The sequence below is a fragment of the Nocardia carnea genome, assembly GCF_029869215.1.
GTDB lineage: Bacteria > Actinomycetota > Actinomycetes > Mycobacteriales > Mycobacteriaceae > Nocardia > Nocardia carnea_B.
This window is the reverse complement of record NZ_JARWPM010000290.1, coordinates 1-52,430: the sequence shown is the minus strand read 5'-3', so window position 1 is coordinate 52,430 and position 52,430 is coordinate 1. Positions and strand designations below refer to the sequence as shown.

General features: G+C 62.6%; 38 protein-coding genes, 7 pseudogenes and 1 other annotated feature. Of the genes and pseudogenes, 16 read left to right on the top strand and 29 right to left on the bottom strand.

Annotation, left to right across the window (positions count from 1 at the left end; translation table 11 throughout):
• Positions 1-188 precede the first annotated feature (188 nt).
• The 4 genes and pseudogenes from QH276_RS20385 to QH276_RS20365 all read left to right on the top strand — a co-directional run bounded on the left by QH276_RS20385 (position 189) and on the right by QH276_RS20365 (position 4,642).
• Positions 189-997, top strand: a protein-coding gene (locus QH276_RS20385) for an IS5 family transposase (RefSeq protein ID WP_432278801.1) whose coding sequence is annotated in 2 segments (ribosomal slippage) — positions 189-546 and positions 546-997 — 810 coding nt in all. Because the reading frame shifts where the segments join, the coding sequence is not laid out codon by codon here.
• Between the two features lie 1,021 nt (positions 998-2,018).
• Complete coding sequence (locus QH276_RS20380) at positions 2,019-2,612, top strand: TetR/AcrR family transcriptional regulator (protein WP_043737852.1); 594 nt, start codon at positions 2,019-2,021, stop codon at positions 2,610-2,612.
• Positions 2,613-2,681: 69 nt separating this feature from the next.
• Positions 2,682-3,589, top strand: a pseudogene (locus QH276_RS35555) (SMP-30/gluconolactonase/LRE family protein).
• A gap of 354 nt (positions 3,590-3,943) precedes the next feature.
• Positions 3,944-4,642: a nitroreductase gene (locus tag QH276_RS20365; RefSeq protein ID WP_043737850.1), complete on the top strand. Its 699-nt coding sequence runs from the start codon at positions 3,944-3,946 to the stop codon at positions 4,640-4,642.
• Between the two features lie 262 nt (positions 4,643-4,904).
• Here QH276_RS20365 and QH276_RS20360 read toward each other — a convergent pair whose 3' ends face one another.
• A complete protein-coding gene (locus QH276_RS20360; protein ID WP_043737874.1) occupies positions 4,905-6,095 on the bottom strand; it encodes an IS110 family transposase in 1,191 nt (396 codons plus the stop codon).
• 232 nt (positions 6,096-6,327) lie between these two features.
• Between QH276_RS20360 and QH276_RS20355 the strand changes: the two genes are divergently transcribed.
• The 3 genes and pseudogenes from QH276_RS20355 to QH276_RS20345 all read left to right on the top strand — a co-directional run bounded on the left by QH276_RS20355 (position 6,328) and on the right by QH276_RS20345 (position 9,844).
• The gene (locus QH276_RS20355) at positions 6,328-7,662 is read left to right on the top strand and encodes an NtaA/DmoA family FMN-dependent monooxygenase (RefSeq protein WP_043737848.1); all 1,335 of its coding nucleotides are present in this window, start codon (positions 6,328-6,330) and stop codon (positions 7,660-7,662) included.
• A 430-nt stretch (positions 7,663-8,092) separates the two neighbouring features.
• A pseudogene (locus QH276_RS20350) lies at positions 8,093-9,435 on the top strand (MFS transporter); the annotation flags it as partial.
• 25 nt (positions 9,436-9,460) lie between these two features.
• Positions 9,461-9,844 carry a hypothetical protein gene (locus QH276_RS20345; protein ID WP_127516259.1) on the top strand — a complete coding sequence of 128 codons (384 nt, stop codon included), beginning with the start codon at positions 9,461-9,463 and terminating at the stop codon, positions 9,842-9,844.
• A gap of 29 nt (positions 9,845-9,873) precedes the next feature.
• Here the strand turns inward: QH276_RS20345 and QH276_RS20340 are convergent.
• From QH276_RS20340 to QH276_RS20325, 4 genes and pseudogenes are all read right to left on the bottom strand, one after another.
• A pseudogene (locus tag QH276_RS20340) lies at positions 9,874-11,120 on the bottom strand (IS3 family transposase).
• Positions 10,708-10,839, bottom strand: a sequence feature (AL1L pseudoknot). It overlaps the preceding pseudogene by 132 nt.
• Positions 11,121-11,287: 167 nt before the next feature.
• On the bottom strand, positions 11,288-12,328 hold the full coding sequence (locus QH276_RS20335) for a BtrH N-terminal domain-containing protein (protein ID WP_043737843.1): 1,041 nt from the start codon (positions 12,326-12,328) through the stop codon (positions 11,288-11,290).
• Complete coding sequence (locus QH276_RS20330; RefSeq protein WP_228811410.1) at positions 12,322-13,500, bottom strand: cytochrome P450; 1,179 nt, start codon at positions 13,498-13,500, stop codon at positions 12,322-12,324. Before QH276_RS20330 ends, QH276_RS20335 begins: the two co-directional genes overlap by 7 nt.
• A 38-nt stretch (positions 13,501-13,538) precedes the next feature.
• Positions 13,539-14,069, bottom strand: coding sequence for a PaaI family thioesterase (locus QH276_RS20325; protein WP_048833156.1), 531 nt, complete (start codon positions 14,067-14,069; stop codon positions 13,539-13,541).
• A 220-nt stretch (positions 14,070-14,289) separates the two neighbouring features.
• Between QH276_RS20325 and QH276_RS20320 the strand changes: the two genes are divergently transcribed.
• The gene (locus QH276_RS20320) at positions 14,290-14,946 is read left to right on the top strand and encodes a TetR/AcrR family transcriptional regulator (RefSeq protein ID WP_171048474.1); all 657 of its coding nucleotides are present in this window, start codon (positions 14,290-14,292) and stop codon (positions 14,944-14,946) included.
• Between the two features lie 470 nt (positions 14,947-15,416).
• Here QH276_RS20320 and QH276_RS20315 read toward each other — a convergent pair whose 3' ends face one another.
• The 5 genes from QH276_RS20315 to QH276_RS20295 all read right to left on the bottom strand — a co-directional run bounded on the left by QH276_RS20315 (position 15,417) and on the right by QH276_RS20295 (position 20,981).
• Positions 15,417-16,160: a TetR/AcrR family transcriptional regulator gene (locus QH276_RS20315; protein ID WP_014349818.1), complete on the bottom strand. Its 744-nt coding sequence runs from the start codon at positions 16,158-16,160 to the stop codon at positions 15,417-15,419.
• Between the two features lie 106 nt (positions 16,161-16,266).
• Positions 16,267-17,298: a ferredoxin--NADP reductase gene (locus QH276_RS20310; protein WP_014349817.1), complete on the bottom strand. Its 1,032-nt coding sequence runs from the start codon at positions 17,296-17,298 to the stop codon at positions 16,267-16,269.
• A 45-nt stretch (positions 17,299-17,343) separates the two neighbouring features.
• Positions 17,344-18,201: an SDR family NAD(P)-dependent oxidoreductase gene (locus QH276_RS20305; protein ID WP_014349816.1), complete on the bottom strand. Its 858-nt coding sequence runs from the start codon at positions 18,199-18,201 to the stop codon at positions 17,344-17,346.
• Positions 18,198-19,796, bottom strand: coding sequence for a flavin-containing monooxygenase (locus QH276_RS20300; protein WP_081597586.1), 1,599 nt, complete (start codon positions 19,794-19,796; stop codon positions 18,198-18,200). Before QH276_RS20300 ends, QH276_RS20305 begins: the two co-directional genes overlap by 4 nt.
• A gap of 198 nt (positions 19,797-19,994) precedes the next feature.
• A complete protein-coding gene (locus QH276_RS20295) occupies positions 19,995-20,981 on the bottom strand; it encodes an AurF N-oxygenase family protein (protein ID WP_014349814.1) in 987 nt (328 codons plus the stop codon).
• A 256-nt stretch (positions 20,982-21,237) separates the two neighbouring features.
• On the opposite strand from QH276_RS20295, the gene QH276_RS20290 reads away from it, so the two are divergent.
• The 3 genes and pseudogenes from QH276_RS20290 to QH276_RS20280 all read left to right on the top strand — a co-directional run.
• Positions 21,238-21,573 carry a DUF4873 domain-containing protein gene (locus tag QH276_RS20290; RefSeq protein ID WP_014349813.1) on the top strand — a complete coding sequence of 112 codons (336 nt, stop codon included), beginning with the start codon at positions 21,238-21,240 and terminating at the stop codon, positions 21,571-21,573.
• A 54-nt stretch (positions 21,574-21,627) separates the two neighbouring features.
• Entirely contained in the window at positions 21,628-23,265 is a 1,638-nt protein-coding gene (locus QH276_RS20285; RefSeq protein ID WP_054811359.1) for an MFS transporter, read from the top strand.
• Positions 23,266-23,447: 182 nt separating this feature from the next.
• Positions 23,448-24,504 (top strand): annotated as a pseudogene (locus QH276_RS20280) (integrase core domain-containing protein); the annotation flags it as partial.
• 527 nt (positions 24,505-25,031) lie between these two features.
• Here QH276_RS20280 and QH276_RS20275 read toward each other — a convergent pair.
• From QH276_RS20275 to QH276_RS20220, 12 genes and pseudogenes are all read right to left on the bottom strand, one after another.
• Positions 25,032-25,865: an alpha/beta fold hydrolase gene (locus QH276_RS20275; RefSeq protein ID WP_158682527.1), complete on the bottom strand. Its 834-nt coding sequence runs from the start codon at positions 25,863-25,865 to the stop codon at positions 25,032-25,034.
• 105 nt (positions 25,866-25,970) lie between these two features.
• On the bottom strand, positions 25,971-26,606 hold the full coding sequence (locus tag QH276_RS20270; protein ID WP_178128354.1) for a hypothetical protein: 636 nt from the start codon (positions 26,604-26,606) through the stop codon (positions 25,971-25,973).
• A 32-nt stretch (positions 26,607-26,638) separates the two neighbouring features.
• Positions 26,639-27,475, bottom strand: a complete 837-nt coding sequence (locus QH276_RS20265) for an MlaD family protein (protein ID WP_228792446.1) — start codon at positions 27,473-27,475, stop codon at positions 26,639-26,641.
• A gap of 116 nt (positions 27,476-27,591) precedes the next feature.
• Positions 27,592-28,596, bottom strand: a complete 1,005-nt coding sequence (locus QH276_RS20260) for an MlaD family protein (protein ID WP_228792445.1) — start codon at positions 28,594-28,596, stop codon at positions 27,592-27,594.
• Between the two features lie 77 nt (positions 28,597-28,673).
• Positions 28,674-29,777: an MlaD family protein gene (locus QH276_RS20255; RefSeq protein WP_127516261.1), complete on the bottom strand. Its 1,104-nt coding sequence runs from the start codon at positions 29,775-29,777 to the stop codon at positions 28,674-28,676.
• Between the two features lie 2 nt (positions 29,778-29,779).
• Positions 29,780-30,742: an MlaD family protein gene (locus QH276_RS20250; RefSeq protein ID WP_048833144.1), complete on the bottom strand. Its 963-nt coding sequence runs from the start codon at positions 30,740-30,742 to the stop codon at positions 29,780-29,782.
• Between the two features lie 65 nt (positions 30,743-30,807).
• Positions 30,808-31,827: an MlaD family protein gene (locus QH276_RS20245; protein ID WP_014349805.1), complete on the bottom strand. Its 1,020-nt coding sequence runs from the start codon at positions 31,825-31,827 to the stop codon at positions 30,808-30,810.
• The gene (locus QH276_RS20240; protein WP_280398366.1) at positions 31,824-32,849 is read right to left on the bottom strand and encodes an MlaD family protein; all 1,026 of its coding nucleotides are present in this window, start codon (positions 32,847-32,849) and stop codon (positions 31,824-31,826) included. The genes QH276_RS20245 and QH276_RS20240 overlap by 4 nt, the downstream gene beginning before the upstream one ends.
• A 30-nt stretch (positions 32,850-32,879) precedes the next feature.
• Positions 32,880-33,746: an MlaE family ABC transporter permease gene (locus tag QH276_RS20235; protein WP_036542649.1), complete on the bottom strand. Its 867-nt coding sequence runs from the start codon at positions 33,744-33,746 to the stop codon at positions 32,880-32,882.
• Entirely contained in the window at positions 33,747-34,583 is an 837-nt protein-coding gene (locus QH276_RS20230) for an MlaE family ABC transporter permease (RefSeq protein WP_036542646.1), read from the bottom strand.
• Between the two features lie 1,566 nt (positions 34,584-36,149).
• A pseudogene (locus QH276_RS20225) lies at positions 36,150-37,050 on the bottom strand (NAD(P)/FAD-dependent oxidoreductase).
• A pseudogene (locus tag QH276_RS20220) lies at positions 37,047-37,637 on the bottom strand (cytochrome P450); the annotation flags it as partial. The pseudogenes QH276_RS20220 and QH276_RS20225, both read right to left, overlap by 4 nt.
• A gap of 81 nt (positions 37,638-37,718) precedes the next feature.
• On the opposite strand from QH276_RS20220, the gene QH276_RS20215 reads away from it, so the two are divergent.
• Positions 37,719-38,860, top strand: a protein-coding gene (locus tag QH276_RS20215; RefSeq protein WP_086007605.1) for an IS3 family transposase whose coding sequence is annotated in 2 segments (ribosomal slippage) — positions 37,719-37,986 and positions 37,986-38,860 — 1,143 coding nt in all. Because the reading frame shifts where the segments join, the coding sequence is not laid out codon by codon here.
• A gap of 416 nt (positions 38,861-39,276) precedes the next feature.
• Here QH276_RS20215 and QH276_RS20210 read toward each other — a convergent pair.
• The 7 genes from QH276_RS20210 to QH276_RS20180 all read right to left on the bottom strand — a co-directional run bounded on the left by QH276_RS20210 (position 39,277) and on the right by QH276_RS20180 (position 46,770).
• Positions 39,277-40,668 carry an MFS transporter gene (locus QH276_RS20210; protein WP_280397821.1) on the bottom strand — a complete coding sequence of 464 codons (1,392 nt, stop codon included), beginning with the start codon at positions 40,666-40,668 and terminating at the stop codon, positions 39,277-39,279.
• Between the two features lie 163 nt (positions 40,669-40,831).
• Positions 40,832-42,313, bottom strand: coding sequence for an aldehyde dehydrogenase (NADP(+)) (locus QH276_RS20205; RefSeq protein ID WP_280397822.1), 1,482 nt, complete (start codon positions 42,311-42,313; stop codon positions 40,832-40,834).
• Positions 42,313-43,221, bottom strand: coding sequence for a 3-carboxyethylcatechol 2,3-dioxygenase (locus tag QH276_RS20200; RefSeq protein ID WP_280397823.1), 909 nt, complete (start codon positions 43,219-43,221; stop codon positions 42,313-42,315). Before QH276_RS20200 ends, QH276_RS20205 begins: the two co-directional genes overlap by 1 nt.
• Positions 43,222-43,278: 57 nt before the next feature.
• Positions 43,279-43,887 carry a cysteine hydrolase gene (locus tag QH276_RS20195; RefSeq protein WP_280397824.1) on the bottom strand — a complete coding sequence of 203 codons (609 nt, stop codon included), beginning with the start codon at positions 43,885-43,887 and terminating at the stop codon, positions 43,279-43,281.
• Between the two features lie 49 nt (positions 43,888-43,936).
• On the bottom strand, positions 43,937-44,779 hold the full coding sequence (locus tag QH276_RS20190) for an alpha/beta fold hydrolase (protein ID WP_280397825.1): 843 nt from the start codon (positions 44,777-44,779) through the stop codon (positions 43,937-43,939).
• Positions 44,776-45,756 (bottom strand): NAD-dependent epimerase/dehydratase family protein, encoded by a 981-nt coding sequence (locus QH276_RS20185; RefSeq protein ID WP_280397826.1) that lies wholly within the window; start codon positions 45,754-45,756, stop codon positions 44,776-44,778. Before QH276_RS20185 ends, QH276_RS20190 begins: the two co-directional genes overlap by 4 nt.
• Positions 45,757-45,855: 99 nt before the next feature.
• Positions 45,856-46,770, bottom strand: coding sequence for a LysR family transcriptional regulator (locus QH276_RS20180; protein WP_280397827.1), 915 nt, complete (start codon positions 46,768-46,770; stop codon positions 45,856-45,858).
• A gap of 60 nt (positions 46,771-46,830) precedes the next feature.
• Between QH276_RS20180 and QH276_RS20175 the strand changes: the two genes are divergently transcribed.
• The 4 genes and pseudogenes from QH276_RS20175 to QH276_RS20160 all read left to right on the top strand — a co-directional run.
• The gene (locus tag QH276_RS20175; RefSeq protein WP_280406855.1) at positions 46,831-48,603 is read left to right on the top strand and encodes an acetolactate synthase catalytic subunit; all 1,773 of its coding nucleotides are present in this window, start codon (positions 46,831-46,833) and stop codon (positions 48,601-48,603) included.
• A gap of 38 nt (positions 48,604-48,641) precedes the next feature.
• Entirely contained in the window at positions 48,642-48,917 is a 276-nt protein-coding gene (locus QH276_RS20170; RefSeq protein ID WP_280397828.1) for a hypothetical protein, read from the top strand.
• 181 nt (positions 48,918-49,098) lie between these two features.
• Positions 49,099-51,003 carry an FAD-dependent monooxygenase gene (locus QH276_RS20165; RefSeq protein WP_280397829.1) on the top strand — a complete coding sequence of 635 codons (1,905 nt, stop codon included), beginning with the start codon at positions 49,099-49,101 and terminating at the stop codon, positions 51,001-51,003.
• 29 nt (positions 51,004-51,032) lie between these two features.
• Positions 51,033-51,638 (top strand): annotated as a pseudogene (locus QH276_RS20160) (alpha/beta fold hydrolase); the annotation flags it as partial.
• Between the last annotated feature and the right edge of the window lie 792 nt (positions 51,639-52,430).

Genomic DNA, 52,430 nt, shown 5'->3' with positions numbered 1-52,430 from the left:
AACATGCGGCGCAACCCGGCACAAGACAAGCCGGGATGCTCCTGAATCAGGCAACTCCCGAATGAAGGGAGGAGTAGGGGTCCTACTCCAGGGCGTTCATTCAGCCCCGGGTTCTAGTAGTGACCCTATGGTGGAGCTAAGAGGACGTCTTACGTGGGTGTAATTCGTTGTCCGGCATGATGTGACCCGTGGTCGACAGGCTTGCTCAACGGCTGGTCCCGGATGCGTTGTGGGACATCGTGAAACCGCTGCTCCCCGAGTTCACGCCGAGACCTCAGGGCGGCGGGACAGCTCCGGCGGACGAGCGAGCGGTCTTCACTGCGGTGGTGTTCGTATTGACCAGCGGTTGCGCTTGGAGGCATCTGCCGCCGTCATTCGGTGTGAGCGTTCCGACCGCACATCGCCGGTTCATGGTGTGGGCTGATGCCGGGGTATTCGAGGCGTTGCATCGGGCGATCCTCGACCGGCTCGGCCTCGCCGGCGATCTCGATTGGAGCGCGGCGATCCTGGACGCGGCGAGTGTGCGAGCGAAAAAAGGGGATCGCTGACCGGCCGCAGCCCGGTCGACCGTGGCAAGAAAGGATCCAAGATCCACGTCATTTCGGACGCGAACGGGATACCGCTGGTCACCGGTGTTTCTGCCGGGAACACCCACGACTCGGTGATGCTCGCCCCGATGGTCGAATCGATTCCGCGGGTGCGCTCGCAGCGCGGCCCTCGTCGCGGCAAGCCCGCCAAACTGCGGGCGGACAAGGGTTACGACTTCGATGTCCATCGCCGGTGGCTGCGTGCTCGCGGGATCGTGCCTCGGATCGCTCGTCGTGGGGTCGAGGTTCCCACGAGGCGGGGTAAGCACCGTTGGAAGATCGAACGGACCATTGCATGGTTGACCGGATACCGGCGCTTGACGATCCGCTACGAACGACACGGCCGCCTCTTCGCAGCATTTCTACAACTCGCCGCAGCGCTGACCTGCTACAAGAAACTCACCACGTAAGACGTCCTCTAAGGGGACTCGAACCCCTGACCCCCACAAAGAGGTTCATAAGACTCATCGACCGGGCGCGGTATCGACGTTCGGCATCGACCCCAGCGACCGGTCCCTGCGATGGCAACGCAGACGGGCACACCAGCACGCGGCAATCCGGGCAATTACGTCCAGCCACAACAGAATACAGCGTCCCAGTGAGAAACTACCGCCGGGACCCTACCGCACGGGCCCCGGGGCGAACCAGCCGGAAGCTACCGCAACAACGAACACTCGCCCCTCGATGACCTGTCGTCAGACGTCAAGTCGACCCGTAAACCACACAGCGGCCGGCCGGCTACGCCCAAGACGACGCACGACACCTCAACAGACGGCCGACCAGGGAAAAGCTACACGACCGGCGATGCGCATTCGACTCCACGAGCATCGCCCTCCCCCGATAGACACCTGACGCCGACGCCACCTCGACAACGAAAGCGCGGGGTAACCGCGGGGCTTGCTCAAGTCTGCGCCCACCTTTGAGCCTGTGGGCCACACCTCGAGCAGCACTCGCCACCTACGCCCCGTTCCTGCGGCAGTTCTTCGAAATCCTTGCAGACCGCGCTGTACTTCTCGGAATCTCGTTCGGCCGCCCGGACCGTGACCACCCGGCCAACAGTTACCAACGCGTCGCGCCGAACTCGACCAGATCGTGCAGTGGTGAACCGCGTGAACTGCGGCTGCGTTGTCGATCGCCGCTTGTGGAGGCGGATTCGGTTGGCGGTGCGGACCGGTGTTCGTGCCGCCGACGATTGCGAGCACGGTGTCAGGAGCGGTCCGATTTTCCGCCGTAGCGGAGGCCAGAAGGTCGCGCCCATCGTCCAGCAGGAACAGTCCCTCGGACATAAGACAACCGTCCCCAGGGTCACGGTAAGACCTCGGTGACCGACCCACGAGTTGACCGGATGCCACCTCCGCTTTATGCTCGAATTTCATACGGAGGTCGCATCCGTTTTGAATGGCAGCAGTATCACCGGAGGTAGGAGGGCACATGAACGTCAGTGAGCAACGGGGGCGCAAGCCCCGCGCGGACGTCCAGCGCAACCGCGCGGCTCTGCTGGAGACCGCGCAGCGTCACTTCCTCCAGCATGGGGTCGGCACCTCCCTGGAGGCGGTGGCCAAGGAGGCGGGCGTCGGGCCCGGCACCCTGTACCGGCACTTCCCCACCCGGGAAGCGCTGCTGGCGGCCGTTCTGCAGACACGCTCCGAGGAGCTGGTGGCCCGCCGAGCGGACATCGAACAGTTGGGCGATGCCGGCGAGGCGTTGGAACTGTGGCTACGGGCAATGGAGGAGTACTTCAGCGCCTTCAGCGGGCTCCCGGACCCGCTCATGGCCGCGGCCCAGGAGCAGGACCCGGACAATCCGCTCACCATTCCTTGCGACATCTTCATCGCCGCCACCGACAAATACGTGGAAGCAGCCCAGAGCACGGGACAGGTACGCGCGTCGGTGCGTGGCTACGACCTGTTCCTCGCAGCCTGTTCCATTGCCTGGATCAAGGGCAACGGCGCCGACGAGGAATCACTCGACCGGCTCCGCACCCTCCTCGCGAGCGGCTACCGCCAGCGGGACGAGAAGGCGTAAAACGCCGGGCCCCGCGCTCAGGCTCGAGCCGCCGACGTCCGGGACCGCAGTTTTCATCAAGGAGGATTTATGAGTCATTCGCCAAGGGTTTGGCCCGCCGACGCTCGCCGCATTGTGGCGCAGGGTGATCTCGGCTACCTCGAGGGCGCCCGGTGGCACCGCGGGGCGCTCTGGTTCTCGGATATGACCCGGTGCAAGATCAGTCGCCTCTCCCCTGGCGAGCCACCCGAGGATATCGCCGATGTACCCGGGCGCCCCTCGGGTCTCGGGTTCGGCCCCGATGGGACACCGATGGTTGTTTCCATCGACGACGGACGGCTGCTGCGCGTGGGAAGTAGTGGGCTCGAGGAACTCGCCGATCTCGCGCCGGTCGCGTTCCATCCCAACGATATGGCAGTGGACCGGGAGGGCCGCGCATATATCGGCCCGCAGGGCTTTCCCTTCGGAACCGATCCCGTCGGCGTGAGTTTGATCATCCGCCATCCCGACGGCCGGATCGACACGGGCGGCGAGGACCTGATATTCCCAACGGCATCGCGATCTCCGGCGACGGGCGCACCCTGGTCGTCGCAGAATCGTTCCGGGCACCACGTACCAGGCTCACCGCGTTCACCGTGACCGACGACGGTGCGCTGACCGACCAGCGAGTGTTCGCCGAATTCGGGTCAACGGACACCGAGTCCATCGATGGCATCGGCATCGACAGTGAGGGTGCGGTGTGGGCGGCCTTCCCATGGATCGGTGAATTCCGGCGTGTCCGCGAAGGCGGCGAGGTCACCGACGTCATCCGGATCGAACCCGACGCCGCGTATCCCGACGGCGGCACATTCGCCGTGGACGCGATCCTCGGCGGACCGGAGATGCGGACCCTCTACCTGCTCATCTCGGATACAAGCCCCGAGCGCCTCGTCAACGGCTTCGATACCACGGGCCGGATCGAAGCCATCGAGGTCGAGGTGGCGGGAATCCGGGACTGACGGCAACGCATGCGTCGGCGCGATCGTCTCCGCGACAGCGTCCCGGAGCGTTTCGCGCCCTCCCGGCTACTGCCATCTCGCAGCCCATCGTGGAGATGAATCGCGCCCCGCCCGCCGCCGACCGACCCCGCTGGTACGTCACGTACACCCAACACGTCACATACACGAACACGAAGAGCGCGCAGTCCCCACACTTCGACCGGGTGGTCGTGCCGTGCCGCGGTCTGCAAGCAGCCTGCCGGTACCTGCAAAGTGCGTGCCACACCCGGCCCTTACGACGGCTGTCGCCTTGGAGCAGACAGCATTGTGCCCGGCCGCCCTGTCGGCGACTGCGCGCCTTGGAAAGGAAACGCCTTGTCCGGCACAGCGTCCCTCTTCACCGACCTCGTACGCTCCCGGCGCTCCCCCCGCAAGTTCCTGCCCGCCCCGCTTTCCCCGGCGGACATCCGCGGCGTGCTCGAAGACGCGCAGACGGCCCCTTCGAACAGCAATACCCAGCCGTGGACCGTGCATGTTGTCTCGGGCGCGGAGCGCGACGCGCTCGCCGAGGAACTGCTTCAGGCCGACACGGAGGGACGCACCTCCCCGGATTTCACCGATGGCTACGGCGACGGCATCTATCTCGAGCGGGCGCAGGCCCTGGCCGCGAGCTACTACGGATCCCTCGGCGTCGCGCGCACGGATCTCGAAGGCAGGAGGGCGGCGGTCCGCGAAAACCTGGAGTTCTTCGGGGCTCCCCATGTCGCTTTCCTGTTCATGCCAGCCCTGGGCGACGGGGTGCGGACGGCCGGTGACATCGGTATGTACGCGCAGAACTTCCTGCTCTCGCTGGCATCCCGGGGGTTCGCCGGTATTCCGCAGACCATGCTCGGGATCTATGCCGATACCGTCCGCGAGTTCCTGGATGTTCGTGAGGATCTCAAGCTGCTGTTCGGTATCTCCTTCGGCACGGCCGACCCTGCGGGGCCGGTGAATCCGTTCGGTAGGACACGCATCCTGCTCCAGCAGAGTGTGATCCTGCACGGCACTCCCGGCGTCCTCGAAGGTCAATAGTCCGTCAGCCCACAGATGCCCCCGGCGCGTGGATCCGGGCCGCCACACGGCCGGCCCGGATCCGGAGCCCGCGCTCACTTCGGTCCACACGCGCGGCATCCGTCTCGGGTTCCTCCCGCCGGCAGATCGCACCACTTGACAATTCGGAGGCTGCCTCCGTATTCTTGGGAGTCCACGGAGGCACCCTCCGTTTCCATTGCCTCGTTGGGAGGAGCTTCCCAATGAAGTTGTCAACCTCGGAAGTTGATTTCCGATGACGGGATCAGGCTGCCACCGCGACGGGTGGCAGCGGTTGGTAGGGCCGTTTCTCGCGGATGAGTGCCCACAGCACGTTGACGCGGCGGCGGACCAGGGCGAGGACGGCTTGGGTGTGTTTTTTGCCCTCGCCGCGTTTCCTGTCGTAGGTGCGCGATTCGGGGCTGCAGCTGATCGAGATCATCGCCGACTGGTAGAAGACACGGTTGAGTCCGCGGTGATATCGCTTGGGGCGGTGCAGGTTTCCGCGTATTCGACCGGAATCCCAGGCAGCGGGTGCGAGCCCGGCAAATCCGGCGAGTCGGTCCGGGGTCCCGAAGTAGTCCATGTCACCGCCGGTGGCAGCGAGGAATTCCGCGCCGAGCAAGGTGCCGATGCCGGGCAGGCTGATGATCACTTCGGCGAGTTCGTGGCGGTGAAATCGGCCCTCGATGAGCTTGTCGGCTTCTTTGATTCGCTCGTTGAGGGCCATCACCTCCTCGGCCAGCGCCGCGACCATCGACGCGGTCAGCGCTTCGCCGGGCAAGCGGGTGTGCTGGCGGGCCGCGGCCTCGATCGCTGCGGCGGCGACCTTGCCGGGATTTCTCACTTTTCTGGTCGACAACCAGGTTTCGAGTCGGGACGCACCTGTTCTGCGCAGAGCGGCAGGGGTTTGATAGCCGGTCAGCAGAGTCAGCGGTCCGACCAGGGTGAGGTTGTCGAACGCGCGGTCCAACGCGGGAAAGATCCCGCTGAGCAGGCCACGCAGCCGGTTGATCGCGCGGGTTCGGTCGGCCACCAGGTCAGCGCGGCGGGTGGTGAGCAGCTTCAGCTCGATGGTGACTTCGTCACCGGGGCGCAGCGGATGCAGATCGCGGCGCATCCGTGCTTGATCAGCGATGATCGCGGCGTCGCGGGCGTCGGTCTTGCCTTCGCCCCGGTAGCCGCCGGCGACCCGGTTCAGCGTTCGGCCGGGGATATACAGCAGCTGCTGATCGCGTTCGACCAGCAGCCCGATCAGCAGCGCCGCACCGCCATCGGGCAGGTCCACCGCCCAGACCGTGTCCTGGCCCAGCTCCCGAACCTCGTCGATGAGTTTTACCAGCTCGGGTTCATCGTTGGCTATTCGCCGCGACAGCAGTCGTTTGCCGTCGGTGTTGATGACCACGCAATGGTGGCCGGTCTTCCCGATGTCCACACCAGCCCAGATCTGGGCCATGCCCGCCTCCATCAGCTCGTTGGAACCTCACGCCACAGACGACCGCGCCGACGTTGCCCTACACAGCGATTCGCTCGCACATCCCAATATGCGGCCGGGTCGTCACGGGGAACCGGGCGGCCAAGCTCCTGGAGCCACACGCGGCACAACCATGTAAGCCACACCCGATTCCCCTGGGCCTCAGGGACTTTACGACCCGCCCCTACGACCTACTCAGAAAGGTAGGGCAACCATGACAAGCCGGCAGATGATCCTGGGCATGCAGTTCAGCGGCGGCTACGGGGCCGAGCCCGGGGCCTGGCGGCTGCCGGGTGCGAACCTGAACAGCTACACGGACATGGACCAGTTCGTCCGCTACGCGCAGGCCGCCGAACGCGGCAAGGTGCAACTGTTGTTCATTGCCGACACCCCGGTCCTGGATATGGACCTCACCCACCACGCACCGCGCCAGGCGATCGAGCCGCTGCTGCTGCTGACCGTCCTCGCGCGGGAGACCGAGCGGATCGGCCTGGTCACCACCGCCTCCACCACTTTCAACGAGCCCTACAACCTCGCCCGCCAGTTCAAGGCCTTGGATGTGATCAGCCACGGCCGAGCCGGCTGGAACGCGGTGACCACCTCCGATCCCGCTGCCGCGGCGAACTTCGGCAGCGAGGTCCCGCCGCGCGCGGAGAAGTACGAGCGCGCCCACGAGGTCATCCAGATCGTGCAGGCGTTGTGGGGCAGCTGGGAGAAGGACGCCTTGCTGCTCGACGTCGAGAACAAGCGTTACGCCGATATGGACAGGATCCGGCCGGTCAACCTGCGGGGCCGCCACGTCGCCTCCCGCGGCCCGCTGCCCATCCCCCCGTCCGAACAGGGTCAGCCGGTCATCTTCCAGGCGGGCGGCGGCGGTTACGGCCTCGAGATCGCGGGCCGCTACGCCAGTGGCGTGTACGCCAACCCGTACAGCATCGAGGATGCCCGGGCTCAGCGCCAGGCCCTGCGGGACGCCGCCGAGCGCGCCGGACGCGACCCGGACGAGGTGAAAATGCTCGCCGGCTTCATGCCGACCATCGCCGGCTCCCGCGCTGCCGCTCTGGAGCGACGACGCTTCCTGGACGAGGTCGTCGACCTGGACCAGCGCGTCCGTTATCTCGGGGCCATGATCGGCCTCCGGCTCGGCCCCGAACAACTCGACCAGCCGCTCACCGTGCAGCAGCTGGCCGCCGCGGTGCCCAGTCCGCGCGACCCGCGCTCCGGCCGCGCCCTGGAAGTGGCCCGGGAAGGCTGGACGCTGCGCGATGTCATCGCCCACGGTGTGATCGACTATCACCCCGTGGTCGCCGGTACCGCCACCGACGTGGCCGAGCACATGCAGGAGTGGTTCGAGGCCGGGGCCTGTGACGGCTTCTCGATCGCCCTCGACGCCTTCCACGACGGCTTCGACGCCTTCGTCGACCAGGTCGTCCCGATCCTGCAGGAACGTGGCCTGTTCCACGAGGACTACGAAGGATCCACCCTGCGCGAGAACCTCGGCGCCCACGCGCAATACGGCCTCGACCCGCGCCTCACCGAGCCGGCCTGAGCATGACCACCCCACCGGCGAGGCGGGCGCGGACGGCCCGTGGCCCCTCATCTACCCACGAGCGCTCCTTCGGTACGCACACCACGCGGGCCGCCTGACCACAGGACGCCACAGAACACATCTCCCGCGACCTTCATCGGGGCCGGCAGCAAGGAAACCAACCATGAAACGCTCATTCGCCCAATTTCCCGACGTCACTTCCGGCAGCGACCAGGCGCAGCACGGCGGACCATTCGCGCCGCCCCGGGAGGACCCCCGCATGGTTCACGCTCCGCTGGCCACCGACCATGGCACCTTCCGTAGTGACGAACCGCCCCAGGGCGCCGCCGCGGTGTCCACATCGGCCATATCGGCCTCCCCCGCCGCCACAACTCCCACAGCGAGCGGGCTCGTCCCCGTCCTCGCCTTCAGCGGCATCGTCGTCGCCGTCATGCAGACACTACTCGTCCCCGTCATCGCCGACCTCCCCCGACTGCTGGACACCACAACGTCCAACGCCGCCTGGGTGATCACCGCGACCCTGCTGTCCAGCGCCGTCGCCACTCCGGTCATGGGACGCCTCGGCGACCTCTACGGCAAGCGCCGCTTCGTCCTCGTCAGCCTCGCACTGATGGTGCTGGGGCTCGCTGATCTCCGGATTCACCTCCGACCTCGTGCCGATGGTCCTGGGCCGCGCCATACAGGGCTTCGCATTGGGCGCCATCCCGCTAGGCATCGGCATCATCCGGGACGAATTACCGCCCGAACGGCACGGATCGGCAATGGCGCCTGATAAGCAGCTCGCTCGGCGTCGGGGGCGCGCTCGCCATACCGCTGGCCGCGGTCGTCGCCCAGAACCTCGACTGGCACTGGCTGTTCTTCGGCGCCGCCACCCTCGGCGCGGCAGCCATGGCAACGATCTTCGCCGTCGTCCCCGAGAGCGCGCAGCGCGCCCCCGGCCGCTTCGACGTGATCGGCGCGCTCGGACTCGCCCTCGGCCTCGTCGCCCTGCTGCTGCCCATCTCCAAGGGCGCCGACTGGGGCTGGACAAGCACCACCACGCTCGGACTCTTCGCCGCCACCGTCGTGATCTTCGCGCTGTGGGTCCTCTTCGAACTGCGCACCGAGCACCCGCTGCTGAACCTGCGCACGGCGTCGCGCCGCCAGGTCCTCCTGACCAACCTGGCCGCGATCACCGCCGGCCTCGCGTTCTTCGCGGTGACACTCGTCCTGCCGCAACTACTGCAGCTTCCCGAGTCCACCGGGTACGGGTTGGGGATGTCCATGATCGTCACCGGCCTCTGCGCTGCCCATATGGGTCTCGCGATGATGATCGCCGCCCCGCTCGCCGCCCGGCTCTCGGCCGCGCGCGGGCCGAAGGTCACCCTGATGACAGGGCTCGCACTGCTCGCCGTCGCATATCTCGCGGGCACCATGCTGCTGGGTGCGGTGTGGCAGATCGTGATCGTCGCCGTCCTCGCGGGCAGCGGCGTCGGCACCGCCTACGCGGCAATGCCCGCCCTCATCCTCGGCGCCGTCGACCCGTCGGAATCGGGCGCGGCCAACGGACTGAACTCACTGATGCGCGCCATCGGCACGGCGATGTCCAGCGCCGTCGTCGGCGTGGTCCTCGCCGGCACGGCTCAACACGTAGAGAACACCGAGATACCCACGCTGGACGGCTTCCGCATCTCATTCCTGATCGCCGCGGGTGCAGCGCTCCTGAATCTCGTCCTGGCAGCACTTTCTCTCCCCCTGCCGCCGGCGAGGCCGGCAACCCATATCCCTCATAGTTCAGAGAAAGCAAGGTCTGTTCCTGATGCGCACCAAGAAGAAGTTTCTTATCGCGGCTGCGGCCGCCATCACAGTTGCGGCACTCGCCGGCAGTAACGTCGGATGCGCTGAAACGGCGGACGGTGCTGCCCGCAAGATCACCGGCACACTGCCCGACGGATCCACCTATCTGTTCGAGGTGCCGGCCAACTGGAACGGCACCGTGCTGCTCTTCTCCCATGGCTACAACCCCGGACCGTCGAACCCCGCCCAGAACGCCAACTCGGCCGAGGTGAGCAGCATACTGCTCGCTGACGGGTATGCCCTCGCCGGTGGGTCCTACCCCGGCCTCGGGTGGCAGACGCCCAACGCGCTGGGCGACCAGATCGCCACGTTCGACGAATTCGCCGCGCAGGTCGCGTCGCCTTGAACCGTCCTGGATGCGGTGGAGACCCTAGTTCAGGCCACCTCGGCCGAGATGGTCTGTTGATGGTAGAGGTGTTCGTATTCGACCGGTGGCCGGTATCCGATCGCGGAATGTAGCCGTTGGGTGTTGTACCAGTGCACCCATGATGCGGTTTCCCGTTCGAGCTCGGCCCGCCCCGAGAACGTGGTGTGCCGGTCGATCAACTCGGTTTTGTAGAGCCCGATCGCCGATTCCATGAGCGCGTTATCGAGCGCATCTCCCACGCTGCCTATGGATCCGGCGATTCCCGAATCCCGTAATGCCTCGGTGAAGGCCAGCGACGTATATTGCGACCCCGCATCGGAATGATGTATCAATCCTGTTGCGGTGAAACGGAAAGCGGTTCTACGGCGGGTGAACAACGCCTGTTCGAGCACCGAGATAACCAACGGTGTCGTCTTCGACGACATAACCCGCCAGCCCAAGATCCGTCGCGAATACACGTCCACGCAGAACGCGGTGTAACAGAACCCGGCCAGAGTCCAGCAGTAGGTGAAATCGGCAACCCGCCATTGATCTGGACGCATCGGCGTCGACCAGGCGCGCCCGATCAGGTCCGGATGCCGCGGCGTCGACGCGGGCCCGGGTTCGGTGGTTCTCGTGGTCCGTCACCCGCGCACAACCCCGTCTATCCCGGTCAGCCGCATCAGCCGCGCTACCTGGTCGCGGCCGATATTGTGACCGGCGCGGCGGGCGGTGTGCCAGAGTTTGCGCACCCCGTACAGGCCCCGATTCGCGCTCCACAGGTCGAACGACACGTTCGCGGTGTGAGCATCGGCCCAGGTGGCGTCGCTGATACCGCACTGTTTGGCGGCATAGTAGGTGGACGGGGCGATCTTGAGCCCGTGCTCGGTCAGCACGCGGCAGATCGGGTCAACCCCGAAGCAACCCTTGTGGTCGTCGATGTAGTCGACGATCACCGCAGTCGGCGGTCGACCTCCGCCGCCGCGAAAAACGCACTCGCTGTCCGCAAAAGCTCGTTCGCCCTGCGCAATTCGACTACTTCACGCCGCAGAGCCCTCAACTCCGCATACTCCGATTCCGCCGCGGCCGCCGGCCCGGTCTCGCCCTGCTCGGCGCGGGTGACCCAGTTCCGCAGAGTCGCCGGGTTGATATCCAGCAGCGCACCGACATGCCGGCGCGCACCGGCCATCGAGTCACCGTGCTCGCGGATCCGATCCTGATACATCCTCACCGCCCGAGCGCGGGTTTCCTCGTCGAACTTCCGTGGTGCCGCCATGGCTGACAGTCTCCCTTGCTAAATCAGGAGTCTCCAGCCAGTCCAGGACGGTTCACGTCGTCGGCCCGGTCCCGGGCCACCGCCTGGGGCTACCCCATCCCCCACAGGCGCACTTCACCACCGGTCTCGAAGCCGTAGCGGATGTACCTGTCTGCAGACAAGCTGGTTCAGAGTGAGTTGGCGGCGGCGGCGAGAAGATCTGCCAAGGTTTCCTCCAACTCTGGCAGCACGGCGGCATGCCGGGCTACCTGAACCGAGCGTCGCGATGGGGTTTCATCGGAGACGGCGATTTGGGCGAGCCTCGTCCAAGACTGTGCGGCCAGCCGTGCTGCGCGTGCGGCCGCGTGAACCTTCGGATTGCGCGTGTAATCGGCGAGATCGACGCACCCTTGAGCGATGAGGCGTCGAAACAGACCGCCTCCGGTACCCGCTTTTTCGATGAAGGCAGCGAGTGACCTGAGCACAGCCTCGAGGTCTTCGTCTCCGAAGATGTCGGGCCAACTGGAGACGTCTTCAGCGAAGCGGCGAACGCCGTCGAGCCCGGTGCCGGAGACACCGTTCGAGGCCGGCGCGGCAATCGAACTGGGGCCCCCATGTTTCAGGGTTGCCGCCGATTGTTCGAGCGCTGCGGCAGCCATGGACGGGAGGTCAGGCACGTCGGACGGCCAATCGACTATGTACGTGGCGTGGCGTGTGGGTGTCGGGAACCCCGTGGAGGCTCGTGCCCGTGCCAATGCGTCATACGACACCGTCTGGATCTCATCGCGGTCGTTGTCGACGATATACGCGTCGCGAGCCTCGTCATCATAGCCGACGATAACGATGTCGTGGCGGCTCATGCGCAGTCGTACCCGCAGGTATGGGAGTTCAGCGATGTCGGCCCAGACCATGACGGGCCGTCCGGAGTCCAGTTCGGTCCTCACCCATTTCCAACCGAGGTCGGGATCCTCGGTCTGACGTAGTTCGGTCTTCGCACCGAGGCGCCTCAACAGGTCGACCTCCAAATCCCCACCACGCCCCACCAGGTATATCGGAGGATTGATCGCATCGGCGCGCAGGTAAGCGAAATCGAGTGCGCCGCCGAGTGTGAACACGAGTCCTTCGCTCAGCTCGCCGTCCCAGCCAAGCCCGGCCCAGGACATAAGATCGCGCAACGCACCCGAACCACAATGGCCGCCCTTCAGGTGCGGGTAAGGCTGGATCAGCATCCGGTGACCACCTTCAGACTCGACAGCCCGCGAAAGGACAACCCCGTACGCCAGCGAGGTTGTTCGACGAGCCTAAGACCGGGAAAACGCGCCGTGAGGAGTGGGAACAGTACGGCTCCTTCGAGCCGCGCCAACGGCGCGCCAAGACAAAAGTGAATGCCGGCACCGAACGATAGCGGCGGGGTCCCGGTTCGGGTGATATCGAGGCTATCGGGGTCGCAGAATCGGTCCGGGTCTCGGTTGGCCGCCCCGAGCAAGGTCAATACAACCTGGCCAGGATCCAGGTCGACTCCTGCCACCCGTGTTGGCTCGAGCACCGTGCGCCCATTGGTCTGGACCGGCGAGTCGTAACGCAACAATTCTTCGACGGCGTTGCTCGCCAGATCGGGCCTGGCCCGCAATAGGTCCATTTGGCTGGGATGGGCGAGCAGTGCAGCAACGCCGTTACCGATGAGGTTTGTGGTGGTTTCGAACCCTGCCGCGAACAACAGTATCGCGGTGCCAACGCATTCGTCGTCGTCCAAGACGTCGTCGCCATGCGCCACGGCGAGACGGCTGAGCAGGTCGTCGTCCGGGTGGGCGCGTTTGGCCGCCAGGAGGTCTGTGAAGTACGTTGCGAGTTGGTCTTCCGCTTCACACGCGGCAGTCAGCGCCGCGGCGTCCGCGCTGGGCTCGAGCGAGGCGACCAGGGCGCGTACCAGAGGAGCGGCCACGGCTCGATCGGTCACTGGCACTCCAAGAAGATCGCCTATTACATTCACGGGCAGCGGGAGGGCGAGATCGCTGATGATATCGGCGGAACCCTGGTCCTCGATGACATCGATCAGATCACGGATCTGCGTGACAACGCGGCCTCGCAACTCGTCGATGTGCCGAGGGGTGAAAACGTCAGCGACCAGCCGACGCAGCCGGTGGTGGTCAGGCGGGTTGCGGAACAGCATGGTGCGCCGGAATCGATGCATAGCCTGACGTTGCAACTCTTCGGGAATCTCCGACAAGCCGAATCCCAGCGACTCGTCGGCCTTGCCGAGGCTACGGTTACGGAGCGCAGCTGCGCAGTCGTCGTAGCGACTCAGTACCAGGGCCCCCGATCGCGTGACAAGCACGGGCTGAGTCTCGCGCAAGCGTCGGAACGCCTCGTAGGGGCCGGCTGAGCCGTGATCGGTCAGCAAGACGTCGAGGAGTAGTTCCCTCTCAGTTGGTCCAGCAGTCACGCCTGCCTCCGAGCCTTCGCCCGCGACTGCAGGAAGTGTTCGGCCTCGACCACGATGAACACGGCGGTTGCCGTAGTGACCGAGCGCCCTTCTAGATCCTCCATCCTGGCCGCGAGATTCAACTTACGGCCATGCCGCGACCGTACCTCGGCGTGCAGCGTGTAGGGGGTATCGAGCAGTACCGGGGCGAGATAATCCATGTCGAGATTCCGGGTCACGGCGAGTTCGCCGACCGTGTACAGCAAGAAGCCGAACAGGTCGTCGATGACGGTCGCCACCGCGCCACCGTGCGCGATCCCCGGCGCTCCGACATGACGCTGGTCGAAAAGATGGTGAGCAACGACGCCGCCCTCGCAACGCCGCACCGATAGGGAATGTCCGTGCGGGTTGGCCGGCCCACAACCAAGACAGTCGGGATGGTGCGGCGGCAACTCTGGCGATCCGGATTCCAGGAGCCGGAACGAGCGCACCCAGTCCTCCACGCCTGGGTCAGACAACCTACTGACCGCATCCGAAGCCTTGTCCATGGCCAGACCTCTCTGTCGACTAACGCGCGCCCAACATCAGACTCGAGCAGGACCGCGATACAACTACATTGGAGACAATCAGAACCATTTTGTCAACAATTGATCAGATCTCCGCTGCTTGTCGCGCATAGCTCGCGATCAAGCAACGCGCGGACATGACGAAGTGTCCGGGAGTTTGTCCACTCATGAACAAAACCCACGTTCTGTTACCATCCGAGGGGTGGTGGAAGAATCGGTGAGGCTGTCGTTCAGGCGACACCTCCGCGAGGCAGCAATCCGCGCCGCCCGCGCCCTGACGGTCGAGAAGGGCTGGGAACGTGTACGATTCGGCGAGGTAGCCGGTCTGATCGGAGTATCACGCGCCACGCTGTATCGAGAGTTCGGCGACAAGCAAGGGCTTGGAGATGCACTCGTTCTGCACGAAGCGGAGCAATTCCTGACCGGGATCGAGGATTTGCTTGCTTCCAACCGCAGCGCGTTGCCTGAATCGATCCGAGCGATAGTTCGCTACACGCTCGACGAGGCTGCAACCAGCCCCTTACTCAAAGCCGTCCTGACTACACCCGGTAGCGGCCCGCGCGATGAAACCGGCGTCCTCCCCCTGTTGACAACCTCTGCCTCCATGCTTCAACTCGCGTCCGAGCGACTGGTCACCGCGTTCCTCCACCACTACCCCACCATCGACGCCAATGACGTGGCCGACGCAGTCGATGCGCTCATTCGATTGACGATCAGCCATCTCGTACTACCGGCCAGCGACAGCGCCGAAACGGCACGCCGGATCTCCGAGATTGCCCTACGTTATCTCGGGGTGGGCTCTGCGGGTCTCAGACCAGATGCCTCAGCTGCATGCCACAACGCGGTACCGAGCCATTGAAGCAGCGGTACCCTCGTTTCCCCTGATTCCACAGCAGCTGGTTCAACGACAAGTAGGCGGCGACGTTCTCGAAACGTAGCTCGGACTCGGCCGGAGGAACGTCGAGCGCGAAGTGGTCGCCAGCGGTTGCGGGCGGTCTGAACCAAGTTCGCGTCGGATCCATCGATTCGGGTCCGCAGGTTCGCACGAAAGCAATCCCGAAAAATGACACATGAGCTGTCATGCACAAGCCGGGCAAGCCCAACCAGCTGCTGCGTTGGGTAGAGCAGCACCGACGACGCTGACGCACCGAGCAATCGATGCGGACCAGGCCGATCGGCGGTCGTCCCGCCCACCGGCGATGGCGCGAAAACGGCATTGCTCACGGGTCTTTTGCCCCGCGGGGATGCAATCCGGCAGTGTCACCGCGCTATGGCAGATAAGCTCATCCCGCGTCGTCTTCGACCGGCGTTTGGCTCGAATTCGCTCAGCTAAGCCTCGATCAGTCCAATATTCTCAATCCGCAAAGTCGAATCCGGGTCTATCCGGATTCCACGAGCTCGCGCCGAGGAATCGATAATCCCCCAAATGATTGCGCTGAGATGCTCGACGAAAGCCTTTCTCGGCATAGCCGAGGTCGGATCGGATTGCGAGTTTATCCACCAATCCGTCGCGGAGAGGCTCGCCCCTACGATCGACTGCACCACCAAGTCTATGCCCGACGTGTCAGCCCCAGCGGTGTCCAAAACCGTGACGAAATGACCCGCAATGAAACCTGCCAGTTCACGTGCGTTCTCAAGAGCTGGATCCGATCCCGATGAATTGTCGCTAAAATGACTACGAACGAGAAACTGGAAGACGTTCTTGTGCTCGTCGACCAGCTGCGCGTATTGCTCGACGAGCTGATTCATCACACTTCGAATCGGATCGGATCCGAAATCAACGGTAGCAAGCACATTCGACCACATGAGTTCCTTCGCACGTTCGATAACAGCTGCACGAAGGCCCAGTTTGTCCTTGAAGTGGCGATACAGCTTGGGTTTTGTCGCACCCGCCTCCCGAGCGATGTCGTCCATGCTCGCGTCCGGACCGTACTTGCCGAAGGCACGGTACGCTGCGTCGACCAGTTCTGCTCGAACCAGGACCCGGTGCTCTTCCCATCGGCTCGAGCGTGCGTCAATTCGCCGAACCACCGAGCTACCGACCTCCCGAATCCGCTTTTGTGCGCCCGCCATCTGGCCGAGTATACGCTATCGGACAAGTGACCGATAGCGCGGGCGGCAATTGCGCGCTGGATCGGGCGAGCATGAACGCCGTTACGGGGCCTGCGCGAACGCATGGTCAGTCGAATGTCACAGTCACCGAATTGGTGGCGGGTACCGACTGGCATGCCAGCCGATCACCTTCCTCGATATCATCATCATCGAGTACCTCGTTTACTCTCATCTCTATATCGCCGTCGATAACCTTGCACACACATGCACCGCATCCGCCTTCCCGGCAGGAATACGGAGGCGAGTACCCCTCGTTCAACAAGACCTCGACGAGGGTCAAATCTTTCGGCCATTCCAGCTCGGCGCGATCACCATCGAGATATACTACTAGACGGGCTTGTTCGTTCGTCATTGATTCCTTGACGTAGTTCTCCACGTCGAAGGGATCGGAGTGCAGAGATTGGAATACTTCTCGGTGTAGGTTCCGGTGCTGCACGCCGGCTTCGCGCGCCGCGTCTACCACCAAATCCATGAACGCCGCCGGCCCACACAAGAAATACATCCGATTTCGGTACTCACGGCAGATTTCAAGGATTGCGCTTCGGTCCGGTAGCCCACGCTCGCTCTCCAGCCACTCGATGAGAGTCAGTCGCTCGGGAAACTGCTTGGCGAGGTAACGGAGGTCTTCACCGAAGATGACGCTCTCGGCATGCTGGTTGGCATAGAAGAGAACGAGATGGCCGCCACCTTCGAGCAGAGCCGACTTGACGATGGATAACACCGGGGTGATTCCGCTACCAGCTGCGAACAGAACCATGTCCGCATCCAGGTCTTTCGGTGTGAAGTGCCCGGTGGGCGGCAGAACGGTTACCTCAGCTCCAACCTTGATGTTGTCGCACAGCCAGTTAGATCCGTACCCGCCCTCCGTGCGTTTCACTGTGACAGCTAGCGAGTCGTCTGCATGCGGGGAACTCGAGAGCGAATAGCATCTGGCCACATATTCCCCGTCGCCGGCTCCGGGAATACGCAACGTAAGAAACTGCCCGGGGTCGTAGGCAAATACGCCCAATTGCTGCTCGGGCACCTCGAACCAAATGGACACCGCATCCGCTGTTTCCTGCACTACACGGGAGACCGTGAGTTCACATGGCATGCTCATCTTCCAGGATATTCCTTCTCTATTATTCCGGCCCGTGGCCCAGATTCAACTGTCGCGCTTGACAAGGCCGTAACGACGGCCGATCGCATAGCCGACACGGGCCAGCGGAGCGTTCAGGTCCTGATACCTCGGCCCCACCGCGCGGGCGACGAAATCGAAACCCAGGGCATCGGGTCCGATAAGGACTCGAGGTTTGTTCCGTCGCACGCCCTTCAGGATCGTTTCGGCGGCGCTTTCCGGAGTGGTGAGCGCAATACGATCGAAACCGGCGACAATCTTCTCCTGATCACCCATCGCGCCGACACCTCGAGCTCCGCGCACAATATTTGTGCGAACACCACCCGGATGCACGCATGTTACACCCACCGGTAGCCGGTTAATTCGCATCTCCTGGCGCAACGCCTCGGTAAAGCCTCGGACGGCGAATTTGGAAGCATTATATGCGCTCTGACTGGGAATGGCCATCAGTCCGAAGACACTCGACACGTTGACAACATGGCCGTCGCCCGAGTCGATCAGATCCGGAAGAAATAGTTTCGTGCCGTTCACGACTCCCCAGAAATTGATCGACATCAACCATTCGAAGTCGATCCATTGCATATCCAGTATGTCGGCGCCGAGTGCGACCCCGGCATTGTTGATTACCATACTGACCGAACCGAAGTCGCTGAGGACCTGACGACGATATTCCGTGAATGCGCTACGATCGGCCACATCGAGCTGATAGTGCTGGCATTCGACACCCAGCGCGGTACACATGGAGGCGGTTTCGCGGGCCCGTTCGCCGTCGATGTCGGCAATGGCCAGCCGCGCGCCCTCGCCGGCGAGTCGAATTGCAACTGCACGGCCGATTCCTGAACCTGCCCCGGTTACCGAGACGACTCGGTCGCTGAACTCTCTCATCTCGGCAAGCTACCCTTCTTGATCGAATTCGGAAGGAGGTCGCCGCTTCGATCACCTGTCGACTCGCCGACCAACGCGAAATCAGAGTCCGCGACATTGCGGGTACGCCGCCAATACTGCCAGGTGAAACCTGGCCAGACCGTCCGATTGACACCCTGTGCATCGAGGTACCAACTGGTGCACCCCCCGCTGCTCCAGACCCCGTTCACCAATTTCCGCTGGATGTCCGAGTTGAATTCCCGCTGAACGGGTTCACGCACCTCGAGCGCAGCTGCGCCACGTTGCTTCGCGAGCCGAATCGCGCCGATGATGTACCTGATCTGGCATTCGATCATGAATACCACCGAGTTGTGACCGAGCCCGGTGTTGGGGCCGAGCAGGAAGAACAAGTTCGGGAAACCTGCGGTGGTGATGCCGAGATGGGTTTGAATCCCTTCGTCCGACCATACGGAGGAGAGTTCACGACCGGACGCACCCTTGAGCCGGAGGTGGTCGAACCCGTCGGTTACGTGGAAACCGGTGGCATAGATGATCACGTCGACCGGACGCTTGTCACCGGACTGGGATATGATGGCGTCCTCGGTGATCTCGGCGATCCCGTCGGTGATGACGGATGTAGTGGGCCGATTCAGCGCTGGGTAGTAGTCACTGGAACCGAGGATTCTTTTGCACCCGATGCGATACGTGGGGGTGAGCTTCTTGCGCAGCGCGGGATCATCAATTCCCCGCGCTATGTTCCACTTTGCGACACTCTCGAGCGGACGCATGAAATTGATATGTCCGTTCAGTCCTATCGACAGTGACTCCGCTGACCAGTAGATGGCAGTCCGGAGGGCTTTGGCGAGGATCGGCGCCCTCGTGAGCAGGGCTTGGATCGCCTTCGGGACCTTGACGTTCCTACGGGGCAGTACCCACGCCGGCGTCCGCTGGTATAGATGCAGTTCATCGGCTACCTTGGCAATTTCCGGAACGAATTGGATTGCGCTCGCACCCGTCCCGATAACAGCGACCTTCTTGCCATCCAGTGTGCAGTCATGATCCCACTGCGCCGAGTGAAATGCTGCACCAGCGAACTTCTTCTGCCCCTTGATCTGGGGGATATTCGGTATATGGAGTGCGCCTACGCCTGAAACCAGGAATCGGGCAACGTACTCGTTGCCGTCGGAGGTCGTAACATGCCACGCGGAATCACCAGGATCCCAGTATCCGGATTGCAAGGCCCGCCCGAAATGCGTGCGGCTATAGAGATCGTACTTGCGTGCGAGACTCAGGAGATACTGCTGAATTTCATCCTGTCCTGCCCACAAGTGACTCCAATCCGGCTTGGGCTCGAAAGAGTACGAGTACATGTGAGAAGGGACGTCGCAGGCACAGCCCGGATATGTATTGTCGCGCCAGGTTCCGCCGATTTCGGAATCCTTCTCGATTATCAAGAAGTCATTCATTCCCGATTTCAGCAGTTGAATCGCCATTCCCATGCCGGAGAATCCGCTCCCGACGATGAGGACCTCTGTTGTGTGCACCCTCTCGCTCGCTGCACGACCTCCCGAACCATTGGTCTTTCCCGTGTATTTGGCAGAACGGTTATTACTCATCGATTTCCTCTGGACGTTGGCTCACGTGCGGTACAGGTGGCCACAAATTTTCGATAGCTACTCAGCTACTGCGGATATGTCGGACCGGCGGCAGGACCGAGGAGTTCGCGGGATTCGACGAGTGCCCGCCGCAACATATCACGGCGCGACTTGCGCTCAGCAATATGCGTGGTGCTGTTCACGCCGGTCCGAGTCTGTTCACCGCCGGGCGATATCGTCGGGCAGGCTCCTCGTCAGGCGCCAAAGGAACATGGTGAAGCGACCTTCCATCATTCCTGCCTCATCGAAGAATCGGATCATCGGCTCGGACATGAACTGCAGGTTCTCCCGGTAGTGCGGGCCGAATTGGCAAGCGAGGAACCCCCGCAGAGGATGCACGCCGACAGCACGGTACAGCTTGGGATTGATCAAGATCGGGTAGGACAGGTTCGCGACAACTGCGAGGACGCCGCGGTGCCATGCCCGCGAGATCCGGCCTCGCGACCGCATACCCTCGACAAGCTCGGAGCGCGCGAACGTGATGTGGCGGGCCTCCTCGAGCACGTGAATTTTCATCAACTGCCGGACCTGCGGTTGTAGGCGTTCGTCGTTCATCGCTTCACGCTGTGCCCGATCGAGAATCTCCTCGATCAGCAAGGTCGCGCCCTGGATCGAGGGCCCGAGCGGGACGAAATGCAGGATCTTCGCCAGCGACAGAAACCCCGGCGGAAGCTTGTAGGGCGGGATCCCCGTTTTGGCGATCAGACGCGCGAACATTGTGGAATGGCGGCTCTCGTCGCCAACCTCGGCAAGTGCGTATAGGGCCTTGTTGTCGACGAGATCACCCGTCGTGTTCAGCCGTAGCAACGCCATACTCAGCAAATTCTCGGCGTAGATCCCGAAGCTGAGGATGCTCACCAACTCATGTTTGCCCAGGTCGATCTTCTGTTCCTCGGAAAGCCGGTTCCACAGACCGGTGCCGTAGAGGGACAGGCGATGCTCGGGGAACCACGCCTTATCCGGCAACCACGGACTATCCCAGTCGATGTCGACTTCGGCGTCGTAGAACTTCTCTACGGAAGTCTTGAGCAGTCGTCCGGCCGATCGTTGCAGGTCAATGGGTCGCCGACCGCTCACGCGCGCCATACCGTCGGTGGTTACGGCAATCTGCCCGTTGGTCTCGGCCCTGACGTCACTGGTCGTCATCTGTCGCTCCTTTGAGACTCGATCGATGACTCTGCATCGATACATCCAGTCCGGATCAACGTCCGGTGGCAGTAACCCGGTATCCGCTCAAGAGTGCAATACGGGCAGTAGCGGATACTTTGGGTATGAGGTAACTTTGACCCCGGCGGCGCGGCTTGTCAAGGGCCGGCCCCGATCCCGACGCCGGGCTACTTGGCCCCAGTGCCGGGCGATCCGATCGCTGGCGTCGACTATCGACCAAACGGAGGAGTTCACAGTGAAGTCTCAGAGTCCGCACGATGCCTCTGACTACATCGGGCCGGCCACAGTGGTGATCGCAACCGACGACGTCGAGGTGCAAGTCGAACTGCGCGGCTATTTCCAACCCATCGACGGCCGCTTCAGCTGGTACGGGCGCATCCGCCAGAACGACGAACTCGACAATCTGTTAGGGGGACGCCGACGTTCCGTGCTGATCCGGACCAGTACGGGCGAGGCGCCGGCGACCATCGGCGATCGTGACTTCTGGGGCCGCTATCGAGTTCAGGGCAGAGGACGACCGCCCTATCACGTGCCGACGACGCTGGAGGAAGTAGAAGCTACGCAAAGCTGAGCCGTAGGACCTACGCGAATGCCGACGACGCCCCGAAGGGACCAGGATACCGACATGATCAGCTTTGGAGACCGGCTTCGCGACCGCAACTCCGCGGCTTGGACGCTGGCCATAACCTGTGCCGCAGTAGCATTGGTTGTTGCGGCCATGGCAGCGCTGTACACCGCTCTGCCTGCCCTTGCGCTCGACATCGGCGCAGATCAAAATGCTCTCACATGGATCGTCGACGGATACACGCTGGTCCTCGCCTGCTTGGTTTTGCCCGCTGGCGCGATCGGCGATCGGTATGGGCGCCGACGCGTTCTAATCGTCGGCCTGGCGGTCTTCGCGGCCGCTTCAGTTGTGCCTGTATTTCTCGATACTCCTGCGGCACTCATTGCCTCCCGGGCCTTGGCGGGCGCAGGAGCAGCTTTCGTCATGCCGGCGACCCTCTCGCTTCTGACAAGCAACCTCCCAGTGGAGAAGCGGTCGTACGCGGTCGGAGTCTGGGCCGGGATCGCCGGCTCGGGTGGCGTGATCGGCATGGTGGGATCCGGTCTGCTTCTTACCCAGTGGTCGTGGCATTCGATCTTCGTCGGTCTGACCGTCGTCGCACTACTACTGCTGGTTCTGGCCTTCACCGTGCCTGATTCACAGGACGCCGAACTCCCGCCGTTCGATCTTTTCGGCATGTTCTGGGTCGTGCTCGCCATCGGCACGTCGGTGTTCGCGGTCATCGAGGGTCCGTCGCGCGGCTGGACGGATGTCCGGGTTCTTGTCGCAGGTGCGGCGGGAGTAATCGGCACCGTGGCATTTATCCTCACCGAGGTGCGTGCCGAGCACCCGCTACTGGACGTGAGCCTGTTCCGCCGCCGGGGCTTCTCGAGCGGCGCGCTATCGATAACCATCCAGTTCCTCGTGACTTTCGGTGTGATGTACCTACTGGTACAGCACTTCCAGCTCATCCTCGGGTTCGATGCCCTCGGCTCGGCGCTGGCGCTGGCGCCGATGGTCGTTCCGCTTATCGTGATGTCACTCGTGTCGCCGGCAATCGCTGCATGGGCGGGATTGCGGGTGACGACAGCGACCGGTCTTCTGACCATCGCCGTCGGCTTACTCGCCATCCTTCGCCTCGACACCGGTTCGTCGTACTTCGACGTTCTCTGGCCCCTGTTGATCATGAGCGCCGGGCTGGGCTTGTCGGCCGCCCCCGCGACCAACGCGATCATGCTCGACACACCGTTGGAGAAGCACGGGGTATCCGCTGCGGTCAACGACGCGACTCGCGAAGTCGGCGCGGCCATCGGCATTGCCGTCTCCGGTAGCATTTTGTCCGCGAGCTATACTTCGAGGATCAACGAGGTGCTGGACCGCCTTCCCGAGCCCGCGCGCGCTCCGGTCCGCAGTTCCCTGGCCGGTGCCCTCGAAGTCGCTGAGCGTGCCGGTAATGTAGGAAGGCCTCTCGCCGACTATGCGAAGGATGCCTTTTGGAGTGGGGTGGAACATTCGGCGCTCGCGCTGGCAGCGATCACCATAGCCGGGGTTCTGATCCTCGTCCCACTTTCCCCTCCACGAAAAGCCGCCGAAAGCGGTATCCGACGGCGCCGCCGACGTCACCTCCCCTGGCCTACACACGCCGCTCGAACCAGTCGATCGGATGCCCACGCCAATGACCGATCGATGGCATCAGTGCGGCGAACACTCGATCCATAGTCAGTTGCGTTGTCCCCCATGCATCGCATAGCGGCCCGTAGGTCGAATGGGCAGTGTCTGATCATCGAGGATAGGTAGGTTCAAGTGGTGCGCGCTTTGCGAATTCGTCTGACCTGACCCGATGACATTTGGTCCGGCGGCTGTGAGAGCATTGCCGCCCACGTAGTGGGCAGGAACGCTCGATGACTATGGCGACACGAAAAGGGCACACACCTCCACAGGCCGTGCGCAAGCTGAGCAAGGCCGTCCACCTGCTGGGCGAGAATAAGGAAGTCGCCGTCACTGCAGATCACCATGGCCACCTACTAACGGTGGCGCAACCAGTTCGGCGGGCTGAAGGCCGGCGACGGCAAACGGTTGAAGGGCCCCGAACGCGAACACTCCACTCTGAAAAGTCTTCTCGGCGAGGCGAAGCTAGAGAAAGCTGCATTGAACGAGATCGCCAAGGGAACCTTCTAGACCCGGAACGCCGGCGGGCGGCCGTGGCGCACCTGGTGCGGGTGCTCGGGGTCCGCGAAAGGTTCGCCTGCCGGTTACCGGCGAACATCGAAGTACACAACGGCGCGTTCGAACCACCGACACCAACGCACATCCCGATGCGGCTTTGCGTGAATGGCTGCGTGCCTGGACGAAACCCATCCACGGCAAGGATTCCGCCGCGCCTACCACGGCGCCCGCAGCGAGTGCTGGACAGTCAATCACAAGAAAATCCAACGCCTCTGGCGCGACGAGGGATTACGAGGGCCGCTGCGGCGCCGAAACGCCTGGAAACCACCACCACGACGGAGGCAAAGGGCACCCAACCGTGTATGGGCAGTGGACTTCCGATTCGATGCCAGCGACGACGCACGCCCAGTCCAGATCGTCTCCATCGTCGATGAAACACACCCGCGAATGCTTGGGCCGGCTGGTGGAACGATCGATCACCGCCGACGGACTCATCAACGAATCGCTGTCGATCGCAACTACCCCGCCGCCCTGCGCTGCGGCAACAGACCAATTTCGCGTGCCAGGCGACTGGGCGGCGGAACGGGTCTGCTCAGCGTTCGTCACACTAGCCGACCCTGCCGCAACGGCTACATTGAATGGTTCAGCCGCCGCCGACGCGACGAATGCCCCAACATCAACAGCTTCTGGTCGTTGGCCCAAGCCCGCGTCGTGATCAGCGACTGGAAGGAAGAATACAATCACCGCCGAAGAGATTCCGGCCTGGGCTGCAACGCCCCAGCCGGATACGCTACAACCCTGCATCCCCTACAACTGGTTCTCACACGCGGCGGACCGACTACCGGGTCCCGTCACCGCTCAGGATACTCCGACCCGGTCGGCGCAGAACTGGTTGCAGGGCAACCGAAATCATCTCCCGACCGTTGTCCAACCTAGAACCGGGGCGGCGGACCGATGATGGTGACCAGCATGTTCTGTAGCTCGGTACCTGCCGCCGGGCACAACCTTGAACAACAGCTTCGCCGAGACGTTCGACAACAAGGTTGCGAACCCGCGCGCCGGGCCGCAACCGCTGAAACAGCCAGCTGGAACCCGCATTGAAATCGGTGGCTTCAAAGCCGACCATAACTAGCGGCACCGGCAGCCGGCGCTGGACTATACGACATCGGCCCCAGCGCGCTGCGGCTGCACCCACTACCCTGACAGTCATCATCCGGCTGTTGAGAAAGGGCGTTCCGCGGTTCCCGGACCGATATCAAGCTCTGATAGCGAACTATTCGCCTATCGTTACCCTCAGCGTATGACGAATGTTAATGCCGCTATGCGACGGTTGCTTCGCGTATGCGCGCTTCCCGAGTCAATCCGAGGAGATGGACGGCCACCTCACCGCTGCGTTCGTAGGGCAGGTAGTGCCCAGCCTTTTCGAAGATGACCAAATGACTCCCTGGAATACGATGCCGAAGCGCACGCGAGTGATGAACGGGGGTCAGGCGGTCACGAGACCCGACCAGCACGACGACGGGACAGCTGAATCTGCCCAGCACGCCGTAACGCTTGTGAGAGAGTATCGAACGGGTCAGCTCCGCGACATTGCGAGAATTGCTCTTCGCGAGCTGCAGCACAGCACGGTTCATATCGTGCCGACGAGGACGCGCTCCGAATAGGATGCCTCGTGTCGACTGCCGCATCAGGAAAAGCGGCCGGGAAGGAATCCTGATATAGGGTAGCGCCTCCAGACCCAGCATTATCAGCCTTCGCCAGAATTTGCTGCGCAGCATATTTCCCAGAATATCGCCCGCCCCTGTCGACACCAACGCGACGCCGAGGATTCTCGGTCCGAGCACCTCACTGTGACGTTCAGCCAAGGCCATGAGAGTCATCCCTCCCATCGAATGACCACCCAATACGACCGGACCCGTAGGCACAGTTTCCGAAAGAATAGTCGCAAGATCGTCCGCAAGAATCTCGAGGCTGGCCGGAGCCGACTCCGAATCCCCGTGTCCCCGATGGTCGTAGGTGACGACGCGAATAGTCGGGTCCGCAGCGATCACAAGCTGAGCAACGTCCTCCCAACTCTCGTGCGACAACGCGAGTCCATGGGTCAAGACCATAGTCACTCGCGGGGTCTGCGAGCCCCATTCGGTGATCTGCAATGTCGGACCGTCGTCCCGTGTGAGAGCGAGTCGGCGGCAGGGAACACCCGCGCTGGAAATCGAAGTCATTATTCCAAGCTCCTCAACGTCGAAAAACCCCGGTGACTATTTGGCCGGGAGTGCCGAGTCGACACCACCGACATCTGTTACCTTCCAATCCAGATTCTTGTCAACTGTTACGGTATAGGTAACAGTCGTTTGCGCACCCTCCGGTATCTGCGCACTCTTCGATGTCACATTCAGGAACACATTGACGACATAGACACCCGATCGTTCGGAGCGCACTGTCGCCGCGATGGGAACTCCACTAGAACTCCACTTCAGTGGCAGCACAATTTCTTTCAGCTGCGGAGCAGTGGCATCGAACTTGTTTGCAAGAACGGGCGAGACGTTGGACTTCAAACCACGAACCCACTGGTCGAAATTCTGATAGTCGATATTCGAGGCTCCGACTGCATACTCAGACGCTACTTCTTCGGCGCGCTTCTCCGCGGCTACGACAGCGTCCCGATCTTTCAACTCGCTCCTAGCCGAGAGCCACAACGGAATCGAAACGGCCACCGCGACAACAAGGAGGGCTACTGCGGTTCCCAAGGCCAGAGAACGCAGGCTTATCGAGAACGACCTCTCCGACCCGCGTGCGCTCGAGCCACCCTTGACCGACGTCCGAGGCACACCCGCGTCAACCGGCTTTTCTTCCGCAGCTTCGCGGTCAGTATCATGAGAATCTTCTGTGGGCATAATCAGCTCCGGTGTCTCTCGTTCTTTCACATCTATTTGACGGCGATCCGCATTCGCAAAGCACCGTCCCCCGTGACACTGAGTGCACGATCTATCAGGTCGCTTATGTTGATTTGCGCCATGGAGTTCGACGCGCTTTCCGCCAGTGGCTGTACCGCCGGGACCAGATCACGAAGATCGGGGCCGATCTCATTGATGTAAGACGTCACTTTATCAAGGAAGGGAATAAGTCCGTTTCCTTCGATATAGTCCCCGGGCATATTGCCGATTCGAGACAGTCGCGCCAGAGAGTCCGCGATGAGTGCGCCCCACGCTCCGGCTTCCTCCCACAGAGGGCCGGCGGCGGTCATCGACTCCTCGGCCCACTCCATATCAGCACCCATTGTTTGCAAATTCGTCAAGATATTACGGATTTCGGGTGACCTACTCAGAATCGTTTCCGAAAGCAGCGTTGTCGATGCCGCCAGACGCGGCATCACGGCTTCCGTTCCCGACAACGTCTGATCCAAGGTCTTGACGATATTGCTGATCGCCTGTGGGTTCAGTTGCTCGACCAGATGGGTGACAGTATGCGCCACATCAGGTATCGAGCGGGGTAGAACCACTTCAACCGCGTCGATACGCTGACCGTCGGCCAGGTAGGGCCCGGCATCAGTATCCGGTACGAACTCGATATAGGGCTCCCCCAACCCCGAAAGGTCCTCAACAGTAGCGCTGCCGGTCGCAGGAACCCTGTACTTGGGATCGAGACCCAGCACCAATTCGACACCACGCTCGGCCTTGTCGATAGAGTCGATCTCTCCTACCTTCACTCCTCTCAACAGGACCGGGGAACCGGGTAGCAAACTCCCGGTCCTCGGCAGAGCCATGGTCACAACAGTCCTGCCAGAAAACCAATCAACTCGAAGCACACCGAATGCTAGGTATGCGGTGCCCAAGACCAGCACGATTCCGATCGACACCAGGGATAGCACGGAACTCGACTTCATCGAACCACTCCGATCATCCGCAGCGACGCAAGAATACTGTCTATCCGATCGTCGTCCGATATGGGGCCGACGCCTTCAATGCCTACAATATCAACCTTCGGACCGCGCTCAACAAATGGAATAACCTTTTCGCGCAAAATGGCCACGGCTTTGTTCAAATTCGAGGGGGCGTTCAGATCAAGCGGGCGGCGAGTGAACAATAGCGGCACGAAGGCACGTGCGGCCTCATTGCCCGATTGCGCCAGGGGGCCGACCCACCGGAGAGATTCTGTGAGCAATTTGAATCCGTCGTACAACGTGATCAACCCGATCATGGAAGTCATCGAAGCAGCGGCCTGACTCACCCCCGACTCGGTCAGCAAATACTCCAGTTCAGGGGTTCTACGCTGCACCACGTCCGTGTTCGCGCGCAGACCGTTCAGCATTGCGTCGACGGCATCCAGGTGGTTGGCCAGGTCAATGATATCCGCACCGACTACCTCGGATATCGAAGCAGTCTGCCGAGTGTCGATCGGCAGCACCCCGTTCACGCGGTTCATTATCTCCTGAGCCTGTTGAATCCCTCCTCCTTGGACGAAGGTCGCGAGTACGTTCATGGTGTCCTCAACCTGCAGCAGCGGCTTCGTCTTGTCCAATCCGATGGTGGCGCCCGGGGGAAGGGCATCCTGCGTGCCGGTCGGCGGAGTCATCAGCGCGATGGAGACATCGCCAAGTATCGTCGGCTGGCGGAGTTCAGCGGTGGTGCCGACCGGCAATCGAACCGACGCCATCAGGTCGACATCGACGGCAACATACCCGTCGTGGTCCTCGCCCGCGTCGACCAGTGACACATCGCGCACGACCCCTGCTCGCAGACCATCGACTGTAACCTTCGCTCGCGCTGGCAGATTCAAGGCGTCAGCGAACAGAATCCGGATACCGTACCGGTCTCCAGAAATTCCGGTCCCCGGAACGGGAACCTCCGCGGGATCGAATCCACATCCGGGAACTATGCACACCATTGCCACCGCGGCCGCAGCGATGAACCGACCACCACGCTCACGAGCAGATCGCGCCCATACGACTCGTCGCAGAACCATCACCGCGCACCTGCCGTCCCGAATATCAACGGAAGAACCGAAACCTTCTCCAACTCGTTCTCAGCGGACTTGCAGCTACCTGGCACGACACGCTCGATGGCCGCGCATACCCGCTCTGCGTCCGCCGGCGGCAGCTGAGCCACCGGCGCCGCGTAAGTCAGGATCGGTGAACCACCCTCCTGCGCCGTCGCCCTCTGAAAAGCCTGCACCAGCGGTGGCGTCAGGTCGATTATTTCTTGTACCGAGCCGATATTCGCACGGGCGAGACGCGCTAATGGGACTGTCGCGTTCAACGCTTCGAGAATTTGGTCACCAAACATTGAAGTAATCTCGTTCAACCATGGCACAATGATCCGCAACGAATCGATAATCGACACGGTGCGCTCAAAGATGCCATGATCGATCACTTCGAGACCTGGAGCCAGACGAGTGATCATGGCCTTGATATCGCCCCATCCGCCGGCCATGCTGTCCGATAATGATCGCAGTGAGTCGATAAGCGCACCGATATGCCCGATAGCAGCATTGGGGGAATTGAGAGCACGACCCAACTTGAGGATCGTATCATTCATTTCAGGTCCTGTTCCGGATAATGCGGCATCTAAGGCCGCGAGCTCATCCGCAAGCCTTTCACGCTGTGTCGAATCATTTCCATCGGTGATCTCTGCAGCGAGGTTGCCCAGCGCATTCATAGTCTGCGACATGCTCTTTGGCGTCAGTGTACGGGTAATGCACTGTCCAGAATCCCATTCATGCTCGGCTTCGCTGTCATCGAGTAATGCAAGCGATCGGTCCGCGACGATTGTGTCGGATACGGTGGTAGCTGACACCTGACCGCGGGGCGAATGGCTTACCTCTACCTCGAATTCGACACGGACCATGTCACCATGAGGTTCGATACGCGTCACCGAGCCGACTCTGACCCCTCGCATGGTGACATGGTTCCCGGCGTACAAGCCGATTGCATCCGGCATATTCGCGCAATAGCTACGCATCCTCTTGGGAGGCTCGATGATCACGAAGTATCCGACGATCAGAATTGCACATACGACCGCGACACCGAGAACGGACATGAGACCCCGGGACGCCAAGAGCTTATTCATCGTCAGCACTCCTTTCCGGGGACCGGAATACACACCGACGGTACCTGGACAACTGTCGCGGATTGGTCGACCACGAGCCCATCCTTCGACGACGCGATCGGCTGGAGCCGCGCCAGTAGGTCGCGCGTATTCGTGACAACCTGTCCCATTTCTTCACCCAGACGTTCCAGCTCAGGGATGACGTCGGCCAGGGCTCGCGCAACGGATTGCAACCTGGATCGATACGCCGGCTCGAGGCCCGCGATACGCGCGAGAAGCTCGTCCATCAGCCGGACGGCTTCGTAGATCTCGGCCTTTTTGTCGAGGCCCACTGTCTCCATCAGATTGACGCTGTCGATCATTCCGCCGAGTGTCGCCTTCGACTCGTTGATCGCGCCGAGATACTCGTCCGCCATCGCGAGCGTGTCCGAAATGTCACGGTTCTGGCGGTCGAGGATGTCGACCAGAGATCCGAATGCCTCTGTTGCTCGGCGAATGCCGGACGGTCCACTGGCAATCGCAGCGTTCATGTTCGTCAAATTCTGCCGCAACGTATCGCCATCGATATCATCGATCGGCCGAATCGCGTCCTCAAAAGTCCGACCCAAGCTGTACGGAAGATGGACCCTCTCGGCGGGAATGGACGAGTGTAACGCAGAATTCCCCGCCGGCGTCACCGCGAGGTAGCGGCCGCCGATCAGTGTCAGCATACGGATATCGAGACTCGTCTGGTCACCGATGAAGATGTCGCTGTCGACGGTGAAGCTCATTCGAACGTTCCTTCGGCTCAGCTCGATGGACTTCACCGCACCAACCGGCACACCCGCGATTCGGACGTCATCGCCAACCTTGACCGAGCCCACTTCCGGCATTTCCGCCCAGTATGTGGACTCGTCGAAAGGTACTACGTAGACTACTACGCTCGCCGTCAAGACCGCTCCCATCACTGCGGCCCCGACGGCAGCCCAGCGCAATTCTCGGTCCATGCTTCGAAGGGGAGCACTCACCGTCTGCAACGCGGTACCCCCGCGAACACGGAATAGCTTACTGATCACCGCTCGCATATCGAGATCCTTTGCCCACTGATCAACACATGTAACGGCGCCGGAACTTCGGCGTTGCCGTTCGAGCAGTTACGATTGATGACCGGTCCATCGGCGGGAACCCACGCATTCAGTGTCTCGAGAACGGCCGGCAGCTTCCGCAGCACCTCGACCGCCTGTTCCGGGTCCGGAAATACTGCCCCCAACAGGGCATCGGCATCGGCGTTAGGTCCGGCCGTCAAGCCGAAGGCCTCGAGAAGGCCGTTCAATGGCGCGATCACGTCTGGTGCCATGAGGGCGAATTCGACAATTCCATCCACCTTGCTACGCAACGTGGACACAACCGAGGCCAGCTCCGAGACAAGTCGGACGAGATGCGAGGATCGGCCACCGATATGGTCGGATATCTCTTTGAGATTTCCGACCAGAACGGTGACTACCGCTTGCCTGTCCAGCGCATAGTTGGACAAGGCTTCGATAGAGTCGAGGACGGAACCGACGCCCGCTCCGTCTCCCTCGATGACAGCGATCATGTTCTCTGCGAACTTGTTCACCGCTTCGGGCGACAGCTCTGCGAGTACCGGTTGTAAGCCGTTGAATAAATCCGTAATGTCGAACGACGGGATCGTGTTGGCAATATCGATCTTATGTCCGGCCGTCAACTCCGCTGTGGTCGGCGATGATTGTTGAACATCGAGATATCGCTGTCCTACGAGGTTCTGATAGCGAATCGCCAGCACAGTGTTCTCGTAGATCGGGTGATTGCGCTGGACCGCAAATCCAACCACCGCTCGACCACTGGCATCCAAGGTAATCGATCGTACCTCGCCAACTCGAAGACCATCCATACGGACATCGTCGCCGGCCTTGAGGCCGTTCGCGTCGACGAATTCAGCCGAGAATTCTACCACGTCTCCAGATACGGGGCGTTGCACCGTCTGAACGATGATCGCGAGCAGCACAGTGATCACGACGGCAGACACGATAAGTTTTGCGCTGGTCGCCAGAAAACTTCGCTGTCTTGTCATCGGCCACCTCCGATGTTGGATGTCGGCGGAAGACCCGGCAAGAACGCGGTGAACGCTGGAACCATATCGAGAACCAACTCGATGTTCAGAATCGGACCGTCTGGAGTCGACGTGAATGATCGGTCTAGACGTGATAGGAGTTCAGTGAGCTGCATGCTCGAGGCGCCGGGGGTAGGTACCATTTTAGTTGCCGTTGACAGAACCGGAGCGAGCATAGCCGCATAGTCCGACAGATGACCCTGAGCCGCGAATAGAGTTTCCGCCAGCCCAGGAAAGAACTCCCGACCTACAGTATTGACTGTCGAATCGAACAGCTCACGATCTGTATTCAAGATCTCGATCGTGGTGAGCCGATTTATGAGGCCGACCGTACCGTCGATCATCGATGCAGTCCCGACTAGCATGGAACCGTATTGGTCCAGCAGCTGCGATATCGGCATCGTCTGGGTTTCAGCAATGTTCCGGCTGGATACAACGATTGCCTCCATGAGAGGTGTGAATTGCCGGGCTATTGTCGCGCCCCGTGTCAGGATCTCGGTCAATTCCGGGACGAGAATGTCTCCAGTTGCTTGAGCTACGCTGCGGATGAGAACACCCATCGTTGCGTCTCGTTGCCGGTCGGCTCGCGGCCCCGTCAAATCGACGATACTGCCATCCCGTAATGGAGCCCCACCATCACCTGGTTTCAGCGCAATTTCACTGATGCCGAACAAGTTCGATGGCGAGTAGTCGACGAACAGCCCGTCCGTGAGACCTGCCGATTCGGCGCTTTCCAGTCTGAGAATCAATTGTTTCGCCCCATCGTCCGATTCGATCGCCGAAACATCACCTATCTCGATACCGTCGAATCGAACGGGTGTTCCGACGGTGATTCCGTCGCCGATGGACTCGGTACGCAGCAGTACCACTATTCGATTATCATCCTGTAGGGCCATCACAACAGTCCAGGTCAAGGCTACTACGATCACTGTGATCACGGCGAGAACACCCAGCATGACCGATGACCGCTTCGATGTCGACACACCCGGCATTTCATAGCGAGACATCGTTTCTCACCCCGTAAATTCGATGGAGGAGTTGACGCCCCACAGGAGGAGGGTCAACACCATATCCAAACCGATGATTGCCACGAAGCTTGCTCGGACAGCACGTCCAGATGCGATTCCGACGCCTTCTGGCCCACCAACGGCGAAGAACCCATGATAGCTATGGATAAGAATCACAGCCGTCCCGAATACGAGAACCTTTATCACCGAGGCCGTCACATCCCAGCCGCTGATGAATTGATAAAAATAGTGATCGTAGACACCGGCGGCTTGGCCATGAAGTTGCACGATCACCGCGCGACAAGCGGCATAACTCAGGATCAAGGCGATCAAGAATGTCGGAATGATTGCCACGGCCCCGGCGATGACCCGGGTGGTCACAACGAACGGTATCGATCGCAGTCCAAGCGACTCGAGTGCATCGATCTCCTCGGAGATCCGCATAGCGCCGATTTGGGCCGTAATACGGCATCCGGCTTGTGCGGCGAACCCGACGCCCGCAGCAATCGGTGCAAGTTCCCGTGTATTGGCAAAGGCCGAAACGATGCCGGTCACCGGCCCCATGCTGATCAGGTTGAGAGTGGTGAAGGACTCTACACCGACCGAGCCTCCGATCACCAGACCGAGTACCACCAGCATCGGCACAGTTCCACCGCCGACGATAATGGACCCTTGGCCCCATGTCATATCCGTGATCACGCGCATAGTCTCGGCTCGATATCGCCTGATCGTGAACGGGATCGCGGACAGCGCCTCCCAAACGAACGCGAGTACGAAACCGATCGACTCCAGGGGCGCGATGCGCGCTCCGAACGGCGCTATTCTTCTCCTGAGCCTCGCCAGCCGAGGTGGAGTAACCTTTACCTCCGACATCTAGGCCAGCCTCGTCGGAAGGAACATCGACACCAGCTGAGTAATTATGAGGTTCGTGATGGCGATGGAAACTACGGAGAGAACTACAGCCGCGTTCACGCCATCCGCCACTCCGCGCGGACCGCCTTTTGCCTCGAGCCCCCGCTGGCACGCGATCACGACCACGATGAATCCGAACAGCACGGACTTGGCTATCGAGACACCGATGTCCGCGACAACGGTGAAAGAGCCGAACGTTCCCCAGTAGCTGCCGGGGGTCACTCCCTGGGGGCCGATTGCGACCGCATATCCAGCTATCACGCCCGTGAAGATGATCAAGATATTGAGCATCGGCGCGACGAAAACCATCGCCACCATCCGAGGAATAACGAGTCGGTGCAAGGGGCTGATGCCCATCGTTCGCATGGCATCGATTTCTTCGCGAATGTTACGTGCACCCAGATCCGCCGCGATTGCGGCCGCTCCGGCCGCACCCAGCAGCAGCCCTGTTGCCATGGGGGCGCCCTGTTTGATCACACCCAATCCACCAGCGGCACCGAGCAGGGAGTCCGCCCCGATTTGATGAATCAAGTTTCCGACCTGGACGGAAACGATGACACCGAAAGGCACGGCCATCAGGATGGCCGGAATCGCAGTAACGGTGATCAGATACCAAGCTTGATTCAGTGCCTCTCGCCACTGGAATCTCAAACGAACGATATCGCTTACTGCTCCCGCAGCCGACTCAGAAGCCATCTGCGTCGACCGGCCAAAAGTTCTGAGCGCCGACACTACGGTTTCGGAAAAGTTTTCCCTGAGCAACCTCGTCGACGTCGATAGCGCGCTACGTTCAGGCATTACCACAGATTCCCGTCCTAACCAAGAGTATCGCTCCGCAACGCAACTGGCGCGCCCGCTAGGAAAGTGTCGACGATCCGGCATAGCTCGTTCTCCGAATGATCGGAATGGCTTCGCCGGTATGACGTACCTCGTCGGGTCATTATCGAGCGCACCCTGCTCACGGCACCTCCTTGTGCACTACTGCAAGTACCAGATACTCTGGGTATGAGTATGTGGTGCTGCTCACGCAGTGTCAATAGAGGATTTCGATCGATCCCGGGACGCGCGAGCGACCCTCTGGCAACCGAGCGATATCGCCCCGGCGAAAGTCGGCCGATAGCAACCGCGACGTGCGACGACACCATCCACATGAGCAGTCTCGCCCATCTACGGCCGAGGAAAGTGCGGTTGTGGTGCAGGGGCGGTTGGCAGGCATCGGCCACCGAAGATACTCCCTCGGTCACTACTCCGGCTGCACTTTGCTCCGCTTCCGTCGCTGGGTGGCGCCGTTTCGCACTGCCTGCTTCGGCATTGCCAGTCCACCCATAAGCCCTGATCGACGGGAATGATCGCGACCAGGCAGCTCCGGCAGATGAACCGCCCGGGTGTGGTGCCCACGCATTTCGGCGGAATGAAAGCGGTCTCTGCGAGGCTCGGAGCGACCCGTAAGCCCTGCGCAATTGGGTGCGCCGCGCCGCGGTCGACACCGGCGGCGCCGAAGGCGTGTCGACGGAGGCAGCGAGGGAGATTTGCCAGCTGCACCGCACGAATAGGGAATCCGAGGAACGATCGGAATCCGCGAAGCGGCAACATCTTTCTTCGTGCGACTAGCGGCCGCGATAGCAGTGGCTGATCGTGCGCGGCAAGAAGGTCGGCATGACCAAACCGAACCAGGCCGCGTCGAGAGCGACCGACCTGGCGGACCGGCAGTTTCGGGTTCTGGCGCAGAACACGCGGCTCATGGCCGATTCACCTACATCCGCCTGATCACCGATGTTCGTCTACCGCGTTCGTCGTCGATGCCTACGCCGGCTGCGTCCTCGGCTCGGAATGCTCGACCAGCGAAGACGCCACGTTTGCGGAGAAGGCGATCCGGCCCGCGGTCGCTCTGCGGGCTCGCGAAGGTCTTCCGGTCGGTGGAGCGATACATCATTCCGATGTGAGGTCTCGATACACCGCAGTAAAACTCGTGGAAGCACTGGCGGTCTCGGATCTCCGACGGTCGATCGGGTCGGTCGGGTCGGTCGGTGACGCCTACGCCAACGCGTAGGCAGCAACCACGATGCGGTTCCACACAACCGACGCGATCCCCAGCGATTCCTGTTTCGGCGCCGATCCGCTCACCCGGCTCGACGACGTCGAGCTCCTCAGCGAGGACTGAGTCGGCTGGTTAAGTCCCGAATCGTGCACTGCTGGGGCTGCAACCATCGGCCGAACACGAGACGGGCTGCTATGCACTGAACGTCGCGCAATCGGCTGGGGTTGGGCAAAACCGGTGCATCGAAGCAAGAGCGGGTCAGCCACCGCTGAGCCGGCCTACGCCCCACGCACTGCCGCGTAGCCATCACCCAACAGACCGTGGCCTCAGGCCGAGCCGGCGAGCAACAGTTCGTCCCGGTTGATGTGGAGTTGCTGCGTGATTGCCCGCTTACTGAATACGAAGTCGCGGGGGCGGTTGATACAGTCGGCGGCAACGAGCTCGCCGGCGCGGAGGTAAAAGCAGGTGAAGTCGCGGTCCCCGGATGGGTCCCCGCTGAGGACGACTTCGTCGTATCCGGTGTTGAGGCCGGCGATCTGGAGCTTGAGATCGTATTGATCCGACCAGAACCACGGAAGCGCCGCTATCTTCCTGGACTTCCCGTTGATGGTCGCGGCTGCGACCTTGGCCTGCTCGCTGGCGCTCGGCACCGACTCCAGGCGTATACGGCGGCCATAACGGGCCATCCGGTGACTGGCGCAGTCCCCAGCCGCGACGATATCGGGGTCCCAACGCTCGCAGGGAGGCGGCCGTCTCCAGTCCGATGTAGCCGCCGCCGACGATCACGGCCCGCCGCCCGGGGCGGGCAGCGGCTCGGATCATCTCGACATCGGCGGCGGTGCGTAGGTAGTAGACCCCTGCCAGATCGGCGCCCGAGGTGGCGAGCCGACGAGGGCGGGCACCAGTGCACAGCGCGAGCTTGTCATAGGGCAATGCGTCGCCAGTGCTCAGTGCGAGGCGACCAGCCGATCGATCGATCGCCTCTACTGTCGCATCCACGAGTTTGATTCCCTGCTTGCGATAGAATTCCGCGCTGCGGATCGCGAGCTCGTCAATTGTGCTCTTCCCGGCCAGATAGGCTTTCGACAGCGGAGGGCGTTGATAGGGTAGAGTCGGCTCCTCACCGATGAGGACGACCTCGCCCGTCCACCCATCCTGGCGCAGACTGGCCGCGAGTTGGACTCCACCATGGCCGGCCCCGACGATGAGAGCTCGCTGTACACTCATACGTCTGCCTTCGGAGTGAGGCGGACCATCATCTTGCTGATGCCCCGCACGAAGTTGGACTGCACGTACTCGGGCTCCCCCACGACCTCGATATTCTCGAAGCGAGGAAGCAGCTCCTCCCAGAGGATCCGAAGCTGCAGCTCGGCCAGCCGGTTGCCCATGCAGCGGTGGACGCCGAAGCCGAAAGCGATATGGTTGCGGGCGTTGGACCGGTCGATTATGAACTCGTCCGGTCGTTCGAACACGCGCTCGTCGCGATTGCCCGAGGCATACCACATCACCACTTTGTCGCCCTTGCGGATGAACTGGCCGTTCAGAATTGTGTCTGCCTTGGCGATCCGGCGCATGTAGGCCAGCGGAGTTTGCCACCGGATGATCTCCGAGACCATATTGGGGATCAAGCCCGGGTTCGCCTTCACCTTATCGAACTGGTCAGGGAAGCGGTTGAGTGCAAGCACACCGCCGCTCATCGAGTTCCGGGTCGTGTCGTTGCCACCGACGATCAGCAACAAGAGGTTGCCCAAGAACTCCATCGGGCGGTCGATCAGATTTTTGGTGTTCTCGTTACCCTGCAACATGGTGATCATGACCCGTCCCCCATGGATGCGACCAGCCGGAATTAGAGTCTCGTTGGCCCTGATCAGGGGTTAGAAGGGACTATGGGAACCATGGCTGGACGGAAACGGCATTCCGCGGAGGACATCGTGCGCAAGCTGCGGCGCGCCGATGAACTGGCCGCGGAAGGCTTGACCGGCGAGCAAATCGCCGCTGACCTGGGAGTCTCGGCGGCGACACTCTATAACTGGCGTCGCCAGTACGGCGGCATGGACACCGACGCCGCCAAAGAACTCAAGGAACTGCGGGAACAGAACGCCCGATTGAAGCGGCTACTCGCCGACGCGGAACTGGAGAAAGACGCGCTGCGCGAGATTTCGAAGGGAAAATTCTAGGCCCAGCGGCCAAGCGCCGCGCCGTGGACATGCTCAGCGAGGTCATGGGCATGTCGCAACGGTTCGCGTGCAAGGTCGTTGGGCTCGCTCGGTCGACATACCGCCGGTGCCCTGCCACGCAAACACCGGCAGACCCCGACGCCGGGACGCGGGCGTGGCTGCGGAATTATGCGGCCAAGAACCCGTGTCATGGGTTCCGCCGGGCCTGGGCAGTGCTGCGGTTCGACGAAGGCCACCGGATGAACATCAAGAAAGTCCACCGGCTCTGGCGGGAAGAAGGTTTGCAGGTGCGGGCGCATCACCCGCGTAAACGGGCCGGCACCTCGTCGGTGCCGGCGGTGGATGCGGATGCGCCGAACGTGGTGTGGGCGCTGGATTTCCAGTTCGACTCTACCGTCGACGGGCGGGTGGTGAAGATCGCGTCGATGATCGACGAGCACACCCGCGAATCCCTACTGCACCTGGTCGAGCGGTCGATCACCGGCGAGCATCTGGTCGCCGAACTCGAGCGGGTCTTCGCCGTCCACGGGGCGCCGAAGGTGCTGCGCCTGGACAACGGGCCGGAAATGATTTCGGCAGCACTGCAAACATTTTGCCGAGACCGGGTCGGGATCTCGTATATTCCGCCGGGTACCCCCTGGAACAACGGGTACGTGGAATCGTTCAACCGGCGCCTGCGCGTGGAATGCCTCAACCGCAACCACTGGACCAGCCTGCTCGAAGCGAGGGTGGTGATCGCGGATTTCAAGCACGAGCACAACCACCGGCACCGGCATTCGGCGCTGGGCTACCGCACCCCGGCCGAGTACGCTGCGGCCTGCACCCACACCCACCACCCCGTGGGCTGCGACATCAACTGAACACCGACCGAACGACACCGACTCTGAAACCGGGTGGTCGCGTTATCGGGGACTGGCCACGATGACGACTGGTTGCGTTGCGCGTAGTAGCGGCGAGCGCGGACGGCCGCACAAGCGAGCTGCGGTCCTGTGAAACCGGATTCGGAAAGCAGCGCGACTGCCATTTTGTGATGTGGACCTCACCTCGGTCCAATAGTCATTGGCGGGCGGGCGATAACCGTTGCTTATCAGCCAACCGCGCCTCTTGCGTTCTCCCGCTGGGGAGACGCCTTCAGCGACCTTGAAGGGCAACCGTTATCGGCTCCGCAACATCGAAATCGACACTATGCCCTCCATGCGGAGCGACAGCCAGGCAGACTGAACAACCATCAAGTGAACTGATTTCGAGAGGGTTGACAAGCCGATCTGGTTGGCCCTCAATATGGCCCGGCTCCGTTGCGTTCGGTAGTCCAAGTCTCGGTGCGTTCAACGGCAGCCGGGGAGGCCGATGATGGGGCTGGACTGGCGGCGCGGTCCTTCATACGCTGTTGCGCGGCGCCTTTCCTTCCCCAGCCTCCGGGGAGCAGAATCACCGAAGTCACGGAGATCGCTGAGACGATCAGCAGATAGACGACGATCGAGTCGCTGGACTTGGTCGAGGCGTACAGTGCGGCTGCAATCGTCGGGGCGAAGGCTGAGCCAGCCATCTGGGACAGGGTGTAGCCGACCGACACGCCGCTGTAGCGCACGTCCGCGTCGAAGACCATCGTGAACAGTGATCCGGTGACGCCGGCCGCCGGTGCCATCGCGATCCCGAAGACCAACACGAGAGCGGCCATGAACAGCCACGGCTTCCCTGTGTTGATCAGAGCGAAGGCGGGCGCAATCACCACTGTCATCGCTAGTGCCCCGAGCAGATACATCGTCTTACGGCCGAACGTATCGGAGAGAGCGCCGAATATCGGGTACAAAATCACGGCCACGACGCCGGCCACGAATACCCCGGAGAGGGCGGCCGTCCGGCTGATCCCCGCCACCGTCGTCCCGTACGAGATCAAAAAGGCACTGCAGATATAGGCGAATACACCCTGGCTCAGATAGGTTCCTGCGACCAGAAGTATCTCGCGCCAATGCCTGCTGATTGCGGCGAGAAAGGGCACGCGTACAACAGCATCACGTTTGCGAACGGCAGTGAATTCGGGGCTCTCGTCGAGGGAGAGCCTGATGGCCAGACCAATGATGATCAGAACGGCGCTGAACAGGAAAGGCAGCCGCCAACCCCAGGAAAGGAACTGTTCGTCCGGAAGTTGGGAGACCGCTAGGAACGCCAGGGTTGCGATGCTTGTGCCTGCGGGAGCACCCATCTGGGGGAACGATCCGAAGAATCCCTTCTTGGCCTGCGGGGCATGCTCGACGGCCATCAACGTGGCGCCGCCCCATTCCCCGCCGACAGCGAAGCCTTGCACCAAGCGGAGCATCGTCAGCAGGATGGGGGCGGCGATCCCAATCTGCGCGTAGTCGGGCAACATTCCCATCAGCATGGTCGCCGCGCCCATGCCGACCAGGGAAATCACCAACATCTTCTTCCGGCCGAGCCGGTCACCGAAATGCCCGAACACGACCCCGCCGAGCGGTCGTGCCAAGAATCCGACGCCGAACGTCGCAAACGAGAGCAGGACCCCCATCGCGGAGGCTACGTCCGGGAAGAATAGCTTCGGGAATACCAGCGCTGCAGCGGTGCCGTAGATGAAGAAGTCGTAATACTCGACCGTCGTACCGATAAAACTCGCCATCGCCACCCGCAGCGGCGACGTGGCCTTACGAGTCATCGGAATTGACGGTATTACGGATTCTGTCATGTCGTTCCCGTTTCGAAGCGCGGATCGTATCGATTCCGCGGTGCAGTGATAAAGGTGGTGCCCGGCGCGCAACGAGGCCGATAGTGAGCATCGCCGGTAACCTCGGTGATGCTGAGCGTCGGAGATGCTCGGGTCAGGAAATCAGTACTCCGTCGACCCGGCGTGGGACCGCGAGTTCGGTCGTATCCTGCAACTCGTCCGGCAGTAGGGCAGGGTCGACATTCTGGAACGCAACGGGACGCAGGAACCGACGGATCGCCGTGGCGCCCACGGAGGTGTGCTGGGAGTCGGTGGTCGACGGGGAAGGACCACCATGGTGCATGCTCCAGGTGACGGCGACGCCCGTGGGGTACTGGTTCGCAACTACTCGACCGGCTTTCGGCGTCAGCGTCCCGAGAAGCACCTTCGACAGCGACTGTTCACTGGTCTCGGTGTGGAAGCTCGCCGTCAGCGCGGGCGGGACCTTTCGTACAAGCCCGAGAAGTTCGTCCTCGTCTCCGTACTGGACGACAACGGCTGTCGGTCCGAAACATTCTTCGAGGGCGACTCCGTCGAGGTGCTCGGGTGCGCACTCCCACAGCGTGGGCGCGAGCCCGTCGACGGCGTCACTGTTGCCGCGGGCAACGAGCCTGATACCGGTGGAGCCTTCCAGTTCCCTACTTCCGGAAATGAAGCCGTCCTGTATGGCGGTGGTGAGTAGTCGGGATACGGATGCGGTCCGGATGCTGTCGGCGAGGTGCTCGAGGATCCTCTGACCCGAGGCGGAGTTCGGCAGAAGTACCAGTCCTGGTTTGGTGCAGAACTGGCCGTTGCCGAGAAGTACTGATGCCGCCAGCCCTTCGGCGATATCGGCGCCGCGCGTTTCGGCGGCACCGGGTGAGATGACGAGCGTGTTCTGACTGCCGAGTTCACCGAAGAAGGGAATCGGATGGGGGCGGTCATGTGCGAGGTCGGCCAGAGCTCGTCCCCCGCTGACCGAGCCGGTGAAACCTGCGGCCGAGATCTCGGGGTGGCAGATCAGTGTGCGACCGGCGTCGCGTCCGTGAACGAGTCCGAGCACACCCTCGGGCATCCCGGCTTCCCGGAATACGCGAGCCGCGATCTCGTGCACGAGTTCGGATGTCCGGGGGTGGCCCTGGTGCGCCTTGACGACCACCGTACATCCGGCGGCGAGGGCGGCGGCGGTGTCGCCTCCGAGGACGGAGAAGGCCAAGGGAAAGTTGCTTGCGGAGTACACCGCGACCGGACCGATCGGAACCAGCCATCGACGGATGTCGCCGACAATGGGGACTGGTGCAGTCGGATCGGCATGGTCGATTGTCACCTCGAGATAGGCGCCTTCATCGACAACGTCAGCGAACATACGCAATTGGTGCACGGTACGAGCGAGTTCACCGACCAACCGTCCTGTACCGAGACCGGTTTCGGCGTCGGTGATCGGGACGAGGTCATCTGACGACACCGCGAGTTCGCTGGCGAGTCTACGCAGAATAGTCGATCGTCCTTCCCGGGACGTCGCAGACCACACTGACATTGCCGCCGCCGCCGCACGGATCGTGGCGTTCGTCACGTCGGTGCTGGTTGCGGGAAATCGGGTCGTGGAGGTATCGGTCACTATGCCACCACGCTCGCCTCGACAGCCAGTTCCTGATCCGCCGCTATACCCATGCCGGTGATCCACTCGGGGACCGTTTCGTATCCCACCGTGGCGAGCGGCTGGCCTACAGTGGCAGCGACAGCGACCCAGGTCCGCACTTCGTGTGCACCCGTGCCGGCTACCTGGATGTCGTCGTGCGTCAGCCGGGAGATGGCGTCGAGGTCGCCGTCGGCGAGGAGAGACAACATGTGTCTGTCCCACTCGGGCCGGATGGCATCGATAGCTTTGGCCATATTGTTGGTGATCAGCGCCTGGCGTTCCGCTTCGGGGAGCTTGTCGGCTCCAGGAATGAGGGAGGGTGGTGAGTGCGAGAGTCCGCCCGAGCCGATCACGAGCACACGGTCGTCCGCAGAGGTGGCGGTGTCGAGGAACTCACGGGTGATTCGTCCGAGTTCGATGACCCGCGACATGGCGGCCAAGGGGCGATCGATGCAGTTGATGATGATGGGGAGCATCGGGACCGCGTCGAGCCGTCCGAACAGGTCAGTGGTCGATTGGCTGAAACCGTGATCGAGCTTGAGCTCATGAGCGAATGCAACCTCGACGCCGCGGGCTGTCGAGTGCTGGACGTAATCCCGAACCAGCTGTGCGGGAATGTCGTAGCGACTGTTCGCGGTGTTCCAGTCGCCGTAGCCCGACGCCTGTTCGACGGTGGTGAAAGCCGGCGCGATTCCGGCCAGCGCCCGCATGTGATCGGGCCCGAAGTAGACGACCAGGGTGGGGTCGTAGGCCTGAGTCGCGCGTGCCGCGGCGGAGATCGCGGCACGGAACTGGAGGCCCTGCGAATGCTCGGTGTCGGCCAGCATCTGTGGACTGTGGGAGAGGGCAACGCCGGCAAGACGGGCACCCGACTTCAATGTCGTCATGGCTTACTCCTGTAGTTTCTGCGACCGCCGTTGGCGGTAGTTCGATGTGGTGATGCGTCAACGCCGTGCGATCGCAGTCAGCGATCTAATGACCTCGTCGACGGAGGTGATGGTGGCGAGCACGCTCAGGGACGCGATGGCGGCGGTGTGTGCTTCGGGTGTGGCCGCCGAGCAGGCGTCGTCGATGATGCCCACTCGGTACCCACGGTCGGTGGCCGCGCGGGCGGTGCTTTCGACCGAAACGTTGGTCGCGACGCCGCTGAACAACACTGTGGTGATTCCCCGTGCGGTGAACACCGAGTGCAGCTCGTCGGTGAATCCGCCGACGCGTTTGTGAGTGATGAGGATGTCGGTGGGATTTGGCTCGAGTTCGGTGATGATTTCGGTCGACGATGACCCGTCCTGCATGCATCCCAGCTTGGGAATCTCGGTAAGGATCGGGGAATTGGCAATCAGGTCGGAGTAGCCGGGTCGGAAGGCGATTCGGGTGTAGACGACCGTGCATCCCGTCCGACGGCCCGCGTCGAGCACCGTGCCGATTCGATCGATCACGTTTCGTTCCCGGATCTGTTGCGAGAACAGCCCGGCAAGCGCTCCGGTCGGGTCGACCACGTCGCCTTGGCAATGGATGGTAACGATGGCGGTACTGCGAGCGTCGAGGTCCATGGTGGACTCCTGTGCGTGAGATGTAGTCGGCGGCGGCGCTCCTCCTGGCTCAGCCGGGCAGGACAGCTACTTCCGTGTGGGCGGGTTTTCCCGAGAAGAATTCGGTGACCAGGGAGTGGAACTCGTGGGCACGCTCGGCGGGAAACCAGTGGCCGGCGTCAGCGAAGACGTGCAGTTCGGCGTGGGACATCAACTCGGCTAGGCGGATGCCGTTCGACACGGGCACAACCTTGTCGTGTCGACCGTGCAGTACCAGTGCCTGATGTCGGATTGTGGACACGTCACGCTCGAATTCCTCCGGTGCCGATCCACCGGCGCCGAAGAAGGTCTGGATCGCCTCGTGCGCACCCGGTTGGGCGCTGAGTATGTAGCGTGCCTCGACCAGTCGGTCGGTGACGGAATCCGCGTCGTAGGCGAAGCACTCGCGCAACAGCTCTCGCATCGAGTCGCGGTCAGGCCGATAGTCCCGCAGTAACTTCTGCGCCGGCGATGTGGAGGGTGCGATGCGGGTACTCATCACCACGAGCCGTTCGATCCGCTTCGGCGCATCCAGCGCAAGTTGCAGGGCTACGCGGCCACCGAGCGAGTTTCCGACAACACTGAACTGCTCCAGGTCCAGGGTGTCGGCGAGTGCCAGTGTCTGCCGCGTCCACAGATCGACTCCGTAGGGCTGGCCGAGCGGTTTGTCCGAGCCGCCGAAGCCGAGGAAGTCGGGCGCAATGACCCGGTGCGATCGTGCGAGCAGGGGCGCGAGGCCAGTCCAGGTACCTGCCGCGGAGGCTCCGGGTGCCGCCCCGTGCAGCAGCACGATTGCAGGTCCGGCGCCGACGTCGACGACATTGAGCGTGTGCTCGCCGACCTCGCAAGCCCGGGTGGGTCCGAGCGCCGTCACGATCTGGCCTCCACCGTGTCCAGTCGCGCGAGAACCCGCTGTTCAGCGTCGGTGCGTGTCCATTGCCGGCGCTCGGGGTGCGCAAGGAGGGCGTCGTATGCGGCGGCGATCATCTCCCGGATGTCCATGAACGGTGACACCAGACCGGCCCGCTCCGCCTTGTCGATCGCCAAGATTGTGTTCTCGTTGCTGAACGGGAACACGCAGTCAGCGTTGTCGAAGGTGGCTCGGTCCTCTCCTGTCGGGCCACCGCCGACGGTGCGGGTGTCCGCCGGACGACCCAGGATTTCGGCGCAGACGTCCACAAATCCTTCGAGCGAGGTGTTGCACCTCTTGGAGGCGACGTTGTATACGTCGAATCCTTCTCCCCGCAGGTCGACAGCGCGGGCGAGCGCCTCGGCTGCGTGGTCTCGGTAGATGTATTGATGAACCGCCTGCCCGTCCCCGGGCAGCAGGATCTGGGCACCGTCGAGGATTCGGTTGAGGACGAATTCTTCGCGGGGGATGAAGTTCAGTGGTCCCAGGACCAGGGGTAGGCGAATGATGACCGAGTGTGCACCTGCACGCGCGTTCTGGATGCTGCGCTCACAGGCGATCTTGTCGATCGCGTAGTCCCCCCAGAGGGCGTGCGGGCCGTAATCGATCTCCTCCGGCCACGGCAGAACGGGGCTCGGCCGCACCACATTCACGGTTGAGCAGTGCACCCAGCGTCCGACATCCGGAAGGGCTGCGAGCAGAGAGGCAGTCTGGTCGCCGGTGTAGGCGGAAAGATCCAGCACGGTGTCGAAGCGGCCCGCTGCCAAGCGAGCCAGGTCTGCGGGGTTGTTGCGGTCTCCGAGGACGGAGCGCACGTGTCCGGTCCAGTCGGGTTGACGGCTTCCGCGGTGGAACACCGTCACCTCGTGTCCGGCGTCGAGCAACCGCCGTACAGCGAGGACCCCGACGAATCGAGTACCCCCCATGACCAGTACCTTCATGATGTACAACCTCCGCTGCAATCGCTGAATTCCATGCACCAAGGGCATCACGCCGTGAAGATCTGCGTCCAATACAACTCTGACGCTCGGTGATAAGCGTTAGTGATCGCCGCTGCCCGACAGCTCGCGGCACACTTGGAGGAAAGCGGACAGCACTGGTTCTTCCCTGCGCGCATTCCACGCCACCCCGAATTCGAACCTCGGTGTCGGCGAAGCGAATTTGCGGATGACCACGCGATCGGAACGCAGGGTCGATGCCCGCTCGCTGTCGACGACGCTCACTCCGCGACCGGAGTCGACGGCAGCGAGCAGGTGTTCGGGGTCTGGCTCCCACAGAACCTTCGATGGAGGCGTGCCACCGAAGATGACGCGGTGCATTTCGTCGAAATAGCCGGGTGCTTGTGCTCGCGGCCAGCTGATGAGGATTTGGTCGCGCAGGTCGTCGCGCTCGATTCGGTGCTTCGCCGCCAACGGGTGACCGGCGGGGCACACCACCACCGCCTCGGTGTCTCCCAGCACCAGTATTCCCAGGTCGGAAGCATTGAGAAGAGGGAGTCGGACGAAGGCTGCGTCCACTTCACCGGCACGGAGCATGTCCACGTTTCGAGCGGTCCACGCGACATCGGTAGTGACTTCCACGGCAGGATGGCGTTCTCGGAAGACCGTGACGATCGTGTCGGGCAGACCGAACGCAACCGACCGGGTCAGGACGGCCCGCAAAGAGCCGGTGTGGCCCTGTCCGGCCGCTTGTACCCGGTCGAGGGTGCGCTCTACCTGGCTGAGGATGGCCGGCCCCTCATCGAGCAGTACCTGCCCGGCCTCGGTCAGCTGTACACCATGTGAGCTCCGCACGAACAGCTGAACGCCGCACTCTTTCTCGAATACCTTGATTTGTTGGGACAGTCCCGGCTGAGCCAGGTGCAGCCGTTCGGCGGCGCGACCGAAATGCAGCTCCCTCGCCAGCACCACAAAGTACTCGAGCCGCCGGAGATTCACACCCACGACGATAAACATTGCTTCTCGCGATCGCAAAGAGTCCTATTGGACGCCGCGGGGAATGCTGCCGCAGGCTGAGTGCAGGCAATACGCCGGACAACTTTGACGAAGGGCAATCACGTGTCTGAGCAACCTCACCGACCTTCACTCACGGTCGCAGAAGCTGTGGCGGCCGCCCTGCAGAGGCACGGCATCACCGTCATCTTCGGCCAGAGTCTGCCGTCCGCGCTGATGCTGGCCGCCCCGAAGTTCGGGATCCGACAGATCGCGTACCGTACTGAAAACGCCGCTGGCACAATGGCGGATGGGTACGCTCGCGTCTCCAATACAATCTCGGTGGTGGCGGCGCAGAATGGGCCTGCCGCCACTCTGCTCGTCCCGCCCCTGGCCGAGGCGACGAAAGCATCTGTTCCGGTTCTGGCGCTTGTACAGGACGTTCCTCGCGGCAACCGCGACCGTAACGCATTCCAGGAATTCGACCACACCGACCTCTTCCGCTCGTGCTCCAAGTGGCTACGGGTCCTCGACGATCCGGCCCGTGTCGACGACTACGTGGACATGGCGGTCACTGCGGCAACATCGGGGCGTCCAGGCCCCGCAGTACTCATGCTGCCCCGCGACATCCTGCTCGAGCCGGCCGCCAACACCGGACGCCGGACAGCAGTGCTCGGACGGTTTCCGCTCGATCCGGTCCGGCCCGCAGCGGACAGAATCGAGGAGGCGGCCAACGCGATCGCCGCTGCTGAACGGCCATTGGTCGTGGCGGGCGGTGGAGTCCATCTGTCCGGCGCCGCCGAGATTCTCGCGCAATTGCAGGAACGCGTATCGTTGCCGGTCGCCACGACGAACATGGGTAAGGGATCCGTGGACGAGCGGCATCCGCTGTCGCTGGGAGTCGTCGGTAATTACATGGGCCCCACAGGCGCCACCCACCACTTGCGGTCGATGGTCACCGATGCTGACGTTCTCGTCCTCGTCGGTACCCGTACCAATGAGAACGGGACCGATGCGTGGAGTTTGATCTCCGAGAACACTCGCATCGTCCACATCGACGTCGACTCGAATGAAGTAGGCCGGAACTACGAGGCGATCCGCGTCGTCGGAGACGCGCGGCTTGCACTGACCGACCTCCTCGAAGCACTCGAGGACCGGGATCTCGGCAAGCGGAAGGCCGGCGCGGGTTCGGTTCGTCAGCAGATCGCTGAGGCCCGCACCCGTCACGTCAACGCCGTCAACGACCTTGTCACACCCGGCTCAGGACTTGTACGCCCAGAGCTCGTCGCCCACCAGATCAACAAATTGCTCGAGGACGGCGAAACCATCGTGACTGCGGACGCGAGCTATTCCAGCATCTGGATGGGAAACTACCTTCGGTCCCGCCGCCCGGGACAGCGATTCCTCTCCCCCCGTGGACTCGCCGGCCTCGGCTGGGGTATGCCGTTGGCACTCGGAGCCAAGGTAGCTCGCCCTGATGCGAACGTGCTCTGCCTCACCGGCGACGGCGGTTTCGGGCATGTGTGGTCCGAGTTCGAAACCGCAGTGCGAGAGAACCTTCCGGTGGTTGTTGTGCTGCTGAACAACGGCATCCTTGGGTTTCAGAAGCACGTGGAGTTGGTTCAGTTCGGTGAGTACACCAGCGCCGTCGACTTCGCCACAGTGGATCACGCCGCCATCGCGATGGCGTGCGGCGCAGACGGTATTCGTATCACCGATGCGCACGAGGTAGGTGATGCGCTCGCAAAGGCGGTCGCATCCGGCAAACCCACCCTGGTGGAGATCCTCTGCGATCCCCACGCCTATCCGCCTATTACCGGGTGGAGCGGTGTCTCGGATGAGGTGATGTCACGGTAGGAGTTTCCGCGCAGACGCACCGGACACATGCAAGACCCGTGGCGATCGGACCCGCGTTCGCCCTGGTCAACACCGGTAACCTGTGGGCCTTCCTGCTCACCCAAGCTCTGGTGTTCGGCATCGCGATGCCACCGGCGGCCGATGTCACCAGCTCGCTGTACTCGATGGCGTTCGATTCCGATGTCGACTACAGCGGGATGTCGATCAGCTTCACCCTCACGCATCTGGTCGGCTCGGCATGGGCGCCACCCACCATCGCCCCCACCCTCGGCAACTCGACGAACTCGAGCAATTCGAACGTGGCCACCGCGTGATCGTCTCCGCGATCTCGATCATCTCGGTGATCTTGCTCGTCGGTCACTCGGGTTGGAAAGGCACTGCACGCCAACTTGTTCGAGATCAGGAGCTTCCACCCCGCACACCGACGACTTCCGGATTCGCCGGTTACAAACATGGACAGCGCAGATCCCGTGCGTGTCCTCGATAAGTGAAGTGATGACAGAAATGAACGCCCACTCCCCTGACAGCTACGACACCGATGTCGTCATCGTCGGACTCGGCCCCGCTGGTGGCACTGCGGCTATCGCCCTTGCCACCTATGGCCTCCGCGTCCACGCCGTCTCGATGTTTCCCTGGGTTGCGAACTCGCCCCGCGCGCACATCACCAACCAGCGTGCGGTAGAAGTCCTGCGCGATCTCGGCGTCGAGGACGAGGCCCGCAAGTATGCGACGCCGTGGGACCAGATGGGCGACACACTGTTCACCACCAGTCTCGCCGGAGAAGAGATCGTCCGGATGCAGACCTGGGGCACCGGCGACCTCCGCTACGGCGACTACCTGTCCGGTAGTCCCTGCACGATGCTCGACATCCCGCAACCGCTGATGGAGCCGGTGCTGATCAAGAACGCCGCCGAGCGCGGCGCGGTCATCAGCTTCCACACAGAGTACCTCGGCCACACCCAGGACGACGACGGCGTGACCGTCCGGTTCCGGGACGTTCGCTCCGGGGCCGAGTTCGAACAGCGAGCGCGCTTCCTGCTCGGATTCGACGGTGCCCGGTCGAAAGTCGCCGAGGAGATCGGCCTTCCGTTCGAGGGTGAGCTCGCCCGCGCCGGCACCGCATACATCCGGTTCGATGCCGACCTGAGCGCGTACGTCGCGCACCGGCCGAGCATTCTGCACTGGATCATGAACTCGAAGGCCGGTTTCGGTGAAATCGGGATGGGCCTGCTCCGGGCTGTCAGGCCGTGGGATCAGTGGATCGCCGGCTGGGGCTTCGACATGACGCAGGGACAGCCGGATGTCTCCGATGACGTGGTCCTCGAACAGATCCGTACCCTCGTGGGCGACCCGCACCTGGAGATCGACATCGTGTCCCGGTCCTTCTGGTATGTCAATCAGCAGTGGGCCGAGCACTATCAGTCCGGCAGGGTGTTCTGCGGCGGTGACGCCGTGCACCGCCATCCTCCAACCAGTGGGCTGGGGTCGAACACATCGATGCAGGACGCGTTCAACCTCGCGTGGAAGATCGCGTACGTCGTCAAGGGCTACGCGGGGCCGGGACTGCTCGAGTCCTACTCCCCCGAACGCGTCCCCGTCGGCAAACAGATCGTCGCCCGAGCCAACCAGTCCCGCAGGGATTACGGCGGGCTGCGCGAATGGTTCGACAACGACAGCGCCGACCCGGTCGCCGCCGGGCTCGAGAAGCTCAAGGAACCATCTCCGGAGGGTGTTGCTCTGCGCGAGCGGCTGTACGAGGCCTTGCAGATCAAGAACACCGAGTTCAACGCCCACGGCGTCGAACTCAACCAGCGCTACACCTCGTCCGCGATCGTCCAGGACGCCGACGCCGGTGACGAGGTGTGGCCGCGCGACCGAGAGCTGTACCTGCAGGCCACCACCCGGCCCGGCGCGAAGCTCCCCCATGCGTGGCTCGTCGGCGCCGACGGCACCCGCATGTCCACGCTCGACGTCACGGGCAAAGGACAGATGACCCTGCTCACCGGCCTCGGCGGCCAGGCATGGAAACGCGCCGCCACCAAGCTCGATGTTCCGTACCTGCGGACCGTCGTTGTCGGCGAGCCCGGCACCATCGACCCCTACGGATATTGGCGGCAGGTCCGTGAGATCGACGAAGCCGGCGCTCTGCTCGTGCGTCCCGACGGCTACATCGCTTGGCGGCACAGTGCCCCGATCTGGGACGACACCGAAGCACTCACCAGCCTCGAGAACGCGCTCACCACGATTCTCGACCGATCCGCGGCCAGTGGACACAATGTGACCGACACAATCGCATCGCAGTACAGCACCAAGGCCGTGCCGATCGCCGTCCCGCACGTCACCGCCGACGACGCCACATCCACCTCCGGCATCGCAACAGTCGAGGGAGAGAACCCGTGACACATCCTTACACCAGCGTCTAGGACGACCTGAACCAAGTCGAATTCAGCCAGGGCTTCATCCAAGCAGGCCCTACCGGACCCGGTACCTGCCCGCCGGCGACGACTCCAAGCCCGCACTGATCCTGCTGCACGGAATCACCGGACACGCCGAGGCCTATATCCGGAACCTGCGCTCGCACGCCGAGCACTTCAACGTCTGGGCCATCGACCTCATCGGACGCGGATACCCGTCCAAGCCGGACCACCCGCTCGAGATCAAGCACTACATCGACCATGTCCTACGGTTCATGGACGCCATCGGTGTCGAGAAGGTCTCGTTCTCCGACGAGTCGCTCGGCGGCTGGATCACCGTCCAACTCGCGCACGACCACCCGGAGAAGGTCAGCCGGACCGTACTCAACACCGTGGGCGGAATCATGGCAAACCCGCAGGTCATGGAACGGCTTTACGCCCTGTCGATGGAAACGGCGAAGGCTCCCAGCCAGGAGCGAGTCAAGGCCCGACTCGAATGGCTCATGGCCGATGCGACCATGATGACCAACGACCTGATCCGCATCCGCCAAGCCAGCTTCCAGCAGCCGGACCGGCTCGCGGCCTGCGAGATGAACATGGCCCTCCAGGACCTCGAAACCGCGCCCTGCGATCTTTGCGCGCCGCCCGCCAAGGCCTCTCCAGAGTGCCCCGAAACCGGGCTGCTCCCCGACCCCGACCCCGACCCCAGCGATTGCCAAAAAGTAGCTGCCGCGAAAATTCGTCGGAGTGTCGGCCCGACGACACGCCGGAAGAACATGCTCGGCGAGTTGCGCGGCCGTGCCGGTCGCGGAAGCGGTTGACGCTCGGACCTCATTCCGGTCGGCCGCTGACGCAGCGGCCGCTTCACTGTATCCGAGCGACGCACCGTCGGCCGCCCACCAAATTCTCGCGGCTCTCGATCCGCCACGACCGTACTCATCAAGGATGGCGGAAGCCATCGGCGCTGGTAGGGCATCACTTTCTGACACCAACAGCCTGCCCGCGTGTGACCGTTTGTGACCGTTTTGAGCGTGACAGGCCGGTATCCAACCTAATCTCGAGTGATTACAGAGGCCCCTCACCTGATACTCCAGGTGAGGGGCCTCATGTCGAAAAGAGCTGCCAGAAGCTACTTTTCAATCACTGAACATCACTCACTTGCACTTGGCCTTGGCCTCGCGGCGGCGACGGTGCAGGATCGGCTCGTTGGACCACCCCCGGTGGGGGGGGGGGGGGGGGGGGGGGGGGGGGGGGGGGGGGGGGGGGGGCGGGGGGGGGCGCCGCGCGCCCCCCGCGCCGCGCCCGGCGGGGGCCCGGGGCCCGCGGTCCCCCCCGGGGGCTGGAATCCCCCCCCCCACCCTGTCGGCCCACCCCGGGGGGGGGGGGCCCGACGCCCGCCGCGCAGCGAGAGGC

Bases quoted from the DNA above. Each gene is read 5' to 3' on its own strand.
- QH276_RS20380 (WP_043737852.1), top strand. From the start codon at position 2,019: ATGAACGTCAGTGAGCAACGGGGGCGCAAGCCCCGCGCGGACGTCCAG.
- QH276_RS20360 (WP_043737874.1), bottom strand. From the start codon at position 6,095: ATGGCCCAGATCTGGGCTGGTGTGGACATCGGGAAGACCGGCCACCAT.
- QH276_RS20355 (WP_043737848.1), top strand. From the start codon at position 6,328: ATGACAAGCCGGCAGATGATCCTGGGCATGCAGTTCAGCGGCGGCTAC.
- QH276_RS20345 (WP_127516259.1), top strand. From the start codon at position 9,461: ATGCGCACCAAGAAGAAGTTTCTTATCGCGGCTGCGGCCGCCATCACA.
- QH276_RS20335 (WP_043737843.1), bottom strand. From the start codon at position 12,328: ATGCTGATCCAGCCTTACCCGCACCTGAAGGGCGGCCATTGTGGTTCG.
- QH276_RS20325 (WP_048833156.1), bottom strand. From the start codon at position 14,069: ATGGACAAGGCTTCGGATGCGGTCAGTAGGTTGTCTGACCCAGGCGTG.
- QH276_RS20315 (WP_014349818.1), bottom strand. From the start codon at position 16,160: ATGGCGGGCGCACAAAAGCGGATTCGGGAGGTCGGTAGCTCGGTGGTT.
- QH276_RS20310 (WP_014349817.1), bottom strand. From the start codon at position 17,298: ATGAGCATGCCATGTGAACTCACGGTCTCCCGTGTAGTGCAGGAAACA.
- QH276_RS20305 (WP_014349816.1), bottom strand. From the start codon at position 18,201: ATGAGAGAGTTCAGCGACCGAGTCGTCTCGGTAACCGGGGCAGGTTCA.
- QH276_RS20300 (WP_081597586.1), bottom strand. From the start codon at position 19,796: ATGAGTAATAACCGTTCTGCCAAATACACGGGAAAGACCAATGGTTCG.
- QH276_RS20295 (WP_014349814.1), bottom strand. From the start codon at position 20,981: ATGACGACCAGTGACGTCAGGGCCGAGACCAACGGGCAGATTGCCGTA.
- QH276_RS20285 (WP_054811359.1), top strand. From the start codon at position 21,628: ATGATCAGCTTTGGAGACCGGCTTCGCGACCGCAACTCCGCGGCTTGG.
- QH276_RS20270 (WP_178128354.1), bottom strand. From the start codon at position 26,606: ATGCCCACAGAAGATTCTCATGATACTGACCGCGAAGCTGCGGAAGAA.
- QH276_RS20265 (WP_228792446.1), bottom strand. From the start codon at position 27,475: ATGGCTCTGCCGAGGACCGGGAGTTTGCTACCCGGTTCCCCGGTCCTG.
- QH276_RS20260 (WP_228792445.1), bottom strand. From the start codon at position 28,596: ATGGTGTGCATAGTTCCCGGATGTGGATTCGATCCCGCGGAGGTTCCC.
- QH276_RS20255 (WP_127516261.1), bottom strand. From the start codon at position 29,777: ATGAATAAGCTCTTGGCGTCCCGGGGTCTCATGTCCGTTCTCGGTGTC.
- QH276_RS20250 (WP_048833144.1), bottom strand. From the start codon at position 30,742: ATGGACCGAGAATTGCGCTGGGCTGCCGTCGGGGCCGCAGTGATGGGA.
- QH276_RS20245 (WP_014349805.1), bottom strand. From the start codon at position 31,827: ATGACAAGACAGCGAAGTTTTCTGGCGACCAGCGCAAAACTTATCGTG.
- QH276_RS20235 (WP_036542649.1), bottom strand. From the start codon at position 33,746: ATGTCGGAGGTAAAGGTTACTCCACCTCGGCTGGCGAGGCTCAGGAGA.
- QH276_RS20230 (WP_036542646.1), bottom strand. From the start codon at position 34,583: ATGCCTGAACGTAGCGCGCTATCGACGTCGACGAGGTTGCTCAGGGAA.
- QH276_RS20210 (WP_280397821.1), bottom strand. From the start codon at position 40,668: ATGACTCGTAAGGCCACGTCGCCGCTGCGGGTGGCGATGGCGAGTTTT.
- QH276_RS20200 (WP_280397823.1), bottom strand. From the start codon at position 43,221: ATGACGACATTGAAGTCGGGTGCCCGTCTTGCCGGCGTTGCCCTCTCC.
- QH276_RS20195 (WP_280397824.1), bottom strand. From the start codon at position 43,887: ATGGACCTCGACGCTCGCAGTACCGCCATCGTTACCATCCATTGCCAA.
- QH276_RS20185 (WP_280397826.1), bottom strand. From the start codon at position 45,756: ATGAAGGTACTGGTCATGGGGGGTACTCGATTCGTCGGGGTCCTCGCT.
- QH276_RS20180 (WP_280397827.1), bottom strand. From the start codon at position 46,770: ATGTTTATCGTCGTGGGTGTGAATCTCCGGCGGCTCGAGTACTTTGTG.
- QH276_RS20165 (WP_280397829.1), top strand. From the start codon at position 49,099: ATGACAGAAATGAACGCCCACTCCCCTGACAGCTACGACACCGATGTC.